We start from the raw sequence: 57,671 nt of genomic DNA, 5'->3' as shown, positions 1-57,671 counted from the left end.
AGTTGCATTCTCGCCGAAAAGAACAGCGAAAGCCTCTTTAGTTACATGAATATGTCTTGCTGATGTTTCTACCATAATTTTCATAATCATAACCACCTAACTTTTTTTAATCGGTATAAACCGATTTCTCCATTAGGTATATTTTACACCCACGTTGACAAAATTTCAACTGTTATAATGCTATATCTTAAATAAAATAGAAGAGCGAAAGGAAAATCAGAATTATGTACGATAATTGGGAAGCACTTGAGAAAGAATGTATGAATTGTCATAAATGCCAGCTGTGTCAAACCCGTACCCATGTGGTTTTCGGCACAGGAAACAGAAACGCCGAGGTAATGTTCATCGGTGAAGGCCCAGGAGAAAACGAGGACTTGCAGGGCGAACCCTTTGTAGGAAGAGGCGGACAGCTTCTTGACAAAATGCTTACAGCGGTAGATTTAGACCGAAAGAAAAACATCTACATAGGAAATATGGTAAAATGCCGTCCTCCAAAAAACCGTGACCCACGTCCCGAGGAACAGGAAATGTGCATTGACTGGCTGAGAAACCAGGTAAAGCTTATACATCCGAAAATTATTGTATGTCTTGGCAGAATTGCCGCAGCTAAAATCATTAAGTCTGATATAAAAATCACAAAGGAACACGGAATATTTTTTGAGAAAAACGGTGTTCTGATGATGGCTATGCTCCACCCTGCCGCAGTTCTCCGTGACCCGAGAAAGAAGCCCGAGGCTTTTGAGGATTTTCTCAAGCTTCAGGAAAAAATCAAAGAAGTATGTGACCATACATACGAGGATATTGAAGAATAAAAATTTCACAAACACAAAAACAGCGCCGGAAAACCGACGCTGTTCTTTTATGCGTTTATTTACGCTTTATTATTTTTTCTTCTTTGTAGCAAAGAGAAGGATGATTGCAACTACAACTACAACAGCTGCAATGATAACGATAATCAATACTACGTTAACGCCACCCTGAGACTGCTCTGTTTCAGTGTTTTCATCAGCGGATGTGATTGGCTGTCCATTCTCATCTGTAGGCTGAGTAACTGTCTGTCCGTTCTCGTCTGTTACTTCTTCTCCTGTAGATGTTGGAGTTGTTGAACCCTCTCCAGCGCTTGTTGCACTCTCATCAACTGAAGGAACATAAGTTGTCTGGCCGTCGCTCTTTCCTTCCTCGTTATTTACGAAGTTAGAAATCTGGTCGCTTGTAAACTTATCATCATTTGTTTCAAGCTTAGGAGTTTCATTTTCTGAAACAGATGTACCATTTACGGTGATATCCTGATGGAATGCATAACCTGTAAGTGGAACTATTTCTGATGACTCATTAAGTGTATACATCTCAGTTACATAGTAAGTGATGTCGCTTGAGCCGCCCTTGAGAACTGTGAAGTCAACGCTTACAACAGTTTTCTTTGAGCTGTAGTCCATACCGCCGATATCAGAAGCTGTAACAATTACCTGACCGTTGCCTTTATCATCAATATATGTCGGATTGATAACAGAACCTGACAAATCGGTTTCGTACTCTTCACTTGCCTGGAGATATTCAGGATTGTAGTATATATACATCTGAATACCTACGAGAGGTTCCGGACAATCGCTGAGACTGAAGGTATATGTAATTGTGTCCCCAACGTTTGCTGTCTTTCCATCGTTGAAAGTGAGTGTGTTCTCATCGGCTGAAACAACCGCAGTGAGACATGATACAGTCAGTATAAGAACCGCTGCTACTACTGACAAAATTCTTTTCGTGATTTTCATTGCCGTTCTCCTTTGAATTTTTAATATTGTTTTTTAATTATATCAGATACTCGTGTATTTTTCAACACTTTTCACAAACTAATCCGATATAAAATCTGCCAAAATAGAAAAAATAGTCAAAATATCAGTGGTTACCGCAGGAATGGTTTCCGTGATTTCCACAGGTATGTCCTTCCCCGTGACTGTGATGACTGCACATAACGTCCGGGTTAAAACTGAGAATACCGTCCAAAAGATTTTGAACCGCAGTGTCAGCGTCTCCTGAAGCTCCGCCGTAAAGGATAATTCCAGCCTGAGCTAAAGCCATTTTTGCGCCTCCGCCGATTCCTCCGCAGATAAGGGTATCAACTCCCATCATCTGCAAAAATCCTGCCAAAGCTCCATGTCCGCTTCCGTTGGTGGAAACAACCTGACTGTTTACAACTTTTCCGTTTTCAATATCATAAATCTTAAAATATTCTGTATGGCCGAAATGCTGAAAAATTTGACCGTCAGCATATGTCACCGCAATTTTGTTCATAGACTAACAACCCTTTCCTTTAAACAACATATATAATCAAATTTTTGTGTATGTATATTGTATATTATTTTTGAGAACATTTCAATAAATTTTACCGTATTTCCCAATAAAAAACACACCATATTCACAAAAGCTATATTTTTTATTGGGAAAACAATGTAAAAAAGACGGGCCGCAATGCGACCCGTCCCAATTAGCGAGCATTTAAAAATTTATGTAGTTTAAGAAATCTTATTTGCAAAGCTTCTTGAACTCATCAGCTACGAACTGAACCTGTGTTCCGATGATAACCTGAACGCTGGTCTTGCCCGGTCTGATAACGCCTGCAACACCTGCAGACTTAATCTTCTTCTCGTCAACCTTTGTGTAGTCCTTAACCTCAAGACGGAGTCTTGTGATGCAGTTGTCGATAGAAGCAACGTTGCCCTTGCCGCCTACGCCTTCGAGAACGATCTTAGCAACTTCTGTGTAGTTGTTATTTGAAAGTGTAACCTTTGTCTCATCTGTGTCGTCATCTTCACGGCCAGGTGTCTTGAAGTTGAACTTAGCAATCATGAATCTGAATACTACATAGTAGATTACAGCAACGATAACGCCAACGATGAGGAGCATCCATGGTGACTGTGCACCAGGAGCGTTGAAGCTGAGAATCCAGTCAACGAAACCTGCTGAGAAGTTGAAGCCTGCTCTTGTTGGAAGCATAGCTGTAACAGCAACAGAAATACCTGTGAGAACAGCATGAACAGCATAAAGAGCTGGAGCAAGGAACATGAATGAGAACTCGAGAGGCTCTGTAACACCAGTGAAGAATGATGCAAGAGCAGCAGCTGAAAGAAGACCGAAAGCAACGCTCTTCTTGTCTTTCTTAGCCATGTGATACATAGCAAGAGCAGCAGCTGGAAGACCGAACATCATAACAGGGAAGAAACCGGACATATAAATACCGGTAATCTGTGTGCCATCGCCCATCATGAGAGCATTGATTGTTGAAGAACGGATAACCTCTGTCTTGTCTGCGCTGAGGATATCGAATGTCTGACCATTGATGATAAGACCACCGTTTGTATCTGGTGTCCAGAATCTTGCGATATCATTGATACCTGCAACGTCGAACCAGAAAACGGAGTTGAGAGCATGGTGGAGACCAAATGGAATGAGAAGTCTGTTGAAGAATGCGTAGATACCTGCGCCGATTGGTCCCAATGTGATGATAGCCTCACCGAAGCTAACGAGAGCACCATAGATGAATGGCCATACGAAGTAAAGGATAACAGCAGCTACGATTGATACGCCAGCTGTTACAATAGCAACGCTTCTCTTGCCGCTGAAGAATCCAAGGAAGTCAGGAAGCTTAACCTTGTGGAACTTGTTGTAGCAAGCTGCGCCGATGATACCGCAAAGGATACCGATAAACTGAGTCTGGATTTTGGAGAAAGCAACGTCTGCTGTTGCATCTGAACCAAGAGCTCCAAGATACATCTGTACGTTTCCCTGGTTAAGCAATGTTGTGATTGTAAGCCAGGAAACGAGACCTGCAAGACCACCTGTACCGTCGTTGTCAACTGTCATACCAACACCAACACCGATAGCAAAGAGGATAGCCATGTTGTCAACAAGTGCGCCGCCGGCTTTCAAAAGGAAAGCGGCAACGATGTTATTTGCGCCCCAACCTGATGGGTCAATCCAGTAACCGATACCCATGAGGATAGCAGCAACAGGCAAACATGCTACTGGGAGCATCAAAGATTTGCCCAATCTCTGAAGATACTTCATCATAAAAAATTTACTCCTTTCATATTTAGATGTATTGTATCTTTTATATCAAAGCACTAAACACAAAATCCACTCTCGCCCAATGAATACGGTTACTGTGCTTTTAATATACCTGATTAAAATAACCACTCAATATTTATTTTTCAAGGTTCATGTTTATACCGTAAAAAAATTTTGTTTTACTTTAATTCTTTCGTTTGCTTATATGTAAAAAGTTAAGATAAAACATAATATTTATGACAATATTTATTAAATACCCTATATACTCAGATACAAAGAAAGGTATTATCCTTCCCTTGTATCAATATAAGCCAATAAACTTAAATAAAGTTTAAATTACAAATTAAAGATTTGCCTCAAGGAACTTCTGGATTTCAGCTGCTGCTGCATCCTCATCCTCACCGCTTATAGTAACTGTGAGAACTTCGCCCTGCTTTGCAGCCATCTTCATAACGCCGATAATTCTCTTTGCGTCGCCTGATCTGTCGCCTACTGCAAGCTTAATATCGCTCTTAAAGCCATTTGCAAGCTTTACAATAAGACCGGCTGGTCTTGCGTGAATTCCCAACTCATCTTTAATTGTATAAGTAATAGTTTTCATTGGAATAACCTCCGTATTTTTATTTTAAAACTATCAAACTTCTTTATTATTCAACAACTGCTTCCTTTTTGGAAAGGTCTGTATCTCTTACTGCCTTTCTAACACTGAGAACAAATGTAGGAGATACTGAAAGCTCGTCAAATCCCATTTTAAGGAATGTTTCTGTAAGTGTTGTATCAGAACCGAGCTCGCCGCAGATACCTGCCCAAGCGCCTGCTTTGTGTGCATTGTCAACAATCATCTTGAGCATTCTGAGGATCGCAGGATGATGAGCATCATAAATCTTGTCAAGCTTTGCATTCTGCCTGTCAATAGCCAATGTGTACTGGGTAAGGTCGTTTGTACCTACGCTGAAGAACTCAACTTCCTTAGCAAGCTCCTCTGAAACCATAACGGCAGCAGGTGTTTCAATCATAATACCAAGCTCAACATGAGGTGCTATCTCGTATCCCTCTTTGATAAGCTCTTCCTTAACCTCTTCGCAGATTTCTTTAATTCTTCTTACCTCTGAAACTGAGATAATCATCGGGAACATAATTGAAATCTGACCAAAAGCGGAAGCTCTGTAAATTGCTCTGAGCTGTGTTTTAAAGAGGTCAACCTGGTCAAGACAAATTCTTATAGCTCTGTATCCCAAAGCAGGGTTTTCCTCCTGTTCAAATCCGAAGTAATCTGCCTTCTTGTCTGCGCCGATGTCCAGAGTTCTGATGATAACCTTTTTGCCGTTCATCTTCTCTGCAACATACTTATAGCTTGCAAACTGCTCTTCTTCGGTTGGGGCGCTGTCTCTTCCCAGATAGAGGAACTCACTTCTGAAAAGACCGATTCCGCCTGCATCGTTGTTTATAACAAGCTCGACATCCTTAGGATTACCGATATTTGCATATATGTTAATCTTTCTTCCGTCGATTGTTACATTTTCTTTGCCCTTAAGCTGATTCAAAAGCTCTTTCTGCTGGAGCTGAGCCTTGCGGCGTCTTTCCTTTTCATCAAGAGTAATATCATCAGGGTCTATATAATATTTTCCGCTGTTGCCGTCAACAATCATGAGCTTTCCGTTAAGCTCCGGAGTAATCTCAATGTCAGCGCCTACAAGGGAAGGAATATTCATTGTTCTTGCAAGAATAGCGGTGTGTGAATTTGAAGAACCTTTTTGTGTTACAAAAGCCAAAATCATGTTTTTGTCAAGCTGGAGAGTTTCACTTGGTGTCAAATCCTCAGCAACAATAATCATTGGTTCTTCCATCTTTATACCGTCAGGGTTAATTCCCTGAATATTCATTGCTATACGCTTTGAAACGTCGCCAACATCCACAGCTCTCGCCTTCATATAAGGGTCGTCCATAGATGCAAAGAAATCTGCAAACTCTTCACCTGTTGCAGTAACAGCATAGGCGGCATTTTCATTTTCTTCGGTAATCTTTCTCATTACCTCTTCTTCATAGTCAAGGTCGTCAAGCATGAGAAGCTGAACATCTATAATCATAGCCTCTTCCTGACCAACCTCGGCGGCTGTCTTATCAAACAAAGCTTTTAATTGTTTAGCCGAAAGCTCTTTTGCTGCCTTATATCTTGCAACCTCTTCTTCAACAGTATTAGCAGTACCTCTAACGATTACCAGCTCCTGTTTTTTGAAGACGAATACCTTTCCGATAGCAATTCCGGCAAAAACTCCTTTTCCGTTTCCGGTTTGCATTACTTTTCACCTGCCAGATTTTAAAAATTTATAAGCCGTACAAAATTTTTTAAATTAAAGATTTAAAATCAACCTTTAACCAACTGGATAACTTCCTCAAGAGGCTTCATTTCGCCGGTCTTGGTAATAACGTCTTTGTAATCGTAGGTGTTGCATACGATCATCGGAGATGTAAGGTCATAGCCCTCTGCCTTAATAGCGTCGATATCGAACTCGATAAGAAGATCGCCGGCTTTAACCTTCTGCTCTGCTGTAACATGACCCTTAAAGTGTTTACCTTTAAGTTTAACTGTATCAAAACCAACATGAATAAGAACGTCTACACCGTCGTCGGTGAGAATGCTTACTGCATGAAGTGTATCAAATATCTGCTGAATTGTTCCGTTAGCAGGTGAGAAAACCTTGCCTACTGATGGTCTGACAGCAATACCTTTTCCCAGAATTTCCTGACTGAAAACTTCGTCCTTAACCTCGGAAAGAGGAATAACCTCACCCTCGATTGGATTGAAAAGTTTTATTTCATTTGATGCCGGAGCCTTAGAAGCGCTGTTGTCTCCAAATAATTTTTTAAAAAAGCCTGCCATTATAAATATCTCCTTCCTGCCTGAATGTCTATCTCAGTCTAAATGATGTATTAAAATGAAAAAATAAAAAAGGAAAAAGAGGGAAAATAACCATTTCATTTTCCTTTTAAATACAAAATATAAACACGATCCAGTCACGGGAACGCAACCGCAAATTTTGCCTATTTATTGAAATATACTAAGCGAGTGATTTATGTCAAAACAGATAAAAATGAATAAAAACATATATAATATTCATTTTTACGAACTTTAGTATTGCGTTCGCCATCATTTATAGATATATTAACAGTTTTTTTGTAAAATGTCAACCCTAAACAAGTGTTCCCGCATATATTTTTAGATAATACACACAATTTATATTATGGAAATATGTATGCGAAAAATTACTTCCACATTCCGAAACGTTTAAAAATTGTATTTTTCAAATTATAAATAAAATTTTAGCAAATAAATCATAACTATCGTGTATACAAGCTTCATTCACCGTAAATATGTAAAATTCTAAAATATTATAGGAGAAAGAATCGCTTTTTATAAATGCTTTTGCCGCCGTAGTATTATAAAGTCTGTAACCACCCGCTATTGACTTTTTCCAAAAATTGATATAGAATATAAAAATGCAGTAAAGCTTTTTATAAAGCTTCATAACGAGATTTCAGAAATTTGATACATGTGATTTACCGACAGTAAAAAAGCCTCAAAATATAATACGCCCCTTTAGTTAAATGGATATAATAAACCCCTCCTAAGGGTTAGTTGTGGGTTCGATTCCCGCAGGGGGTGCCACAAACAACGCCTGAAAGCCTTGATTTTACTGGGTTTTCAGGCTTTTTTGATTTTTACCCATTTTCAATTTCTGCTAAAATCCTGTTAGCAAATGTTAGCAAGCCGGTTTTTTATTAACTTTGGAACACTCACCTTTCAGGTGTACGGCTTGCTAATAAAAATTAGCAGGATTTTTGCCATTTTGCTAATGAAAATGCCCTCTCTGCTAATTGGAGAAAAAACGAGCAAAATCCTTGCTAATGGACAAGGCGGTTGTTATCCTGTTAATTTGTTCATTTAGGGGTGGTAAGAGACAATCGCACACTGTCTCTATGTCCTTTATTATTATATAATTACGGTAACAGGAGGTGGTTGTTTTGAAAGAACAGAAATATCATTTATACCTTTCCAATGACGAATACAGCATATTGATACAATCACTTATCCGTTTGAAGAACAGCTTGATAGCACAAGGCAGATACACCGACGGAGCCCCTGATGTTCTCTGTAAGGTGCTTTCAGCCAAGAAAAGAAAGTTCAAAATCAAATATATCTAAACACGAAAAGAGACCGCCTACACGATGTAAGCGGTCTTTGATTATTTAAAGTGAGTACGACAAACTTGAATTTGACTTGCCTATTTTCTTAAAATCTCATGTGGAGCTTCTATTTCATTTGCCAAGGTATGCTCTGTTAATTCTGACATCAATTTCAATTTTTTATTAATCAATGGTCGCATACAATTAGGAACATGTTCCTGATGCGCTCTGTGGATTGCTACACATTCCTTACAGTTTCCGTGATAACGACAGGCTTTCAGGCAAGGACAGTGATCTTTGTCTTTATACTCCTTACGAAATTCCGCTGCAAATTCTTCTTGCAGTCTCAGCCCCTCGACACGGTTTCCCTTATGAAATTCTACCATTGCATCCAGTTCTTTCTGGTTCCCTTCAATCTTCATGTTATTATAGCGCCTCCATTTCAACTATTCCTCATTTTCTGATAAATTCAAATTTGTCTTTTTCTATTATACACCAAAACTATGAATATTTCTACCCGCCGTCTATTGACCTCAATTAAGAGGTAAATAGGCGGCTTTTTTGTTTGCAAAAAATTTATTCAAGAAATTTTGAAAAAATACCCCCCAAAAACGCTCTCCCATTTCAAACAAGTGAATGGGTTAATTCCGAACTGCGAAAACGGAAGCCTTTCACTTGTACTTTGACAACTGAATAAGTCATTCACTAAGACTTTGATTCTGATGATTTTAGCCACCTTATCGGGTACGCCGTGACTTCTGCATTTCAGAACAGCGAGAACTCCCGGTATAAGTAACAGGTTGCCCCTGTTACGGCGATGACAGTCAGAAGGATAATGATACTTCTCTACGGAGCTGGCGGAGTACCCGGCAGAGGTGAAATTCCTATGATACAGATTAGCAAAAACAATTTAGTCATACAAAAAAGGCAATCCGTCAGGATTGCCTTTTGTAATACCTGAAAAACCTTGAAATCAAGACGAAAAAACATTATAATATTTGAACGCAGATTATTTATTTGCATAAAAGAATGCTTAAACTTGAAATGCGTTTCCTGTGATTTATGGGTTACAGATTAACTCAATGATGTTTCCCATATTTCTTTGCATTTGCTAATACCCTGCTAAAAGGAAGGCAAAAAACCACGAAAAATTAGCAGGTTTTGGACGGGAATTTACTAACAACGAAACCCCGGAAACGCCAGTAAAATCAAGGATTTTCGGGGATTTGCAGGGAGTCAAAAATGCCCCTCGGGGGCTTCTCCTAAGGGTTAGTTGTGGGTTCGATTCCCGCAGGGGGTGCCAAAATAAAAGACAGCAGTTTTTTCAACTGCTGTCTTTTGTTTTTTTATTATCAATTCTCTTTGACAAGCTCAAAGAAAGGCTTTTCTTTGATGTATCTAACGCTTTCGTTTCCTATTTTTACTGCGCTGTTAAATCTGTCAAGACCTTTGATATTTTGATAGATTGCGTTTGTCTCTTCGCTGTTGGCTTTTGTCTTAAATACAAACTCCACGTCGTTTTTCTTTAAGTCGGCTACATTGTGCACAATCCATGTCAAAATATATTTTGAGTAGTTGTCCTCACCGGCTACAAAATGGTCAAGGAACTGGGTTGAAAGAATTGTTCCGACACCGAATTCTCTTCCCTCTTTCATTATCTTCTTCAAAGACGGGAACTCCTCTTTCATAAAGTTGTCAGCCTCGTCTACAAGTATGAATTTTGTGAGCTGGCGCAAAGTACCGTCGGTAGCACTTGAACCTGCGGCGTGCATCTGTGAATAGAACTGGTCAAGGGTTATTGCCACAATAAGGCTCTGCAAGTCAGGGTCATATCCTGAAAGGTCAATAACCACAACACCGTCCAATATATCAAAAAGTGAAGCTGTGCTGTATGGCTTAGGCTCGAAAAGCTGGAAAGCGTTGATTTTCTGCATTACAGCAGCAAGGGAATCGTTTTTAACTACGCTTTCGTTCTTATCGTATATGTCGTAAACCATTTCAAATGTAGGAGCGCTTCTCTGCCATGTTTCAGGCTCGTTGGGGAATATTCCCATTTTCTCATATGCCTGCATCATACATGTGTAGAGGACAGTCTGCTGTTTAGGACCAAGTCTGAAAGCTCTTGCAAGTGTGTCCTTAAATGTATTTGCAGTGTGTACCGGAAGCAACGGCTTGTATTCCTTTGTTTCAAAAATTGACAAAGGATTAAAAGGCAGTCTGTGAAGCTTCAAAACCTTTGCATTTGTGGCTTCTACAAAGTCTTTTTTTGTGTTGTTGTAATCGCCCTTGTAGTCGAAAATCAAAATTCCCAAAGGATTACCGTTAAAATTATTTTTCTGCTGACGGTAAAGCTGAGTTATAAGTGATTTTGTAAACTGGGTTTTACCGGTTCCCATTGTTCCGATTATTCCTGTATTTGTATGGAAAACCTTTGTTGTGTCGTTTGGATACCACACAAGAGGCTTGCTCTCTTCCTCTTCGTCATCGGAAGCCTTTGCCTTTTCATTTCCAAAGACAATCTCCATACCTCTCGGAGGCAATTTTTCCTCTTCCGGCTTATTTTCCTCTTCGGAAACAGTTTCATTTGTTACACCGGCTGCTGCGTTAACCTCACCCGAATGAACATCCCCTGGGAAATTAACATAAATATCGGCAGGATTATCAGTCAGTTCGCCTGAAGCTTTAACACCGTCTTGTGTCAAAGCTGTTCCGGCTGGCGCATTATCAGCATAATTGTTTGCTGTGCCGCTGATATTTTCAACATTTTTAATGTTCTCTACATATCTGTTTTCAATATTTCTTGTGTTATACAGGTTTTCACCGCCTGTAGTTACTCCGGCAGTCACTCCCGGTATTTCCACATGTATATCCTGATGCATTTGAGGGTTAATTTCAGGGCGTATATCCGAATTAACATTCTGATTTACATTATTGTTTATTACATTTGAAACGGAGTTTTTATTCTCCCTTGGCTTAAGCTTAAAGTCAAAGTTCTCGTCGGAGTCCTCAGCCAAAGCCAAAGCCAGCGCCATGCAGTGTCTGCACGGGCCTTTTATTGTCTCTATTTCATAGCAGTTACAGTCGTATCCCTCAATAATATTTCTGTAATTGGGGTTTAAGGTAAGCTTTGATGTATGGTAAAATCCGAAATTTCCCTTTACAAGACCTGTTACCTTTACGCCGTATTCGCCCATATCATTTATCTGAACCTTGATTATGTTGTCCTGTTTACACAGCTTCAAACTGTTATCAAAGGTGTCTATAGAACAAATTGCTTTTATATTTTCTTTTTTAAGCATTTTTCAATCCTTTCCCGGATTTTCCGTAATTAAATTTCAAACAGCTGGTCAGGAGTCATTTCTTCGGGATGCTTATGGAATTCCGCCTCTTTAATAATCTGCGCCTGAATGGATTCCTGAGAGTCGGAGTCATTGCTGTTTTTTGCTTTAGATGTTTCAGTGCTGGCGTTTACTGCCTGAATCTGACCGGCTACTCCGGCGATAACGGGAACAGCCTTTTGAGAAATAACACTGTTAATAATCTGCTGTCCTTCATCGTTGGTTAGAACTGCTTTTCCTGTACTTACAGCCTCACCCAGCAGCTTTAGATTTCCGTTGTAACCTCTGAAAAGCTTAAAGTATTTCCAGGTCAAAACCTCTCTCATTGAATCCAGCATATCGTTAAGCTGTTTCCATGACAAGCCCTCTGTTTTTTCCGCAAGCTCCATATGGGTCATTTCCTCTATGGCAACAAAAGGAGTTTCCATATTCTTTTTTATCCAGTCTTCCCTTTGCTTCTTTGTCGGGGGAACACAACGGCAGATTTTAAAATCATGTGTAAGCTCCCTGCACAGATACTCGCTTTCCGTTGTCACCACTATCACAAAAACCGTGGTTTCCAGCTCTCTTAATTTTTCAGCAAGGACGTACTGAACCTGCTTTCCGAACTTGCTTTCCTCGGGACTGTCTATAAAAAGGCAGAAATACTCGTATTCTTTCGCAGCTTCTGCGGCATATTCGGCAATTCGGCAGGATTCCTCTGCTGTTTCACAGTCGAAGTCCCATCCGGTTATCCTTAGATAGTGATGATACTCCTTTGCTTCGGGATTGCATTTAGAGCCTGCAAGAGCTTCCGCCGCAGTGTGTCTTCCGTTTCCCGGCTCTCCCAAAAACACAGCGCCGTCCGGCGGTTCAACGCCGAAATCGCTTAGAAGCTTTTTGGGAGATTTAAGCATTGTGGCTCTGAACATATGTGACCAAAGAGAAAAGGCGTCCAAGTCCTTGAGCTTAATCTGAGGCACCTGTTTATCCACTCTGTTTTTAATCTTTTCAAGATCCAAGGTTATTCACCTCATTCTTCACTGCGTCTTTCTCTGTCCTTGTCCCACTCGTCCAGGGTTCTGATTATATCGTCCTTTCTTGACGGTACATATAAATTTAAAGCCTTTTCAAAAATCTCTTTGCTCAGTGTGTAGCTTCCGGATTTAAGAGCTTCAACGCTTTCATGCTCGTCCGGATATATGCTCTGCACATCCTTTTTAACAAGGTCTCTGATCTGTATGCAAAGTCTTTTTATATCTCTCTGATTATAGTTATAGGTTTCTTCCGCCATGTTCTCGTAGGTAAATCCAGGCTCGTTTTGCATAATCTGGTTAAAGAACATTTCAAATGTCTTTGCTCTAACCTTTACATCCGGAAGAGGAAGCTTTATAAGCTCAACACGGTCAAGCATAGCGTTGTCCACAAGGTTCGGATAGTTTGTAGCTCCTATAAATATTACAGGCTTCTTTGAGTCGCCCAAAGAGTTATAACCTGTCAAAAACGCAGTGGTTGTGGACATTGCGTGAGATGGGATATTTGGCATGGAACGGTTTCTGCACACACTGTCTATCTCATCTATAAAAAGAATACATGGAGCTTTTGCCTTTGCCTCTGCAAATGCTCTTTCAACGTATTTTTCAGACTCTCCAACAAGAGAATTGTGGATATCTCCGCCGGACAGTGACATATAGTTGTAGCCCTCTTTCATAAGCTCGCAGATAAAGGCTCTTGAAATAAAGGTTTTACCGCATCCGGGAGGGCCGTAAAAGAAGAAAGAACTTACCATATCTATACCAAGGTACTGATTGAGTTCTGTTGAAGCCACGTTGCGTATACAGCCACGAAGCTTTTCAATAAGCTCTTCCATTCCTGCAACCTCTTCAAAGCCTTTCTGAGGCGGGTCTGCTGACCATTTGTCAATAACCTCCTGAGGAATTTCATAGCCGCCTCTTTTTTGTGGCTTCTGCGCTTTTGCACCGGTGCCTTCCGCCTGCTTGCCCTGAGGTGCCGCAGCGGATGAACCGCCGTTTTCGTTCATCTGTCTTGCACGTCTGAGGGCATATTCGGAAATCTCGTTAAATCTTCTGGAAACCTCCTGCTGACGCTCTATCCAGTATTCGTATTCCTTGCCAACGCTGAGGTTTGCAAGGTTTTCAGTAAGCTCTGCCGCACGCTTGTAGCACTCTGCTTCTCTTCTTATGGATGCATTGTCACCTTTTTCGTGCAGCATATTTGCCTGAACTATCAGTGACCTGTACTCGTTGGCCATGCGGCTCATATCTGACATATAGCTAACGCCCATTATGTTTTCACTCCTTTAAAACGGATTGCTGTACTTGTTTTTCATTGCTTCATCCAAATCTGAGGAATCATCATCGGCGAAAGCCTGATTTATCATATCCATTTTCATATCGTAATCGTTTTTAATTTTGCTTTCCTTTTTCTTTCCAACGGATCTTTTAAGACACTCGTCAAAGCTTACGCCGTCAATAAGTGCGCTGATAAATTCGTCGTCTATACGGTCACGTATATCACTTGGAACTGCAAGCTTTTCATTGAGTTCCTTGTCAGCCTCGTTTTCCTCCAAAGGATAAGGATACCACTTATTAAGAATTTTTCTTGTGGAATAGCTTATAGCGTTGGTGGAATCGTCAAGACGCTGAATCTGTCTTAAGGCCATTCCCATCTGGTTAATTGTGCTGTTAAGCTCTCCGTCTGTGTTTATACGCTCAAGCTTGATAATAGCCTGTTTTGAGATAAGCATACCGATAGCGGCTTCTCTGACTCTGTCTCTGTGGTCGTTGTCAAAAAGACCTGAGCTTTCAAGATCTGCTGTGCGGGCATTTTCAATTATTATTGTATTCTGGAAAAAGTTATAGCACTCCTCCAAAACAGCACGGCAGTCCATAATTTTTTCCTGACGGGCTATTCTGGGCTTGCTTCTTTTCTCAAGCTTTTTATGCTCTTCCTTTATTTCTCTTGCAATCTTCTGTTCTACTGTTTCCTCTTTTTTAAACATTTTTTTAATATTTTCAAGCATGTTATTCACCTGTCCCTTTATGGCGTCAATTTAAAATAAATTATTCCGGCTCGTACTCGTACTCTATGTTTTCGTTGTACTCCTCTTCATCTTCGTAATCTGTTTCGTAATCATCTTCCTGCAATGTATTTTCCTGATAGAGTTTCTCATTCTCCAGATGAAGATTATTTATCTCCTCTTTCAAGCCTGCCAATTCCTTCTGCTTCTCGGCATTTCTCTGAAGCTTTGCTTTTATCAGCTGAGCGTTTCTTATGGACCTGTCTAATCTTTCTCTTTCCTCATTCTCGATTTTCTGCATTGTAGCAATAACCTTTGCAGCCTCATCCTGGAATACCTTGTGGTTGGAAATCTGTGTCAGTTTTGAAAGATACTGGTCGTAAGTTCTTCTGGAAATCTCAATATCATCCAATGTCTTCTGCAGGTTTTTCAGATACATGTTGTTTGCACGTTCAATTCTCGCATTGAGCATTGGGTCGTTAACTGTAGGAAGTTCAACAAGATGATTTCTTATAGTTTCAATTTTTCTGTCGCAGTCATTTAAAACGCTGGTTTTTGTCATAATCTCCAGGTAAATTTCCTGCATACTTCCGAAAAGCTTGTGATACTCCTCATACTTTTGTCTGAGATCCCTTGCTTCCTTTGAAAGAGAACCGGGCTTATGAGCGTTCTGTCTGATTTCCTCTTCAAGCTGTGCTCCCTCAATGGTGTTTCTGAAATCGTTAAGCTCTTCTTTAAGCTTCTGAACCTGATTATTTTTATTCTGATATCTCTCCTGCTGTTTTTTCAAAGCAATTTCAGCAGTGTCGTAATCCTGGCTTGCCTTTACGATGTTTTCCATCTCAATGGCGAAGTTAAGTCTTTTTTCGTACAAAGCGTCCGCATTTGGCACGTCTATTCCGCTTATTTCCTGTCTGAGGTTTGACAATCCCTGATTCAAAGCTGTTGCCGCCCATCTTGCGGTTGTAACCCAGCCCTCTCTTATTGCCTTACTGAAAGCGTCTATGGCAAACTCAATTTTTTCATCAAGGCTGCTGATATCCCTTGTAAATACAGTAGGCTCGCTGAGCTCCTTTATTGCCCAGTTTATTACTTTCTGGAACTCCTCCTCGGCTATAACCTCCTGGGGAATCTGATTTTTCTTATCATACAGGTTAATACATTTAAGCTTTGAAATCATATTCGCCGCACTTTTTCTGTTGTTAGCAACAACAACCTGTTCTTTTCTCATTTCTGATTGTGGGCTTTCAGATTTTCCGCCAAAAATTTTATTTGTAAATTTTTGAAAACCTTTAGTTGCCATACTAAAACTTCCTCTCTGATAAATAAAAAATATTTATTTAAACCCCTCCGCAGGGATTAGTTTAATTTTGACTGCCAAAGCCCTGCATATTTTGCCATAAGCTTTTGCAGTTCTGAAATACACATCCGGGCATTTTTTACCCTGTCGTTTACATATGAGTCCACGGAAAAAGCCATGGCTCCCTCTGCGTTTGAAAAGCTCTGTTCCATGCTTCTTCGTATCTGACTCATTATCTGAATTTGATTTCTGCATCTTTCCAGACTTTGTTTGTTTTCCTCTGAAAGCAAAGCGTCCAGCTCTCTTTTAAGGGTTTCAAAATTAAGATTGAGGGTTTTATTTTCCTCTTTCTTTCTCTCCCTCTCCGAAACAGCCGCAGAAATAGAAGATTTCATAGTTTCTATTTTCTTTTCGTATTCGGCTATCTCCTCTCTTATTTTCTGAGTTTCCTTCTCGTTTTCTTTCAGATTTTCAATGGTTTCCTGAAGTCTGTTTTTCTCGTCGTTAAGCTCCTTTTCAATCTGTTCCTTGTTCATTCCGCTTAACTGTTTCTTTCGCTCGTCTATAAGCTCGATAACCTTTTTCAGCTCGTTGTTCATTCCCATAAGCTGGGCTTCAAGCTTGTCAAGCTCTGTTTTCTTTTCCGTATGCTCCTCTGTCTTGCTTTCGATAAGTCTTTTGCTTACCTCCAGGTTCTGCTCGATAGCGTTGCACTCGGTTGTTATATAGGATTTTTCCTCCTTGCTTTTTTCAAGCTTTTCCTGCAATGAGGTTTTTGTATCCCTTGCCTTTTGAAGATTTTCCTCTTCCTTTTCCAAGGCTTCCTCAAGAAGCTTGTTTTCGTTTTTCACTTCCTCAAGCTCAAACTTCACATTTCCTATTTTTGTGTTTATTATACCGGATAATGGTTTTTCCTGTTCAAGCTGCTTTTTAAGTTCTTTTAATTCTTCCTCAAGACTTTCTCCGCTTGTTTTAAGGGATAAAAGCTTTTCTTTTAATTCTTCTTTTTCCCTTATTTTTGTTTCAACAGCACTTGACGCCTCTTTTACCTGATTTTCCTTTTCTGCGTTTTGGACTTTTATATCCTCAACAAATTTTTTAAGGTTTTCAAGATTTTCGCTGTTGCTATGGAGACTTTCCTCAAGAGCTTTCTTTTCCTCTTTTGTTTTCTCAAGCTGTAGCTTTATCTGCTCTATTTTTGTATTTGTTTCTCCCAGCAGAGGTTTTTCATCCTCAAGCTGTTTTTCAAGGGCTTTTAATTCTTCTTCAAGATTTCCGCCGCTTGTTTCAAGGGATGAAAGCTTGTTTTCAAGTTCTTCTTTTTCTTTTGCTTTTTCTTTAAGAACTTCCTCTGTGTTTTTTATCTTAATTTCCGTTTCAGAATTTTGAGCTTTGATTTCTTCAATATTCTTACTGAGATTTTCGAGGGTTTCTTTTTGACTGCGCAAATCCTCTTCCAGCAGAGTTTTTTCATTCTCCAAGGATTTAAGCTGGTTTTTGACTTCCTCTAAATCGCCCTGCTTCAAGCTTTGGATTTTTTTCTTTGTTTCCTCAATCTGCTGTTGATAAAGACTTTTTTCCTTTTGCAGCTCCTGCTGTTTTTGAAGTTCCTTTTCTTCATTTTCCCGGGCTGTTTTAAGCTTTTCCTTTATCTCCTTTAGCTGTCGGTTTTTCTCTTTTAATTCACCGCATCGCTTTTCGGCAGCTTCCAAATCATTCCAAAGCTCTTCATCACCTCCGCCCATTTCTGCTTCGGCAATTTTTTTGCTGTTTCCTTGGTAGATGTAGTTCACTGTGTAGCATATGGTATATAGCCTGTCAATAAGCAAATCCAAATCGCCCACCTGGCAGTTTTCCACCAAAGCGCCGGTATCAAACCTTATATCGTCGCATAGCATGGTCATCATACCCAGTGCATCTTCAAGGGAAATTTCTTTTTTGTCCGAAAAATCCTTTAGTCTTCTGGTCAAGTTTGAGAATTTCACAATCTCACCCCGTTTTCTTATTCATCACTTTTTACATGTCCTTGTATATTGTCTTTTTCAAAAGCTTATCCGGGAAATCGTCCCCGTCATCCTCTTCAATATATTCTGTATCCTCTTCCACATACTCTTCCGAATATTCTTCGGTTTCTTTCTCAGGTTCCGGTTCTTCCAAAATCTGAGAATATTTTCCCTCTAATTTCTCCGCAGTTTCTATTTCCGCATTTAGCTCCTGCTCTATAGTTCTGCGGACTTTTTCCATTTCTTCATCGGAGATTTTATGTAGTCTTATCTCACTTTTCAGTCTGCCCACATGAAATCTCAATGTTATGCGGTTCTGTCTGTATCTGTCCAAATTGGCTTTATCAATTCCCAAGTCGATTTTTTTCTCAGAGGGAAGACTGTCCTTTGGAAGCTGATACATATTCAAATATATTCTGTCAAATTCGTAAACCTCTTCGGCTCCATATTTTTTAAGTATGTTAAAAACATTTTCTGAAAGCTCAACTATGCTCTTTCCGTAGTCAAGAATTACCGCTAAATTCTCGCACTTGTCAACGCCTGCGCAAAGCTGTTCCGAGCAGAAAGCAAGCATTTCCAAAGCGTCGCTGAATGTTTCCCTGTCGCCGTTTTCACAGGCTTTTCTGACATAGTTGCAGAAAAATTCCGCCTTGCTGTAGGAAAGACAATTAAGGGGTTTATTCCAAAATGTTGAGAAATTCTTTTTTATTCTCTCAAGCTGTTCGCACCATTTTTCGTACTCATAGCATTTTTCAAACTTCTCACTGATGGAAAGGGTTTTTATATTTCTTACAATGGGGTCATCGTTTTCCAAAACCGCCGGATAGCACAGTTCTTTTTTGGGAAGAAGCTTTTCCTCCCTCATTGCGTCGCCCACTGTAAATCCATGGTATTCTGATTCAAGCTTTTTTATCTCATTTCTCACAAGCTGTTTGGTGTCAGAATTTTTCAGCTGTTCATAAAGCTCCCTGTGCTTTATAAACATGGATGATGAGCTGTCACGTCTTTGTTCCAAAACAAGCCTGCCGCAGATGTTGCAGGAAAGCTGTAAATATTCCGCCTGCTTTCTCATATCCTCCAAAGAGTCTGTCCAATCGCCCTTTTCTGCGGCAATTTTCAAAAGCATATTAAAGGCGTCGTCAATTCTGTAGCCGTACACAATCTGCTCTTTCATCTGTCTGCGCAGAGCGTCTGTAAGGGGCTCCTGAGCTCCTTTTAAAACAGCCACTGTTTTGCGGCTTATCATTGGAAGCACAGAATTTTCTCCCAGAAACGCCTCCCTTATTTTTGAAGTCATGGGAGGTATTTTAATAACCATTATGCTTTTGCCGTCGGGAGTTTCGATTTTTCTTTTAATCTTTTCAACAGCACAATCATCGCTGTTGTTATAAAGATAATCAAGAGCTGACATAGAAAGCACAAAGGCAATCTTTTTGTTTTTAAGCTCTTTTCTTTCGGATATTTTTAATATATCCTCAAATGTAAATTCTTTTTTTGCCGGCTGGATGCAGCTGTTTATTTCCCAGTCGCTTTCTGACTTTTTAAGAACTGCATCCAAAAATCCCTTTTTCTCGGCAAGCTGTTTTGAAAATCCGTCAAAGGTCTGAATTTTTAACTCGCCGAATTCATAATTCAAAAACAAAGCGGCGTCAAACCCGTTGTTTAATCTCAGCTTGTACCACAGATAAGCTTCAGACTCCAGTGCAAGCATGGTATCGGTGTAATGTATGTCGTGGTCATAGTCAAAAAACAAATGTATAAAATAATTTGTGGATAACATGCCGCACTCTCCTTTCAGAATAATCAATCCTCTTTTTTATAAAATGCGTTTCTCTCTTCGTAAATTACGTTAGGCCCGAAAATATCGCTGAAATTTCCCAGTGACATCTTTGTTGCCTTGTCCTCTAACTTTTCGTTTGTTTCCATATCCAGAGGCACAACATGGAATGTATATACATCCGACTCGTCCACAGAAAAACCAAAGGTATATGAACCCGTGGCAATTTTTTCAAGGAGAGCCTGTTTTTCCTTTAAAGGTACCATTCGGTAAGCCTTGTTGAAATTCTTTCCCTGTCCTATAGCGAAAATCCAAGGTGATTTTGACGGGTCGCTGCTGCTTCTTCCGCTGTAGAAAATTGATTTGTTGAGATAGGAAACCTTGCCGTATTCCAGCTCGCTTCTGTATTTTATGGCAAAATCGAAGGTTTCCTCTCCGTTGCGTGTTGTAAACAGTCCCACGGAAAGCTTTGCGGTCTTTCTCATTGTTATAACACCGCCGGAAATCAAAGCCGCTCCGTAGGAAATTGCGTCCTCTTTTCCGCTGTCCAGAGCCTGACCGTTCTGACCCTGAGCATAGGAAAGGTTTTGCAGTCTGTAATCACCTACAGTATCGCTTATATGGAAGTAGTCCCATACCTGCTTCTGCACCAGGAAAAACTGTCCGAAGCCTCCCACCAGCGCAATTTTAAAGCCGTCGGACGCTGTGTATTTATCTATATTTTCAAGCTTTAAATATTCTTCATTTACACGGTCAAGCTGTTCTGCCAAAACCGGTTTTATTATTTTATCGTATGCTTCATAAAGTGTTGAATATGTAACCTTTATAGGCTTTCCTTTATATGAAAGTGTTGTAAAGGGATTTTCGTCTTTAGCCATTCTTTCCGCCACATTACCGTATTTTCTTCTCAGTCTGTCGGAAAGTGCTCTTGAATTTCTGATAAGGGCAGACTCTAAAAAGTTCAATGCCTTTAAAAAGTATCCGTCATACTCAGGAGCAGGAATATCATTTTTTTCGATTGCAAGCTTTACAACACCCTCCATATAGGCTATGCCAGCATCGCCCAGATTATCCCCGTGGTTTTCTCCGGCTCCGGTCTGACCCAGAACGTCTATTTCCATGGACTGTACGCCGTCTTCACGCTCGACAGTATTTACCTTTGTAAGAGTTATATCCAAGGTTCCTCCGCCGTAGTCCACAATGAGGATAAGTCCGTCATACAGCTTCTTTGTGTTCTTATTGTAGTTATAGGCAAAGTATGCGCTTGCCGCCGCAGGCTCTGTGACAACTGTTACCTTGTCAGCCATGTCAAGCTCACGGCATATATCACGGAGTATGGCTTTTCCGCTCATGGTGTAAAGCTCTGTGTTCCAGACTGCCGGTATGCATATTATAAGATTTTCAAAACGCTCGGTACTGCAATAATCCTTTGCAAGCTCCATCTGCTGTTTTATAAATTCCTTTGCAACATACCGGGGACTGCATTCCTCTGTATAGCCTCTCTTTCTCAGCTTTTTTAAATCACATTCAGGCAAAAGCATTTTAAAAGCTCTAAAAGCCTGTCTTTCCGGTTCAGAGGCAAGCAAATCCTTTGCCGACTGACCGGTTATAATATTGTTGTCGTAGTCAAAACAGGCAATAGAGGGAATATACTTGCTTCCCTCAAGAGACTGTACAGCTTTAACCGCATCATCCACCGGATCGTAATAGGACAGCATTGAATATGTACTGCCAAAATCAAAACCCAAATTCATCTGCCAAATACTCCTTTTTTCTTCCTCTATAATAAATTACAAAATACTAACCGGGTTAGACTTTGTCTGTGAAGTATCATTTTTCAAAACAAGGCTTACGGTAAGGTCGTCGTTCATTTCCGCTCCAAGCTTTTGAAGCTCAGCTTCTTTCAGCGCAGGAATTTTAACCTCGATGATTTTTTCAGGCTCTCCGCTTTTTATAACGGAAAGCTCCACAGACTGCTCCGAAATATCCGGAATTCGGGCAAACTGACTTTCAAGCCAAACTGTGTTTTTCTGCATAGTATCGCAGGTTCCAAAAGAAATACGCTTTTTCTCATTCAAAACAATGGTTCCGTCCTTGTCTTTCCAGGTAAAAATATTGACTCCCAAGTCATATTTTTTTAAAAACACATTTCTGTGCTTATCTGCCATAGTCCCTAAAATAGCCAAAGCTTCTTTGGTATCTCCTATAACATCATACTGGGTAAAACCACAGCAGGGACAAACGTCCACGCCGTTTGGAACCTCGTTAAAACAAACCATGCAGCGCATAAAATAACCTCCTGTCACTTTATTAACAAAAACCTATCTTTTTGTATGTAGAAATAGACAAATCAAACCTTAATAAATCCATTCAATTTAACTTATATGTCATTATACCATATCAAAATCCATAATACCACTAAAAAAATATTCAAAATGAATTATTTTTATCCTCTAGACTCTCCACATCGCACTGACCATAACTGTTTCCGCCCACAGCCACAACTGTTCCGTCATTTTTAAGCCCTACCGTGTGGAAGCCGCCTACCGAAATATCTATTATATTTTTCCAGTTTCCGACATCGCACTGACCCTCGTCATTAGAGCCACGGACAATCACCGTGCCGTCATTTTTCAAGCCTGCAATATTGAAACTTCCTATTTCCATTAAAGCAATGTTTTTCCAGCTTTTTGCATTTCCGTCTAGAATCAAGTCTGTGGTCAAGACGCCTCCGTCCCTTGTAATTGCAGCCGAGTCCATTCCGCCGGCATATACGGAAGTGACGTTTTTCCAGTCCTCAACATCACAGGAACAGTTAAATTCATTTCCCACAGCAACCACAGTTCCGTCTCTTCTAAGGCCTACTGTGTGGGAATCACCTGCGGCTATGTCAACTATTCCACGCCAGCCCTCAACACCGCACTGTCCAAAGGCATTCCAGCCTACTGCAACCACTGTCCCGTCTCTTTTAAGACCTACCGTGTGAAAGCTTCCAGCGCACACTGAAACAATATCCTTCCAGTTCCCCACATTGCACTGTCCGTGGGAATTATCACCTGCCGCAACCACTGTCCCGTCGCTTTTAAGTCCGACAGTATGGGAATTTCCCGCAGAAACAGAGATTATATCTTCCCAGCTGTCCACGTTGCACTGTCCGTCCTCGTTGTCGCCCACAGCCGCAGCACGCCTGTTTCTCAGAACCACCACAGTGTGGTTAAGTCCTGCGGAAATACGGCGGTACTCTTTTTTATTGCTAATTAAAACATTATTGTTTTTTATAAAATTATCTTTAAAAAGTCCGTTTACAAAGTAAGTGTCTTTCAGAGGAGTATTACAGTTTGCGCAAACGCAGGTAAAATCTTTTTTATTAAGATAAAAGGTATATCCGCCGCAGTTTGGGCAAAGGCTGTACGTTTCCAGCATTTTCTGTCTTTCGTATTTTAAACTTGAAACCGCTTTAAGATTTTCGGGAACCATGCTGAGAGTGGCATAATTTTCAAAATCACAACTGCCGTCAAATCCACAGTTTTTACATAAAAGTGTTTCATTTTCGGTTTTGCACACGGGACATATGAACATAGACATCTCACCTCAGTCACAGCTGTTAAAATTAAATCTCAAATTCTGTCTTTTTGCATCAATATTTGTTTCATACTAAACAAATCAACTATTGCGTCTAAATAATAAACAAACTTGTATATTTGCATATATATGTCATTATATCACAAGATTATATTTAATTCCACTAAAAATCAAGTTTTAACTACCAATAATACGCCCTGCAATTTGTGACAATACTACAAAAAATAAAAATCAGCCCTTTATTGAGCCTGCATTATAAAATCAATATATTATAAATTTTTCAATATCATGTTATTTGTCATTTATAATTTATACCCTATAAAATCAAGAACAGGGAACAAGTTTCCACTTGTTCCCTGCCCATCAAAAACATAAAAGGAGATGAAGAAAAAGCTAAATTAAATTTATATCTCTAATTTACCCGCAGCATTAAAGCAAATTACAGCTGCGAACACTTTGACATTATTTAATCGCCTAAAAATTTTATTTAAAATAACAACTATATTGTTTTCTGCAAATAAGATTGTAGCAAAATATTAAAGCCTATTGTAAATCTGTATACAATATCACGAACAAATCAAATTTTTAAGCATTGTATATTGTACAAAAACACAACCGCTTACAAGATGATTATATCACTTGGGCGGTTGTGTTCATAACAAATTTCAATTTTTTATTGTAATTATCGATTTATCTCGAAACTATTTCTGTATTCTGCGGGAGTTGTTCCGCAAACTTTTTTAAATACATTTGTAAAATAGCTCTGAGACGAAAAAGAAAGGTATTCGGAAATTTCTATAATACTGTAGTCAGAGTACCTCAGCAGTGTTTTTGCCTCGCTGACTTTTTGTTTAGCTATGTAAAAAATTATATTCTCACCAACATCCTCTTTGAATTTTTTTCTCATATTTGACTCGCTTACAGAGCAGTAACAGCTTATTTCCGAAACAGTTATATTTTCATGGAGATGATTGTTTATATAGTCCAAGGCATTTTTTACAATTGGGCGGAAATGTATTTTTTGATTTTTTTCCATATTTATATCTGCTATTCTTTGGGTATAGTCAATAATAATTCTATCAAACAAAGATTTTATCTGACTATAGCTGCTGCAATCGTCCAGCTCATCGCAAAAGCTTTTAAAAATCATAGCAGAAATACTTTCAACCATTCCAGCTTCAACAGATGTTCGGTAAACCAAAACCATAGCGGAAGTGTATATCAGCTTGTAATTTAAAATATCGTCACGTGACCATTTAAAAACATTATGCCTTTGATAGTCGGAAAGAAGTTGCTTCACACCGTGAAGATTTCCTCTCCTTACGCAGTCCAAAACCATGTCCTGTCTTGCAAGAGGATAAAAATTATCTATTCCCTCTTCCCTCATTTCAAACATGCTTTGTTCTATTGTTCTTCCTATATCCTTAAATCTTTCGTCAGCTTCCTCTTTGTATTCCAATTCTTTCAAAACTTTTCCTGTAGTCATAAAGTAGCAAAGGCCGGTATTGTCCACAAATTTACTTTTATCAACAATACTGGCATGATACAAAAAGCTTTTTACTTTTTCTGTATCGCCGTTTGCAGCCATATAAAGAGTTTTTCCGTAAAGACGTTTATCTTTAAAAGGGTCTGCGGTAAAAGCAGGGCCTAAAACCACGGCATATTCCCTGCCTTCCTCTTCCACCACAAAGCCGGAATACATTTCAAATCCGTTCACAAAAACAAAGCTGGGTTCCTTTGAAAAATGGGAACAAATTCTGCTGTAAGAAGCACAGAAAATTTCCGAAAACTCTTCCTCACAGGACATTATAATTTCGGAAGATTTAAAATCATATAAAGACGCATAACACTCTGTACACTTGTAATATATCCGCAAAGCTTTTATGAGATCATCTGTCTTGCACATACTTACTCCTCCCCAAACAGACTCTCTATTATCATAATTATGCATTAAAATAGACAAAAGTACAAGTGCAAGTTACTAATATTTAATATAAATTTAACTACTGTTAAGCATTTATATTTTAAATTTATATTTAAGATAAATTCAATTTATAAAATTTAAAATAACAGCAAATTTGCAGCCGCATATCTTAAAATAATAAAAAAAGGCAGACAAAAACGTCTGCCTAAGTTTAATAATTATTCTTTTCCGTTCCAGCAATATGTGCAAAGGTCACATGGTTTGATGTCGGAGTTCTCTGTAATTGCGTCTATCATATCGTCAAGACGGAGATATTTAAGGCTTGTGAATTTCAGCTGCTTTCTGATTTCATCAAGCATTTCCTTGTAGTTCTGGCTGTCCGGATTTGCGTAATCCTCCAAAACCTCAGGGAGATATGCTCTTTCCTCTCCCTCTCTTTCAAGGATTATTCTTCTTGTTATAAGGTCAAGCTCTGACTTAGAACGTGAGAAGTTAAGGTACTTACATCCGAAAAGAAGAGGAGGACATGCAGGTCTTATATGAACCTCCTTAGCTCCGCTTTCGTACAAAAATCCGGTGGTCTCTCCAAGCTGAGTTCCTCTTACTATTGAGTCGTCTATAAGAAGAAGCTTTTTATCTCTTATGAGTGCGTCAACAGGTATAAGCTTCATCTTAGCTATTCTGTTTCTCTGATCCTGACTTGATGGCATAAAGGAACGTGGCCAGGTTGGTGTGTATTTAATAAACGGACGTGCAAAAGGAATTCTGGAAGAGTTTGCATATCCAACAGCATCGGCAATACCGCTGTCCGGAACTCCGGCAACAATATCAGGCTCGATTGTGTGGTCTTCCTTATCTCTCATTGCAAGCTTTTCGCCGCACTTATATCTCATTTCCTCAACATTGAGTCCCTCATAGCAGGATGTTGGATATCCGTAATAAACCCAAAGGAAAGTACAGATTTTCATTTTCTTCTGAGGCTCGCTGAGGGTTTTATAGCCGTTTTGGTCTATGTAAACAATTTCACCCGGACCAAGCTCTTTTTCGTACTTATATCCAAGATTTATAAAAGCAAAGCTTTCAAAGGAAACGCAGTAATCTCCGTTGTCCTTTTTACCGATAATGAGAGGTGTTCTTCCCAAACGGTCACGAACAGCATAAATTCCTTCTTTTGTAAGGATAAGGAAAGTCATGGAACCGTCTACCTTTTCCAAAACATTCTTTATTCCTTCAACCATTGTATCCTTTTGATTTATAAGCGCCGCAACAACCTCTGATGGGTTTATAACGCCGCCGCTGGTTTCAAGAAAATGTGAAAAACCGTTGTCAAAGGACTCTTTTACAAGCTCCTCTGAATTGTTAATTTTTCCAACAGTTGTTATTGCATAGCTTCCGAGCTTTGAATGAACAAGCAAGGGCTGAGGAGAAGAGTCTGAAATACAACCTATTCCCAAATGGCCGCCATGCTGGGTAAGTTCGTCAACGTCCTTTTCAAACTTAGTTCTGAAAGGTGAATTTTCAATATTGTGAATGGCTCTTTCAAAGCCCTTTTCACCATAAACTGCCATACCTCCACGTTTTGTACCCAAATGAGAATGGTAATCCGTTCCGAAAAACAAATCATAAGCACAAGGTTCTTTCGATACAACTCCAAATACTCCGCCCATAATTACACTCCGTTCATTATTAAATTCGGTAAGAATTTCTTTAACCTGCAAAAAGAGATTACGAAATTCTAAATAAAAAAATCATTTTCCCTGTATTGTGTTCCAACCTTAAATTAAAACACAACGTAAATATTATACACTAAAAAACACCGTTTGCATAGTTTTTTTCTGTCGGCGGAATATATTTTTCAAAATCAACATAATTTCATCACAGAAAAAAACCTGTTTTTTGGAAAATAACATGAAAAAGGGCGTGTATTTTTCACACACGCCCTGATTTTCAAGAAATATTCTTCCCTCGAAGTTTAATATTTCTTTTTAAGGAAAAACTGAAAATAAATTATTTCATGTTTCTTTCGTACTCTTCAATCATCTTTTTAACCATCTGGCCGCCAACAGAACCTGCCTGACGTGATGTCAAATCGCCGTTGTAGCCCTGCTTAAGGTTAACGCCAACCTCGCTTGCGCACTCCATCTTAAATCTTTCCATAGCCTCTTTTGCCTCTGGGATATTGATACTGTTATTAGAATTGTTAGACATAAAAAATTCTCTCCTTAATTTAATATTTTAAATCTGTTAATTTTTAATTTTTGCAGCGGCTTTGTTTACCGCCGTGATAATATTGTGGCAGATAAAAATATTTTTATTATCGGCAATTTTTGTCAAAGAGAATTTTTCTATCAATCAGTAATTCTGAACAAATGCAAGTATTTTTCTAACTGTATTAAGGCTGACTTTTCCCATATCCGCATTTTTCAAAAATGCATTTACATTTCCGGGATTAAGGCTTAAATCTTTATATACACGATAGTTTGTTATGTTCTTTTCATGTTTTACTTGTTTTATTTTTTCATACATCATTTCTTTGATTTTATCTTCATTAGCCTTATGATTTTGTAAATATAAAAAATTATTGTAAATGGTACGAAATTCACTTAATTCATCATTTTTCAAAAAGCTTTCAATATTTTCTTCCCGGACTCCCTCAAGCTTCTTACATGAAGAGTTTAAATAAGAAAACTTTTTTAATAGTCTGCCCCTGAGCTCTTCAGAGGTGTACATAATCAAATACATGCTTAATGTGTCTTTTAATCTGGCATTATTTTCAGAAAGCTGAGAAAAAACATAAAGAGATGTGCTGTCAAACTCAGAAAACACTCTGCATTGAGAAAGCAAATAACTTTTAAATGTAAGTTTTCTCATTGAAATCTCTCCTTATAATTTTCATAATTTATTTTTAATAAATTGACACTGTGGTCTGAAAACATACCGTAACAGACATCTTCAATCAATTTATCCATAAGTGTCCAGTTTAAATCCTTATAAACAAGCTCGTTTTCTATATCCTCTGCATCCTTCTCCCTCATTGAGGATAGCTTTGATACAACTATATCCTCTAAAGATACGGTGTAAAAATTCACCTTCGTTGTCGGTATATCGACTTTTATAATTCTGTCTCTATAGTCATCAGGGAAATTCATAACATAAGCCCTTACATTCATGTTTATATTATACGCTTCCAGCAAAGGCTTGATTTCATCGCTGGCATTTATCGAATCTATGTCATGGGTTGACCTGTATATCTTTTTTAGCAGTACGAGAGCACTGCCGCCAACTATAACACAATCATAAGTATCTGCTGTATTATCAAGTAAAGTCATATCATTATCAATCTGTAAAAGTCGTTGAATTATCTCATCCCTGTATAACTCCATAACACTACCCCACAAATAATTATTTTTTAATAATACTATTATTTAATACTAATTATATTATTATAATGTTAAGTTGTCAAGCAATATATTAAATAAATAATATATTTTAATATTCTTGATTTAAAATTTTTTTTTATCTATAATCATATTAAAATACCCTATGACAAAGGATGTGTTATATTTGAAAAAATCAGAAAACATTTTACTTGATATACTTTTTGAAAATCAGGATACACAGTATCAATCTTTTCAAAGCAAGCTTATACCGAATATTGAGCCTGAAAAAATTATCGGCGTCAGAACTCCTGTTCTCAGAAAAATTGCAAAGGACTTTTCAAAAACTCCCCAGTCAAAGGAATTTTTGCAGTCTCTGCCTCACAAATATTACGAGGAGGACAATGTTCACGGAGCTATTATAAGCGACATGAAAAATTTTGATGAGGTCATCGAAAGTTTAAACAATTTTCTCCCATATGTTGATAACTGGGCGACCTGCGACCTTATGTCCCCTAAAATTTTTAAAAAGAACACTGAAAGATTATTGCCTCACATACATAGATGGATAAAATCCTCCCACACCTACACCGTAAGGTTTGCAATAGGTATGCTTATGAGCTTTTATTTAGGTGAAAACTATGACGACAGCTACGGTCAGCTTGTGTCCTCGGTAAGGTCGGAGGAATACTACATAAACATGATGATAGCATGGTATTTCGCAACGGCACTTGCAAAAAATTATGAAGAGGTTCTTCCCTATTTGCAGGAAAAAAGGCTTGAAAAATGGACACACAATAAAACAATCCAAAAAGCCGTTGAAAGCTACCGTATAACAAAGGAACAGAAAGAATTTTTAAAAACCTTAAAAATAAAATAACAAAATATCCGCCGTGGATTTTTCTGCATATTTTCCCTTATATTTCAAAGACTATTTTACACAGGCTTTAAATCTAAAAACACTGAATTTATATATAAGGAGAAAGAAAATATGAAAGCAACAGGAATTGTTCGACGTATTGACGACTTGGGCAGGGTGGTTATTCCCAAAGAAATAAGGCGAACATTAAAAATCAGAGAGGGCGACCCTCTTGAGATTTTCACGCTTCCCAGCGGCGAGGTTGTATTTAAAAAATATTCACCTGTGGGAGAAATTTCACAGTTTGCCGCACAGTATGCGGATGTTTTATACAAGGTCATATCTCTTCCAACCCTCATATGCGACAGAGAAAGAGTGATAGCCTCTGCGGGAGTTCCCAAAAAGGATTATATGGAAAAGGGAATTTCAAACTCTTTAAACACATACATGGAAAACAGACAAAGCTTTGTTTTCCGAAACGGAGTAATTTCACCCTTGGTGCCTTTGGAGGACACATCGGATGTTGCCTCTGTAATGTACCCTATAATTTCCGGAGGAGATGTTTTCGGGGCGGTTGTTATGCTTAAATCTTCAGACGGAAAAAATCCCACAGAAACAGAAAGCAAGCTTTGCCAATCCGCCGCAGCCTTTCTGGGAAAACAGATGGAAGAATAAACTTAATACAGACAAAGAAAAGAGCGACAGATTTTCGTCTGCCGCCCTTTTTCTGATTGAGAACATTCATATCCTAAAAAAGGAGTTGTAAAATAAATTTTATGGCATTAGTTACTCATAAGCATAATTTGGATAAATGTTGCATCAATAATAGTTATATATCCGTCGCCGTTAACATCTGCAAGGCTCTCGTCAAAAGTTCCCATTGGCTCTATCTTTACAAGATGACACTGAATGGCTGTAGCGTCGTCGATATCAATTAAACCGCTGTGGTCAACGTCTCCTACTTCATAGCCTGAAACTTTCTCCAAAGAGTCGATTGCATTCCTGAGGTTTTCAGCTGCCTGTGCTGCCTGCTCTTCTGTTGCAAGAACATTCTCGAACACTGTCTTTGTTTCTGCAAGAACAGCTTCCATAGCGTTCCAGCTTTCCTCAGTGTAATCAGCCTTATTAAGACCATTGTATCTATTGAGCTGTTCCTCTATAGCGGTCTTGTCAACCTCTGGTGTTTCTGGTTTTACAAATTCATAGAGCATTATTTCAGCTGCTGTTATATATGTATCTTCGCCGCCTACACCTGCTGTTGATGTTGCAGTAAGTCTGATAAGGATAGCTCTGTAGTAGTATTTTCTGTTGTAGTACTGGCTTGGGTCAAAGCCTTCTGCTTCACCTCTTGGGTCATAAAGCTCAAGGTCTTTTACTACCCAGTGTTCCTGATTGTAGAATGTAATTACGTTGTTTGTAACAACATTGCTTATAACAGTATTAGCCTTATTGATATAGTTAGGAATGTAACTATCGTCTGTCCAGTCCTCACCAGGCATAAGAACAGGCTTAGGGCCTTCGCCGTAGCTTCCTATTGTAATAGGGTTGCCTTCTTCACCTGAACCCTTTGGCATCAAAGCGCCTGTCCATGTTCCTCCGCACTTAAAGAGAATCTGGTCGCCCGGCTGAAATTCGATAGAATTGATTTTCTCAATTGTCTGGAAAGCTGTTCCCTCTGAAGTACCGTTGTTCGTATCGTTACCGTTTTCAGAGTCAACATAATAGATTGTGCCCTGACCCTTTACAACTTCATAGGAAGCCTCGTAATCTTTTCCGTCATAGGTAAGTTTTACTGTTACGTTCTGAGGCTCGTCTGTTGTAGGAACAGCTGAATAGCCAAAGCTTGCTTTTTTTGCAGCTCTGTCAAAGCTGTAGCTCTTTATTTCAACTTCCTCAAAAGCACCGTCGTTAATCTTTCTCTGAAGTGTAAAGTCTGACTGTTCCGGAGCAACTGTTGGAAGTGTTTCAAACTCTGCATAGCAGCTTATTTTATCTGCTGTGAAGTTTGAAATTGTACCCTTGTCAAGCTCTTCACCGTTTGCGTCTATAACATAATCAAGAACAAAGGTCTGTCCCTTATAGTCCACATCAACGGTTATTGTCTGCTCTACAGGAGAAGCTTCGATAGGATTGAAAGCGATTTCAGCTTTGTTTTCAGAAATCTTTGTAACCTCTGTTATCGCAAGAGGAATAATTGTTTCCTCATCAAGTGAAGAAACTGCGTTCAATGTAAAGTCTTCCTTAGAGATTTCCTCTGTCAAATTTTCTCTGTATGTAACTGTAAGTTTTCCGTTTTCAATTGCAAGAGTATCAAAATCGCTGTTAACTGTCATGTTGAAGTCGTCAACATAAACAGAACCGCCGCTGAGGCTTTCTGCCCAAATATAAACTCTTGGTTTTGAATTTCCGGATACTGTAAAGGAAAGCTCATACTGCTTGTAATCTGAGGAATTATCAATCTTCTGCTTGATTTCCTCACCGCCGTAGTTTTTAACTCCAAAGTACACGCTGCTGTTTGCGGCTGTATTTTTAGCCCAAACTGTAGCTGTGTATGTCATTGAAGCGGTAGTATTTGGAACATCCTGCTCCAATGCGTCCTCAGAGCTTGAGATGGATACGGAATAATCTCCTGTGTTATGGCTGGGTAAGTCCCATTTTATTACTTATAAGGTATAGGGCGTTGTCCTCGTTTATTTTTTCTTCAACCGCTTTTTCCAAATCCTCCCCGTCCTCAAGGCTTTTTTCCAGAAGTCCGCTGTAAAACTCTTTTTCCTCGCCGCTTACTGTTCTTACATATCCTTTTGTCCCTTCAATATCCGAAATTATATCCGGCTTTTTATTTTCCGAGCATCCGGCGGATACAATCCCTATAATTAGTACAAAAACTAAAAAAATATATAAACTTTTGTTTTTAAAACATGAGTAAAGGCTGTTTTTCAAGAAATTCCTCCACCTTTCGTTTTTATTGAATTTCGTATTTCTTATTTTTTGTCTATTATATGATTTATATAAAACAGAATTATGCACTGTTAACGCATATGCTGTCCTAAACACATATATTTACCATATTTTCTCTTTTAAAAAATGTTTTATGAAAATTTAATAAAAGTTTTTATCTAAAATCCATTTTTCAATATAAAAACAACACCAAAATCACCCTTTGTCAAGGCTTTTTTTAATTTCATTTCACAACACATTCACAAAGGTATTATTTATAAAAAAAAGAAAAACACATAGAGAAGCAAATTTTCTCATGCGTTTTTCTGTATAAAACATATTAAAATCTGTTAAGTTAGACAATATTTAATATATTGCTATTTTCCATGTAATATTCCGAATTTTTTCTTTATTCTGGAAAGTTTCCTTATCATAGAATTGCCAATTAACATTAAAAAGATAAATGTGGCCGCTCCATGTATTAAGTTAAATGGAACTCCCGCCAGATAAACCGCCAAAACCGCCTGGAAATTCAGCTGGTATACAGTCATCACAATAGTGGATGTGTCCACAATAAACCCGTAAATCAAAAATGCCGCTAAAAATCCGTAAATGCCCACTATAAGCTTTTTCTTTTGAAAGTTTTGCTCTGTAAATATCAGCCCTGAAATAAAGCCTATTATTCCAAGGGCAAACATCTGCCACGGTGTCCAAGGTCCCTGACCCACAAGCATGTTGGAAACAAAAGCCGACATAGCCCCAACCACAAATCCGGTTTCTCCCCCTAAGGCAATCCCCGATATTATCACAACCGCAGTCATGGGCTTAAACTGAGGAAGCATAAAAAATGCCGCCCTGCTTACAACTGCAATGGCAATCATCACCGCTGTTACGGTTATTTCTCTGGCTCTGGGCTTTTTCCCCTCAAACATTGCCGCAAAGGGAATAAATGAAAGTATCACTATTCCCATTGATATAAGCATGTACTTTCTGTCCTCTAAAAGGAACACACCTGCGGCTACAAGCAAAGCTGACAGCAAAATTGCCGCTGCCGCCACGATTTTGGAATTTAAAACCCTGTTAATTTTCATGGGCGTCCACCCCCAGGGCATTGTATATATCCTCGGTAAACACTGCGCCCTCTATTATTCCCCTTGCCATTCTGGATGCGCAGGTGGTGTAAAAACGGTTCTTTCCGAAAAACTCTCTTGGAGTATCGCAGGATAAAATCATTCCGTTGAAAAGCATTGCGCATCTGTGGGAACATTTCGCCGCAAAGTCTATATCGTGGGAAACCATTATAATTGTCTTTCCTTTTAATGACAGCTTTTTTATTGTATCGGAAAGTTTTTCTTTAAAAGAAAAATCCAACCCCTTTGTGGGCTCGTCCAAAAGTATTATCTCCGGTTCTTTCAGCAAAAGCTTGGCAAGTCCCACCTTTTGCTGTTCTCCTCCGCTTAAATCATATGGGTGCATATCGAGAAGCTCCTCAAGCTCAAAAAACTTTATAACCTCTGCGATTTTTTTCTTTTCCTCAGAAGTAAACCCAAGCTTTCCGCTGTGCAAAGACTCTTCAAGCTCCGCTTTCACAGTCTCTTTTAAAAACAGCATTGTTGGGTCTTGGGGAAGATATGCCGCCCATTTTCTGTCTTTATCATCAGTAGTAATTTTTATTTTTCCTCTGTAGGGCTTTTCAATTTCGCTTAAGCATTTAAGCAATGTGCTTTTTCCCGAACCGTTTGCCCCAAGCAGTGAAAACACTTCCCCTTTAAAAACTTTAAGGGAAAGATTTTTTAGTATGTCTTTTCCCTTTTTGTCGTATTTAAACCAAAGCTGAGAACAGGACACAGCCTCCTGTGATTCCTTTAAATTCTCTGTTTCTTCCGCTTCAATAGTTTTAAGTGCTCTTTTTTCCGTAAGCACATTTAAAAAGCTTCTGCTTTCGCACACATCCAGGGGATAGTCTTTTTCCTCTGAAAATCTGCTGTAAAGCCTTACCCCCTCGGGCATGGACTTAAAAAGCTCCGGCTTTTCCCGGGACACCTTTTTTATTCCGTCCCTTACGTCGCCGTAAAACACCTGACTGCCCTTATCAATAACAAGAAGCTTATCAGAAAAGGAAACAACCTCTTCCAGATGATGCTCAGACATTATTACGGTTATGCCAAGCTCCCTGTTTATTCTCTTTATTACGCTTAAAAATTCTCCGGCAGAAATCGGGTCAAGCTGGGCGGTAGGCTCGTCCAAAATAATAAGCTTAGGGTCTGTTGCCAGCACTGAGGCAAGATTTACAAGCTGTTTTTGTCCTCCGGATAAGGTGTTTACGTCCCTTTCATAGAGATGATTTAATCCGAAGTAGCTGCACATCTCCCCCACTTTAAGGCGCATAATCTCCTTGTCATACCCCAAATTTTCCATGGTAAAAGCCATTTCGTGCCAAACCTTGTGGGTCACAATCTGATTATCCGGCTTTTGCATTACAAATCCGATATTTCGAGCCTGCTCATTTTGAGAAAGATTTTTTACAGGTTCATTTTCAAAATATATTTCTCCGGAAAACTCCTTATAAAAAGGCATAATGGAGGGTTTAAGACATCTCAGCAAAGTACTTTTGCCGCAGCCGGAAAGGCCGCACACAAGAACTGTTTCTCCCTCTTCAACCTTGAAATTTATATTTTTCAAGGCAGGCTTTACACAGTCAGGGTATGTAAAATTCAGATTTTTTACTTCAACAACCGCCATTTTAAATCCTCCCACAAATTAAAACAAACCGGCATAAATGACACTATGCCAAAGGACACATAAGCCGTCAGGTTAAGCCAAAGATTTTCACCAAGCTTTATATAAGGAAAATACATTGCATATCCTCCACCTGACAAAGCGGAAACGAAAAACACCGCACCCGCTCCAATCAGAAAAAGCAAAAGTCCTGCGTCACGTTTTGTAAACATAAAGTCGGAATAAAAGCTCCTTTTTCCGGTTCCGTAACCCCTTGAGGTCATGGAGTCCGCCGTATACACAGCATTTTCCAAAGCCCATGTGGTTGTGGAGGACACGGAATCCAGTCCAGCCCTGAGTTTTTTTACAATATCCATATTTCCCATTGTGGACGCCCTTACCTTATATACATCTTTAAAATGGGAAGCGTACATGGGAACAAGCCTCATAACCATTGTTATAATGGTTGCCAATGAGGGGATAACCCTGCCGAAAAGATAAATAATTTTATCAGAATCCATAACTCCGTTAAAGCAGACAAACCACATCATAACGCTTGCCAGAAGCACAGCCGAAACGGCTCCGTAAACTATTGACTCCAAAGTCAGGGGATTTCCGTCTTGAAAATACATAAGAATTGTCATTCCCTGGTGATTAAACACAGGGTTTAATGCTCCGCACAAAAGACACATGGGAATAATAAAAAAGAAAAGATATTTTAAAAATTTTCTGCCCACTATAAGTGCGCTGTAGGTCAAAGAGCTTACAAGGGAAATCACCATTATAACAGGGTGGTTAAAAAACACAGTGACGGAAATTACAAATAAAAAATACAAAAAATTGACAAAGGGGTGGCACTTTGCAAATTCATTGTACATACGTGTCACCCCTTTTTAATTAGAATTTAATTTTTATCAGCCGTTAAATCCATTTCCCACGTCTGCCCCTAAATCGCAGGTGTAGAGAAACTCTATAACATCGTCTTCATTTGCATCGTAAGAACTGCATCCCACACTTGGGAAAACTCCGTTTACCCTGTATGTCCAGCCGGAAAGGCTTCCGCAGTCTCTTTCATAAAGGTTTGCAATTCCCTTTATATAAGCCGAACCGTATGCCGGTGTGTAGTCGGCGTCCATATGAATTTTATTTTGCTGGCAGGCTCTCACCAAAACATCGTAAACCGAGTCACCCTCCTGCACCTCTATTTCACATCCGGAAAGTATAACTCCGTTTGCGGGAACAATACCCTTTTTCTCCTCTTTCAGCTTATCCATATTGTTGAGGATAGTTGAACAGTTGATGTTTATTGTACAGGTTTTTGCCTGTGGCTCTGTGGGAGCTTCGGTGGGCTTTGCTGTTGCAGGTTCTGTTGCCTGCTGAGTTGTTGACTCAGGAGCCGTAGCCACGGGAGTTTTGTCGGAATTGCCGTTATTGGAGTTTTCCTGCTTTTCCGTGGCTTTGACATCCTGAGTGCTTTGGGCGGCGGTTTCCTCCTGAGCGTCTGTGGAAGATGTCAGGTTTTCTGTTTCGTCGGTTTTATCCGTCGTTCCCTCAGCAGTTGTTTTTTCCGTCGTCGCTGTTGATTTTACAGTTTCTGTTGTGGCGCTGTTGTCATCGGAAGTACATCCCGAAAAAATCATAACAACGGCGAGGGTCAGCGCCATTAAAAGGGCTGATATTCTCTTTTTGCTCATCCTCATCATCTATCTTTCTGTTTAAGCAGCTTTATTTCCTGCGATATATTTCTGAATTGCAGTTACGTCCTTTATATCTACAACACTGTTTCCGTCAACATCTGCGGTTTTCAGTGCGTCTTCTGAAAGCTCTTCAAGATTTGCAAGATATTTCTGTACCATAGTAACGTCCTGAATATCTGTTACGCCGTTTCCGTCAACGTCGCCGAAAGCTGTGCTCTGGCTCTTATCCAAAACATCTGTCATATCGTAAAGTGATGTTTTTCCTGTAAGTGTTCTTGCAACGCTTGTTATAGCATACATTGCCTGGGTTGTTGAGAACTTATCAGGGTCTTTTCCCAAAATATTTGAGAATCCGCCTTCATTGGAAGAGAAAGCCAAAAGAGCTTCAACCAAAGATACGTTATTTACTGTAAACTCGCTGTCGGTGAAGCTGTCTCTTCCCATTTCCTGCAAAGCGCAGATAACCTGAGCTGTACTGGAGCTGCTGGTGTTTCCGAAAGAAACATAATATCCAAACTCACTTTGCTGTTCCTTGAGGAACTTCATAGCTGTGTCAACAGCAGCTTTAACTTCCGGGTTTCTATTATAATACGGAGCCAAAGCCTGCACTGCCATAGCTGTAAGGTCGATATCTCCGTTAGGTGACCAAATGACGGAATATGCCCATGTTCCGTTTTCAAGTCTTTCATCGAGAATATAATTTACAAGCTTGTTATTAAGGTCTTCGTCTGAGGTTGTATAGTTGGCTGTGTTGAGAGCCAGCAAGGAATAAATTGCGCTGTTAACGCCCTGTTCCTTGATTATATCCATATTTGAAAGAGGCTCTACAATATTCACGCCGTCAATATTTGTGCAGTCGATACCCAAGGATGTGAGGGCGATTATTGTTCTCGCATTATCTGTGAGATATCCGCTGTCAGTGTCGAGAACAGGGCCTGTCTTTGCAATTTCAGCCTTTACGCTCTCTACATAGCTGTCAAAAACTCCTGACTGTGCAATCTGCTGGTCAAGTCTTGCCAATGCAAAAACAATCCACTCTGAGCCGTACTCAAGAGTTGTATCCTTGAGAAGGTAACCTGTTGTGGTAACTGCGGTTACTGTAAACATTTCAGGAACCATATCATAGAGGGTTCTGCCGTTTTCGTAAAGCTTTAATGAGTCAAGTGCAAGCATAGCCTGTACTGTAGCCATACCGTTTACATCTCCGTCCTTTGTGTGGGAAAATCCGCCTCCATCCTTATAGAATGAAAGCATGTTGTCAACAAGACCGCCGTTTACTTTTACAAAAGCCTCCTCAGAAGCAGGGTCTTTTCCCAAAGCTGTGAGAGCGATTATAACCTGAGCTACTGTTTCGCAGTTCTCGTTGCCGTAGGATGTATATCCTCCGTTTTCAAGCTGCTGCTGTGAAAGGTAGTTTACAGCCTTTTCAACCGCTGTCTTTACGCTGTCATTTACTGACACATAAGGGGCAAGTGACTGAACAGCCATTGCGGTAATATCCACGTCGCCGTTTGGGCTCCAGATTTTTGAAAATGCCCATGCGCCGTTTTCCATCTGGTCTGAAAGGATATATTCAATAAGCTTTGTTCTTGTTTCGCTGTCGGAGGTTGTATATCCGCCGGCATCCAAAGCCATAAGAGCATAAACTGCGCTGTTGATACCCTGAATCTTTATATTTTCGATATTTGAAAGAGGTTCAACAATATTGTAGCCGGAAATATCTGTGCAGTTTATTCCCATTGCGCTGAGTGTAAGAATTGCCTTTGAGTTGTCTGTAAGCTGGGTTTCACTTCCGCTGAGAATAGGTGAATCTGTTTCTTTCAGCTTATTCTGAATACCTGTGTAGTATTCTTCTGCAAATGCAGTGTCCTCGATAGTCTGATTACTTCTGAGAAGAGCCAAAACCTCCCAGTCGCTTTTTGAGTTGTTCATAATATACTGAGCTGTTTCGGAAATAGCTTTGTCAACCGTAACGTCAGCATTGTTCTCTTCGGCGGACACGCTTATAAACAGTGTCTGAGCCAAGAGCATCACCGCAAGAAAAGCGGCAAAAACTTTCTTCATTTTCTCTTACTCCTTTTCTAAATTTTTAACAGAGAACAAAAAAACGCCGATACTCGGCGTCGGGAATACGATATGCCTTAACACGGCAAAAAGACGGACATAAAATTCCGTCTGTTATGCAAACACACCCCTGAGCACGAAGAGTTTTGTTCATAAAGCATGGAATGTATTCTGACTTATGCATCATCGTTTTTCTTTGCCTTCCCAAAAATAAAATTTTCAGTGACCGAACCTAATCATAAAGAAAAACTCCGCAAATACAGCAGCGTTCCTGTGCGGGACTCTCACCCGGCTTCCTGTGGTACATCCACAAAATTCCATTGCTTCTGTCATAGAGATAATAACATAAAATGCCACAGGGGTCAAGCTGTGGCAATAATATGTAATATTCAAATTTATTATTAAAGATTTCCCGCCTGGTGAAAAAAGCTTTCAGGCGCTTTTTTCTGTCCCACGGGATTGTTGTTCACAGGCGGAGTAAACGGGGAAAAATCACTGTTTGGCAGATATGTTCCCAAAATGTTAAACACGCTCTGTATATCAATTCGTTCATCGGGATTTACTTTCAGCATATACTGAAGCATGTTTCTAAGTCTGTTGGGAATATCCTTTCTGATTTTCAGCTTTTCACCCTCAAGAACCGCCTCATGGGCATAGTCGTACTCATCATGGTTAAAAGCAGGCAGTTCACCGGTAAGATACTGATGAAAAAGCAGTCCCAGAGAAAATATATCCATTTTGCAGGTGAGCTTTGTTTCATCGCCGCAGAAAAACAGACAGGCTTCCGGTGAAAGATAAATCTGGTCGCCTCCCAAATCGTTTTCATTTTTAGGAGGGTCATATTCAAAAAAGCTGCAATCGTAATCAACAATCTTCGCCACAAGCTTTCCCTTTTTTGTCCTGTGAATCAAAACATTTGTATCCTTTATATCGGAATGGACAATCTTTGCGGAGTGCATGGCAAAAATACTTCTCGCCGCTGTTCTGCACAAAAGAACTCTGTCCTCCAAAGGAAGCTTTGCGATTTCTGCAAAGGTAATTTTTTCGCTTTGGATTTTCGGCATGGAAATATAGTAGTGGGAATCACAGCGGAAAAATTCAAACACCCTTACAAGGTTTCCGTCGGACACATCGTTTATTCTTTTGTAGAGATTGAGTTTTTTCGCTTCAAAATACTCACAGCTTTTAATTTTGCTGTTTCTCAAAGTCTCCGACAAGCTTTCCTCATCGGGATAAACCGGGTTCATAAATTCCTTTATAAAATATTCCTCGCCGAAACGGGCGGCATATGCCCATCTGGAAAAGCCTGCGTTTTTATTCTGCAAAGGCGTTAAAAGCTTATATTCATTTAAAGTGTTCATCTATATTACCGCCCCTCGGTATTCTTTGACAAATAACGCTCGTAAAGCTTTCTGTACTCCTGCCAAAGCTTTTCAATAAGCTCATCATTGTCAGGGTCTGACTCAATTTTGCTGATATATTCTTTTTCCACAAAGTTTCTGCGTTTTTCAAAGCTTCCCTTTAGCTCGCTGAATTTTTCATAGCCAAAACCCATGCAGGCAAAGGTAAAGTCATCCCCTGCAACCTCTTTGAAAAAGGCTTTCAGTCCATCTCTGAAACCGTAGATATTTTTTGCGTCTGTAAGATTTCTTAAAACCTCGTATTCAAAGTTCATAGGCGACGGAAGATAACCAAAGCATCCGTCTGTAGCGCCTATTATCACACATGGCTTTTTAATTGATATAACCTTATGGTGAAGCTTGTAGTTTCCGTCTGAGGATAAAACATTTGTCAAAGCTCCGTCGTCGTAAAGGTTTGACAATGCGTCCTGACTTTTTACATCGTCCCTTGTAAGCTGGCACATTCCGTCCTCGTCCATGAGATATATTCTTGAATCTCCCGCCCAAACCACATGCAACACAAGCTCATTATCCTTCATCCAGGCATACGCCAAAGCTATTGTGGTGGGCAAATCCCTTACCATGGAACCGGAGATTTTTATGCTGCTCTTTGCGTAATCTCCAACCACTGAATAGGCTTTCTGAATATATGTAATCAGCGACTCCATAAATTCACGTTCGTCTTTCCATTTTGTTCTGCCCATATCCCGGTACCAGTCGTGTACAGCTCCGCTGACTGTTCTTGAGGCGAGATACGCTCCGGTCTGTCCGCCGCAGCCCTCATAGGTTCTTGAGCCAAGTCCTCCGCAGCCGTCAAGGACGCAGATTACCGCCGAGTCCTCGCTGTATTTACAATAATAGTTATCCTCGCCGTGGTTTTTGACCATCTCCTGAGATATCAAAAATCCAAGGCTTAACAGTTCTGAAAATTTTCCGTTCATAATTGTATACCTTTAATTTCCGCAGACTTAAATAGAATTGCAGATTGCGTTTAATATCATTGAATAATCGCTGTCTTTAAGTCCTGTTCCCGCCTCGGACTCGTAGTGGATTACGTTGTTCCAGTTGTCCTTAATTTTATTCCAGCTTGGTTTGTCCGGAGTAAAGAGCAAAAGTCTTTTTGCTGACTCGTCCATAATTCCCGGGCAGTATGAGCTTCCCCACCACTCGGTAAGCTCGTTGAAATCCTTAGCCATTCCGTTTGGATAGTTTGGCGCAGATTTTCCGAATCCCAAATCGTGTGTTCCCTCGTCGGACCAAACAACTATTACATGGCGGTTTTTCTTTCCCGGAGTGCTCCATTTTGATTTCATGGCGTATGCCAAAGCCTCCAAACCGTCCTCAGGGTCGTCTCCGCCGCCCTCAGCCTCAATACAGCGTACACATGCCTGGAAATCGTCGGACTGTTCCGGAAGATTGAAAAAGTCTGTAACCATCATAGCTTTTTCCCTGTCGTAATAGTAGTCACGGAAAGCCACAATTCTAACTCTCAGCTGTATAACAGTCTTGTGTTTTTCGTCCATTGTCTTTTTAAAATCTCTGTAAAAGTTCAAAGCATTGTCTTTTACTATTCCCAAAATATGATTCATACTCATTGTGGCATCTATGCAGAAAACAAGGTCAACGCCATATGTAACACGGTAATTGCTTCCCATAATAATATCCCCCTTAATTAAAAATCACTGTCTGTAAAAAGTTCTTCTGTATTTCCGCTTTCAGGCTCTGTTTCGTTCATAAAGTCCATTTCGTCCTTTTTGTCATTCTGAAACATGCCGTTAGTCTCTTCCTCGGTGGTTTCCTCTGTATATTCTTCTGTGGTAACCTCTTCCGCTGTTGTATCCTGTGTTATTTCCTGCTGGAAATTTTCTTCATTTCCGTTGTCAACTTCGGTTGCAACAATATTTGCATTGTCTGTCATTTCAATATTGCCGTCATTTCCCGAACTCAAAATAAATGTAACAATCACTATAAATTCTATTATAACAACAGCCGCCAGCGCCGCTGAAACTATAAGAAGATTTCTTGTGTTTTTCTTATAGTTATTCATCATTCTGACTTCACGTTCGGACGGTTTATTGTCCTTTTTTGAAGCCTGAATATTTCTGCTTTCTGTGTTAATTCTTTCTGTTGGCTTTGGTGCCTGTGGTTTATTTCCGTTTACCAGTCCCCAAAAGCCTCCGCAGTACTCATTTCCTGTAACCGGTTCGCCGCAGTTGGGACATTTATTTGCTTTCTCAGGCAATTTAACTCCGCATTTAGAACAAAACATGTTTTACCTCCGTTATTTAAAATCATCTGTGATGATTGCATACACTGCATTTTTCAAAAGAATTGCTGTTTTCACTTTCACAGTATTCGCAAGTCCAGCTTCCGCCGATTTTATCCGCTTCATACATCATAATTCTGGTAACCTTGTGGTTTTCCTCTTCTTTTTTGGAAGCATGAAAAGGCTCAGGAGAACTATCCATGGCAGGTTTCTTATCAGTATAAAAAGACGCTGCCGGTTTTTTTGCTGATTCTGCGTTATACTTTTTCTTTTTTCCACTTTTTTTAACCTTGGATATAATTATCGCAAGGATAACTACAAAGACGATAAATCCTATAAAACCTTGCATTTCAAATCTCCTTTATACAATTACAAATCGCCGCCTTTAACAAAGAAATCCTTCATTGTCTTTTTTGCAGGCCCATTGTTTTCCTTTCTTTCTGTTTTCTCACTGTCCTCTATAACAGAATTTTCACGAAAATAACCTCTGTTAACTTCGTTTGGGTTAACAGCTTCGTTTTCCGTATAGCAAAGTGTTTCCACAATATTTTTCACACACTGTGAAACCTGTCTTGATACGCTCATTGGTCCTTGTGCGTGTCTGCAAAACTCCAGCGCACTTAAAAACTCCCCTGCATTCCTGTATCTTTTATTGGGATAATAGGCGCAGGCTTTCATTATAATATTTGACATTCCTATTGAAGCGTCAACAGGTCTTGGGAGAACCGCTCCGCACAGTCTTTTATAGTTTGCCTGCTCAACCATTTCGTGGGTGATTGTCTGCGGAGGCAAAGGCAAAAAAGGAAGCCTTCCCCTGTTCAGCATTTTATAAAGTATAAGTCCCAGAGAATATATATCTATTGTATTGTCGTATTTTTTTCCGTAGTAAACCTCAGGCGCCATAAAGGTATAAGTGCCTTTCGGAGAACCGCCTGTTGTGTTATGGTTGGTAAGGGCAACGCTGAAATCTCCAAGCTTAAAATCTCCGTGGCTGGTTACAAAAATATTTCCCGGCTTTATGTCCCTGTGGATTATGTTTTCGCACTGGCATATTTTAAGGGCGTTGCAGATATCAATTCCCAGCTTTATGGTTTCAGCTTCACCGAACTCATGGTGCTGAAGATAAGCAGGCAAGGGCATCAAAAGCTCCATTCTTATTAAAACATCCCATCCGAATCCCACCTTATGTTCAATTATCTTGTGGTCCTCATAGGAAACAATATTTGTATTGCCCTTTAATTTTTCCATAACAGAAAATTCCCTGGACAAATCATTTACAAATCTGCGGTAATACCGGGCAATCTGTTCGTCGCTCATATTTGCATTGCGAAGCTGGTTTATCTCATCCTCATCTCTTGGAATGGATATAACCTTTAAAGCCGCATAATACACACCGCCTATATCCTGTCTTCTTATTTTATATACATCTCCGTATGCACCGGAGCCTATAACGCTTTCAACTTCCCATTCAGGCCAAAGTTCCCTTTTCCAACCCATGAAAACCCCTCGAATTCACATAAAACATAATTTTTAAAAGCATTAGAAATATAAAATCCTGCTCAAATTTAAAAATTGCGTAAAATTTCATTTATAAATCCTTTTTATTTCCTCTAATTTCTTTTAAAGCAAAAAAATTAGACAATTTTTCACAAATACATATTTATTCTAAGCAAATTATTATGTTTTGTCAATAGATTTTTTGTTTATTTAGACAGATGTTTTATCTACATCGGACAGTGTTTTCACTTAACAATAATCATAATTTTTACGGCTGGCTTCTATTCCTTCTACTGGATAAAATAAAAGAACGATGTCCGTTGGACATCGTTCTTTTATTTTATATTGGTCCGAGTGACAGGAGTCGAACCTGCGGCCTCTTGAACCCCATTCAAGCGCGCTACCAAACTGCGCTACACCCGGATAACTGTAGGAGTTATTATATCACATAGATTTATTAAAATCAAGTATTTTTTTATCCGCTTCTCTCCCTCAGCCTATGAATATTTATAAACTATATTCAGCAATAAAAACATTATATTTCTCTTAAAATTTCATATTGCCATTTTATCCAATGTGTGATAGAATAATTCCATGCTTAGACAATGAATAAATATACATAATATGCATTTTTATTCTTCACTAAACAAGAAGACACTTTTAAGGAGCTGAAAAAAATGGGAATGACAATGTCTCAGAAAATTCTGGCGGCACATGCCGGTCTTGATTCTGTTAAAGCGGGACAGCTTATCGAGGCAAAGCTGGACATGGTTCTCGGTAACGACGTTACCTCACCTGTTGCAATCAATGTTTTTGAAGAAAACAACGCAACTTCTGTTTTCGACAACACAAAGATTGCCATGATTATGGATCACTTTACACCTAACAAAGATATCAAGGCTGCTACTCAGTGCCTTCAGGTAAGAAAGTTTGCAGACAAATACGATATTAAAAATTTCCTTGATGTAGGTCAAATGGGCATTGAACATGCACTTCTTCCGGAAATGGGTCTTGTAGGACCAGGAAGTCTGTGCATAGGAGCCGACTCACACACCTGCACCTACGGCGCATTGGGAGCATTCTCAACAGGCGTAGGTTCAACAGACATGGCAGCAGGCATGATAAGCGGAAAAGCATGGTTCAAGGTTCCCTCAGCTATTAAGTTTGAGCTTGTAGGTAAACCACAGGGTTATGTAAGCGGCAAGGATGTAATCCTTCACATTATCGGAATGATAGGCGTTGACGGAGCTTTGTATAAGTCAATGGAATTCTGCGGCGAGGGTATCAAGTACCTTAACATAGACGACAGACTTTGCATTGCAAACATGGCTATTGAAGCCGGCGCAAAGAACGGTATTTTCCCTGTTGACGATGTTACAAGAGAATACTGCAACGGAAGATTCCAGGGCACACCTGTTGAATATACAGCAGACGAGGATGCAGTTTACGACGAAACCTATGTGATTGATTTAAGCACAATCAGACCGACAGTTGCATTTCCTCATCTTCCTGAGAACACAAAGACCGTTGATGAAATCGGCGAAAAAGAGGTTAAAATCGACCAGGCTGTAATCGGTTCATGCACCAACGGAAGAATAAGCGACCTGAGAGCCGCCGCAGAGATACTCAAAGGAAGAAAGATTGCCAAGGGCGTTCGCTGCATAATTTTCCCTGGCACACAGAAAATCTGGCTTCAGGCTATGCACGAGGGACTTTTTGACATATTTATAGAAGCAGGAGCTGTTGTTTCAACTCCAACCTGCGGACCTTGTCTTGGCGGACACATGGGAATTCTTGCCGCAGGCGAGAAAGCTGTTTCCACCACAAACAGAAATTTCGTAGGCAGAATGGGTCACGTGGACAGTGAGGTTTACCTTGCAAGTCCTGCTGTAGCTGCCGCCAGCGCAGTTGCAGGCTACATCATCGACCCCGAAAAGCTGTAATAAGGAGGAAAAATAACATGAACGCAAGAGGCAGAGTACATAAATACGGCGACAACGTGGACACAGACGTTATTATCCCTGCACGTTATCTGAACACAGCATCTCATAAAGAGCTTGCCGCTCACTGCATGGAGGATATCGACAAGGATTTTGTAAACAAGGTTCAACAGGGCGACATAATTGTTGCCGATAAGAACTTTGGCTGCGGAAGCTCAAGAGAGCACGCACCAATCGCCATAAAGGCCAGCGGAATTTCCTGCGTTATCGCTTCAACCTTTGCACGTATTTTCTACAGAAACTCAATAAACATCGGACTTCCGATTCTTGAGTGCGACGAAGCTGCAAAGGACATTGAAGACGGCGATATGGTAAGCGTTGATTATGATACAGGCGTTATTGTAAACGAAACAAAGAACAAAAAGTATCAGGCAGAGCCATTCCCGGAGTTTATTCAGAACATTATCCGCAAGGGCGGACTTATAAAATCAATAACAGAATAAATCAACACATAACTCCTCACGGCATTATGTCCGTGGGGAGTTAATTTTATAACAGCTAAAAACCATTCATTTCATCTAATAAACTTAAAATGTAAATAATAACCTAATTTCAAGGGTAAAATCCAAAAATTGCTGTTGAATTTTTTTCTATTTATGGTACAATAAATTTAATTATATGTTTATAATTATCAAATCAAAAGAGAAAAAACAGTATGTGAATTTTGCGCATGGAGGATTTACTATGGAATACAAAATTAAAAAAATTCAGAGCAAAGCTGATATCGATTTGTGCAACGAATTTGAAATCACCAACTACAAGTGGAGAAATGTTTACACCCCAAAGGTTGTAGGTAAAATGGGCTTTATCCCGGGCGAAGGAATTTTTGCAAAAATGACCTGCTTTGAGGAAAATCCACTTGCACTCAAAACTCAGGACAGAGAAAGAGTATGCGACGACAGCGCAATGGAAATTTTCTTGGCTTTCACAGAAGAGGGCGAAGATCTTTCCAACGATGTTATGTATATAAACTTTGAATTTAACTCAAACGCAAAGATGTACGCAAAATACGGCAAGGGCAGAAAAGGCAGAACTTTCATCTCCGAAGAACTCTGCAAAGAGTGCGGCTGCACAGTAACAAAGGATGAAAAAAGCTGGACTGCTTCAGTTTTGTTCCCAATAAACTTCCTTGAGGAAACCTGCAATGCAGGCAAGCTTGATGTAGGTTCTCAGTTCTACTGCAATTTCTACAAGATTTCAGAAACTCCGGAAATCGAGCATTACGGAAGCTTTGCACCAATCGGCACAGAAACACCTAATTTCCACGTTCCGGTATATTTTGCAAAGGCAATTATTGTTGAATAATTCTGAGAGGTAATTTATGAACAACTACGTTTTGGAGTGCTGCGCAGACAGTGTTCAATCCGCAATAAATGCCGAAAAAGGCGGCGCAAACCGAATTGAACTTTGTTCCGCACTGGTAATCGGAGGTCTTTCCCCTTCCCTTTGTCTTTTTGATGAGGTTATGAAAAACTGTTCTATCAAAGTAAACGTGCTTTTAAGACCTCGTTTCGGCGACTTTTGCTATGATGATTATGAAATTGAAATAATCAAAAACGAGATAAAAATGTTCCGTGAAAGAGGCGCAAACGGCGTGGTTATCGGCGTTTTGAAGCCGGACGGAACTCTTGATATGGAAAAAATGAAATACCTCATGGAGGAAGCCAAGGGAATTGATGTTACCCTGCACCGTGCTTTTGACGTTGCCAAAGACCCTTACAAAACTTTGGAACAAGCAAAGGAGATGGGCATAAACACAATTCTCACTTCAGGTCAGAAAAATTCCGCCATGGAGGGCGCCGAGCTTTTAAAAGATTTAGTTTCAAAAAGTGAAAACGTGGATATCCTTATTGGAAGCGGCGTAAGCGCTGAGGTTATAAAACCTCTTTACGACATAACAAAAGCCACCAGCTATCACATGTCCGGCAAAGTAACCCTCGAAAGCAGAATGACCTACAGAAAAGAAGGCGTCAGCATGGGAGCCGCCGGAGTCAGCGAATTTGAAATCTTTGAAACCTCAGTTGAAAAGGTAAAGGCGGCGTCAGAGCTTTTAAAGGCTCTTTAATATAATTTTTGATAAGAAGGCATATGAAATATGAGCAAAACAGGACTTGTTCTTGAAGGCGGTGGAATGAGAGGTGTTTTCACCGCCGGAGTATTGGACTTTTTTCTTGATAAAGATATAAATTTTGATATGTGTTCGGCGGTTTCCGCCGGATCCTGCCATGCATGCAGTTATCTTGCAAAGCAAAGAGGCAGAGCATTATCCACCGCTGTGGATTTTCTCGACCACAAGGATTATTGTTCTGTCAGCAGTCTTATAAGAACCGGAGATATTTTCGGAGCGGATTTTATCTACAGAGAAGTTCCATTGGAAATCTACCCAATAGACAACGAAACCTTTAAGAAAAATCCAACCGAGTTTTATTCAGTTATAACCGACTGCGAAACCGGCGAAGCGAAATACTACAAAATCAACGACCTTATTAAAGACGTTGACGCAATCAGAGCTTCCGCTTCCCTGCCCTTTGTTTCAAGAATGGTAGAAATCGGCGGAAGAAAATATCTTGACGGAGGTCTTGCGGATTCAATCCCTATAAAGTTCAGCGAAAAAATGGGATGCACTAAAAACGTGCTTATTTTGACCCGTGACAAAACCTACAGAAAATCCCCGTCAAAATTTACCGGTTATTCAAAGCTGAAATACAGGAAATACCCGAAGCTCAGCGACAGCATTAAAAACAGATATATTGTTTACAACGAAACACTTGACTATATCGAACAGCAGGAAGCTCTGGGCAATATTTTTGTAATACGTCCTGCAGGAAACCTGAATATAGGCAGGATGGAAAAGAACCGTGACAAGCTTATGGGTGCATACCATAAAGGTTATCAGCAGGCACAAAAAAGCTATGAGGCACTTATGAAGTACCTCGCAAAGTGATGATTAAGGACATTTTAAGGATTAGAAAGAGGAAAATTGTATGGTAAAGAACGTATTATGTGATTTGGATGGAACTCTTCTCAGAATGAAACAGGATGAATTTATGAAAGAGTATTTCCGGTCCCTTGCAGAAAAGTTTGTCCCATTGGGCTATGACAAGGATACGCTTTTAAAAGCTGTTTGGGACGCTTCCCGTGCTATGGTCAACAACAACGGAGAAATGACAAACGAACAGCGTTTCTGGAACAGCTTCACAGAAATTATGGGAGAATACGCCCGTGACCTTATACCTGTTTTCAAGGAGTACTATCAAAACGAATTTGACTCCATTAAAAAGATTGTGGAGGAAAGCGACATACAGGTAAAGGTTATCAACAAGCTTAAAGGAAAGGGATACCGTGTAATTCTTGCCACAAATCCCCTTTTTCCAATAGAGGCAATAAGAACAAGGCTCAAATGGGCAGGACTTAAAGTCACAGATTTCGACTACATAACAAGCTATGACGAAAGCTCATACTGCAAGCCAAACCCTGAATATTTCCGTGAGATTGCAGAAAAGGTTGGCATATTTCCCCGTGAGTGCATGATGCTGGGCAACAACGTAATTGAAGACGTCACAGCCAAAGAGGTTGGCATGAAAGTCTACATTGTAACAGATTTCCTTGAAAACGAGGAAAACGTGGACTACACCCAATACATGCACGGCACAATGGAGGAATTCCTCAAACACATAAACCACATGCCCAACGTCAACCAATGATTTCTTGTTCCAACAGGGATAGGATAATCTTGAAATTAGCTCCCGTTTTCTGTCGGGCGAGACGTTTTGTCGGGAGACTTCGAGTGGCTCGCTCTCAACTATGTTAGTTCTATACCTCCAATCGGGCGAGACTTTTATTTTTTATCCGACCTGCATGGGTTTTATCTTAAAATTAACTTTATCACAGGTCGGGCGAGATGTTTTGTCAAGCGACTTGGAGTTGCTCGCTCTCAGTTAGGTTTTATTTAAATATTATAATTTTACCGCCATGGTTATTTTTAGCCATGGCGGTTTTCTTTTATAGAACTATCATTATAGAGGCAGATTTTTTAATATTCAGTTCATCTTAACAATATTTCAAGTAGAAATTAAAGTCTATTCATGATATAATTAAAAAAATTTATCTTATCTGACGGAGATGATTTAATGGAACCGGAAACAATCGGTAGAAATATTAAAAAATATCGAATTGAAAAGAAACTTCGTCAGGAAGATTTGGCAGAAAAAACAGATTTGAGTTCAAATTACATCGGTATGGTTGAACGTGGCGAGAAAATCCCATCTTTAGAAACCTTTATTTCCATTCTTAATGCACTGGAAATTTCAGCCGATATGGTTCTTGCAGATGTATTAAAACAAGGGTACGTTGTTAAAAACTCTCTTCTCGACGAAGATATGCAAAAGCTTTCACAGGATGACAGAGAAAGAATATATCTTGTTATAGAAACACTCATAAAATATTCTCAAAAATAAATCATTAAAAAAACAGGAAACCGTGGTTAATACTGCGATTTCCTGTTTTTTATTTTATGAAATTTTAAGACCTGAATTTTTATTGTACACACACATCTTGAAATTGTGGATTTACGGCTTTTTTCAGGTTTTCTATTGTCAGTTCCACCTGATAACCTATTTTGCCGGCGCTGAAAATTATTGATGGGAAATTCTCGGCGCTTTTATCTGTCACAGTTACAAAACGCTTTTTCATTCCGATTGGAGAACATCCTCCGTGGATATATCCTGTAAGGGGCAGAAGCTCCTTTGACTTTATCATCTCTATTGACTTTTCCTTAACTGCAACAGCCGCCTTTTTCAGGTCAAGCTCTCTGCATACCGGTATCATAAAAACATAGTTTTTGCCGGACTTTCCCACTGTAACCAGTGTCTTGAAAACCATATCCGGGTTTTGTCCCAACACCTTTGCCACTTCCTCACCGCTCAAAGCGTCGGTGTCGGCGTAGCAGTAATGATTATAAGGAATTTTTTGCTTGTCCAGCAAGCGCATAACATTAGTTTTGTAATCCATTCTTATCACCTTTTTATTTTTTTAATAGTCCTGCTCTTTCAATAAATTTATCGGCCTTTTCTTTTTCAGGCTTTGTGGCAAGACTTACGATAACATAAACACAGGCGGAAATTCCTGTTCCCACCAATACCTGCAAAGCGGACTGCATTTCCCAAAAAACAGGCAGTTTCACCCCGAAAAATATCATCAGGTTGTAAAGCGAAAACAAAAGTCCCACCACCATTGAAGCCAAAGCTCCCTTTGAGTTTCCTCTTTTCCAAAAGAAACCAAAAACAAGAGGTATGAAAACTCCGGTTGTTATTACGTCCGAGGCTATCCAGGACACCTCTAAAATGGAACGCACTGAAATAGAAATCACAAAAGCCACCGCCGTCACCAACAATGTGGCAATACGTGAAAAATTCAGCTTTTGGCTTTCACTGCGGTTTTCCGGAAGCAAGTCCATGGAAAGTGTCATTGCTCCCGTATTTATCAGGGAATCCATGGTTGACATTATAGCCGCAGAAATTCCCACAAACGCCAGCGCACCCAACACAGGCGGCATATAGCCTGTTACCAAAGAGGTGACAATTCCACCTTCGGGCATTTTATCAAATATTACAAGCCCTGCCATTCCTGTGAAAACCACTATCAAATAAAGGGGAATATAGGCAAAAAAGCTCATAACCGTCATTTTTCTTGCGTCCTTGTCGCTTCTTGCGGCTGAAATTCTCTGCCACACATTGGCCTGTATCATCCATGCACATCCAAAGGTTATAACATATCCCAGATACTTTGAAGTTCCTGCGCCCATACTCATATAATCGCTTTTTCCGGCTTCCTCTGCCGCTTGAGCAATCTGAGAAAAACCTCCGCTGTTCATCATGGCAACAACGAAAACACAAACCGCCGATGCCAAGAGCAGGACAAACTGAATAATATCAGTGAGAACAACCCCTCGAAATCCTCCGAACATGGAATATATCAAAACTATGAGAGTTCCGGTTAAAACCGCCGCTTCGTAGTTCATACCCATATATGTGCCGAAAAAATTTCCTATTCCCACCATCTGGGACGCCGCATTAAATGTCATAAATATGAGTATCATTACGGAAAGCATTTTTGCCGTGGCTTTTGAATACCTCGCCTCCATCATCTGTCCCTGGGTAAGATATCCCACACGCCTTATGGCTTTTGCCCCGATAATCATAAGAAATGTGGAAATAAGCACAGGCACACCGTAATACCAAAACGCACCCAATCCGTCCTCATAGGCAAGGTCAGCGGTGGAAATAGCCGAACCTGCTCCCCACCATGAAGCGATAAATGTTATGGACAAAGCCCAAAATGGCAAACTTCTTCCTGCAAAAAAGTAGTCTAAAACATTTGTATTTTTCTTTTCCTTTGTAACCGCAAAAAGCAAAAGTCCAAAATACAGTATAAGACCGATAAGGGACATGATTTGCAGACTTGTCACTATATCATATCCTTTCAAAATTATAATGTGTTTTTATTATAGCACATATATTAGAAAACTGCTACCGTTTAAACCACAAAGGGACAGCACAAACCATACTGCGCTGTCCCTTTTATTTTCAGTGTTTATTTTTCTCGTAAAGCTTTAAAAGTCCCATAAGGAGAAGATTTTCATCGTAGTAGATTTTATGCTTGCAGAAAGGAAGAACTATTCCCATAAGTCCTCCTGTGGCAACGGCTGTCACCTTTTCTCCCATTTCCTCTTCCGCTCTGTCGATAAGTCCGTCTATCATGGCGGCGTTGCTGTAGATAGCTCCCGCTTTCATGCAGTCGATTGTATTTTTACCGATAAGTCTTTCCGGCGGTTCTTCAAGGTTTATAAAAGGAAGCTGTGCGGCTCTGCCTGACAAAGCGTCCATGGAAAGTCTAAGTCCGGGAATAATAACTCCTCCGGTATAGCTTCCGTCCTTGTCTATAACAGACATTGTGGTAGCTGTTCCCATGTCAAAAATAACAAGGGGCGGTTTGCACATGTCAAGGGCGGCAACTGCGGCAACCAAAAGGTCTGCGCCAACCTGGGCTGGAATATCCATTTTTATCTCCATTCCCAAATCCATTTTATTTGTCACCACAAGGAATTTTTTCCCTGTGAGTATCTCCATGGATTTACTCAAAGAATAGCGAAGCTCCGGAACAACGCTGGAGATTATTCCTCCCTCTACCATGTTAAAGTCAACACCCTTTTCCTCTAAAAGGCCTCTGAGATGGAAAACGTATTCGTCCACTGTTTTATTGCGGTCGCTGGTCATTCTAAGGCTGAATTTTAAAGCTCCGTCAACAAATCCACCCACAACCGTATTTGTATTGCCCACATCAAGAGCCAGCATCATAAAAATCTACTCCTCCGGTTTTAGTATTGTTTTAAAAACTTCTGCAAAGGAAGCACGATAATCGGAACAAGCACTGCGGCGGCGATTGCCTCAGGGATTCCGTTTGCGGCAACTATTCCCAGAATTGCAGCCAAAACTGCGTCTACAGGAATTCCGTTCATAGCGGCATAGGCATCCTTGAACACGATATAAATAAGTCCCATAACCAAAGCTGTATTAACTATCGCTCCGAAAGCTCCTGCTATTACTGCTCCCACTGCTCTGAAACCTATTTTAGAGCTTGTAATTTTTTCAATTCCCTTGTAAATAAGCCATGCGGCAGGGCCGATAAGCATTCTGGGGATAATTGAGATTACAACCGCCCATACGCTTCCGCTGTCTGTTCCCGGTACAGGAATAAAGGGAGAAAATGCGAAAGACAAGGCGCTTGGAATCATGGTATTCTTTATAAGGCTTGCAATGCCGAATACTGCGCCCAAAAATGCACCCTTTTTCGGTCCCATAAGAATTGCGCCGATAATTACCGGAACATGAAGAATTGTTGCCTTTATAATCGGAAGGTCAATAAGACCTATAGGCGTAAAGGTCATAAGCAAAAGTATTGCCACAAAAAGTGCAAGCAACACCATGTCACGGATAGCGGCTCTCCTTGCCATAGGAGAAGCTGTTTTTACATTACTACTCATTTAAAAAACCTCCAATGCCGTTCTTCCTTTGAAGATACAGCTTAAATTTATGTATGCCCAAAATTCCGCCTTTTGTCTGCCGTCCGTAAAGGTACAGCGACCGGGTTTTCTTCCGAGCATAATAATTATACTCAATTAAAATAGTTATTGCAAGGAAATAATGTCATTTTATTCCTTTTGATTTACTTTTATCATTTTATTTGTTATACTGAAACAAAATAAAGTTAATTTACACAATCTGCGAAAAGAGGTTTTCCTTATGCTCAAAAATAAAACTGTGCTTTTAGGAGTTACCGGAGGCATCGCCTGCTACAAGGCGGCGGCTTTGGCTTCTGCCCTTGTAAAACAGCACTGCAACGTCCATGTAATCATGACAAAAAATGCCACTGAATTTATTTCACCTCTGACCTTTGAACACCTCACAGGAAACAGAACCGTCACCGACACCTTTGACAGAAACCATTCCTTTCAGGTGGAGCATATAGCTTTGGCAGATATGGCTGACCTTGTTATGATTGCCCCGGCAACCGCCAACGTAATGGCAAAGCTTGCCCACGGAATAGCCGACGATATGCTTACAACAACAGTCCTTGCCTGCGACTGTCCGAAAATTGTAGCTCCGGCAATGAACACAAAAATGTATTTAAATCCTGTAACTCAGGACAATATGAAAATCCTCGAGAAATACGGCTGGGAAGTTATAGAGCCTGCCAGCGGCAGACTTGCCTGCGGAGCTGTTGGGGCAGGAAAAATGCCGGAACCGGAGGACTTGCTGGAAAGTATTCTCCACGCAATTTCCCATGAAAAGGACATGAACGGAGTAAATCTCCTTGTAACCGCAGGTCCCACACAGGAAGCCCTTGACCCTGTAAGATACATGACAAACCATTCCACCGGAACAATGGGCTACGCCATAGCAAAGGCGGCTTCCGCAAGAGGTGCCAATGTCACCTTGGTTTCAGGCCCTGTAAATCTGAAAGAGCCTGCATATGTTGACACAGTAAAGATTGTTTCAGCCGAGGAAATGTTCAACGCCGTCACAAGCCTTTCCAAGAAACAGGATATAATAATAAAAGCGGCGGCGGTTGCAGACTACAGACCTGCAAATGTAGCTGAGGATAAAATTAAAAAATCCCAAAACGATGACGACCTTTCATTGCCTCTTGAAAGAACAAAGGATATCTTAAAATGGCTGGGAGAACATAAAAGACCGGGACAGTTCCTCTGCGGCTTCTCAATGGAAACAAAAGACCTTGTGGAAAACTCAAGAAAAAAGCTTGTAAAGAAAAACTTAGATTTAATAGCCGCCAATAATTTAAAGGTAGAGGGCGCAGGCTTCGGCGGAAACACAAACGTAGTAACCCTCATTTCCGAAAACAATATAGAAGAACTCCCCCTAATGACCAAAGACCAAGTAGCAAATAGAATTTTGGATGTTATTATGGGGATGAGATAATTTATAATATAAAAACCGCTCAAAATGACTTAAATCATTATGAGCGGTTTTTAATCATTGTATTGACATTTTACAACTACCGTTTTCCATATCAATATATACATAATCGACAGCTGAAGAAGAGCCATTTACATACCATTTTAATACAAAAAGATAATACTCTCTGCCATCCTTACCCGTATTTATACTATCATATACAACTGCTAACTCTTTGTTATCCTCCCCTGCGGTATCTCCCGGTTGATAGTCCCAATACTCACATGCAATTTGATAAGCATCATCTTGTGAAATCATTGTATTAGCAACAGACTCCGTTGTATTGTTAACATATGACAGTTCTGCTTCCTTGTCATAGTCCGCAACAAGTTCAAAGTTTTCAAGATTTAAGTTTATAAAATCCGTGTCAGAACCAGCCAATGGACGATAAGCAACAATAATGCACAGCTCTTGATTATCATTAAAATACGGTGTTCTTCTGTCCATATACTCTGAAGAAAGACTTCTTTTCAAGGAATCATTAAAGGATTTAACACCAAATTCATCTTCAAAAAATCCGTCATGTGCTAAATTATTCCAAAAATATGAGCCTACCGCCTGCTTTGTCTTTTCATCGTATTCATCAACAGAAAAACCTGACAGCGCAACAACCTGACTATTAGAAATCTCGGAACCATCGTTTATATCCAAGTTGTAAACATCATAAGACGTCAATCCATTGTTACTTATCCTGTGCTCAATAACAATTGATAAAACATCATCTTTTACTCCCCAGTTATAATCAATTTCATATACAATCGGATATTCTCCATTTTCTACGTTTTTAACATATGTTTCAATATCATCATATCCGTTATCACTGCTGTAAATCTTATAGATTTCATCATTTATTTTTGAAAAATTATCTCCGGAAAGATTAATCTTTGGTATTTTGTATTTAAATTCTCCCTCTTCATTTTCATATTCATATGAATACGCATCAACAACCAGATTATCATAATCAATTTCTTCTGTTGTGGGTTCGGCTGTAGTTTCTGCTGTTGTCATCTCCTCTGTGTTTTCTTCACTGTTTTTACAACCCGCCAGTGATAACATAATCATTAAAGATAACAACACACATATTATCTTTTTCATAAAAACTCACCTCATATATTTTCTTATTTGCAACAATACATTAGTACTGTAAAGCTTAATTTAAAATATAAGCTATTATTATATATACCACATTAAACCAATTATTTCAAGTTTATTTTAGCAAATAATATATATTATAAAGCTACAGCGTATTATCTGTATTTGTTTTTATAAAAATTTAATATTTTATATTTTAGTATGTTGGTAAATTATTATTTATTTATCAAATCTCTAAACATAACATACTGGTTATGGAATTTCATTTCACTTTCCATACAGTCGGCTTTATATTCCATAACGGCATTGTGCTGTTGCTGTAGGTTGCCCTGCTCTTTTGCATATACTGTCAGCTTGTCTATTTTTTCGTTTGTTTCGGAAATAGCTTGCAGTAAGGAATATTGAAGACTGCGAAGCTGACCGCTGATTTCATCTAACTGTGATATTATAACATTGAGCTTTGTTATTATTATTCCCTGTAATTTCTGCTGTTCATAGAGAGTATAGCAGCCCTCATGTCCCGTCAAGGTATAGCACATCCCCATATTCAGATATTGAGAAAACATAGCTATAGCTACAAAATCTCCGTGATAAGACGGATATATAACATCAAGAGAATAATATGATTTCAACAGCTCATTTGTTTTGTTGTATTCATCCACGATAATATTTATATCATTGTTCATTTGAGGAATAAGCGCAAGTTCTCTGTCTCTTCTTCTTGCATCCTCTAAAATAATATTATTGTATTGATTACATCGATTTTCATAATCTTCATTCACTATCTTTTCATTGTTTTCACGCATTTTTTGATAGTCAACTGATTTAAAAATTAAACCGATTAGATAAAGAAGTATACCTATTGAAAGAAATACCACAAACATAGTTATATTCGAATTATCCAACAAACAGATAATAAAATATACACAAGCGACCAAAATAGCTATAAAAGATAAAGCCATGCTGATAATATATCCATTACCATCAGTTACTTTTTCTTCCATTTTTCTCTTTTTCGGCGGCTCAGGCAACTGAACATAC

At 39.6% G+C, this 57,671-nt stretch carries 54 protein-coding genes, 2 tRNA genes and 1 riboswitch (2 of these 57 cut by a window edge); of the genes, 13 read left to right on the top strand and 43 right to left on the bottom strand.

Features of this window, described 5'->3' with window-relative positions; all coding sequences use genetic code 11:
• Positions 1-84: the 5' end (the start) of a phosphate propanoyltransferase gene (pduL, locus tag CGICJO_RS04725; RefSeq protein ID WP_087377924.1), read on the bottom strand. 483 nt of this gene lie to the left of the window's left edge; only the first 84 of its 567 coding nucleotides appear in the window; it begins with the start codon at positions 82-84; its stop codon lies off the left edge, out of view.
• A gap of 140 nt (positions 85-224) precedes the next feature.
• On the opposite strand from pduL, the gene CGICJO_RS04720 reads away from it, so the two are divergent.
• Positions 225-812: a uracil-DNA glycosylase gene (locus CGICJO_RS04720; RefSeq protein ID WP_486499817.1), complete on the top strand. Its 588-nt coding sequence runs from the start codon at positions 225-227 to the stop codon at positions 810-812.
• 69 nt (positions 813-881) lie between these two features.
• On the opposite strand, the gene CGICJO_RS04715 is transcribed toward CGICJO_RS04720, so the two are convergent.
• The 6 genes from CGICJO_RS04715 to CGICJO_RS04690 form a co-directional block, all read right to left on the bottom strand.
• On the bottom strand, positions 882-1,769 hold the full coding sequence (locus CGICJO_RS04715) for a hypothetical protein (RefSeq protein ID WP_486499816.1): 888 nt from the start codon (positions 1,767-1,769) through the stop codon (positions 882-884).
• Positions 1,770-1,893: 124 nt separating this feature from the next.
• Positions 1,894-2,289, bottom strand: coding sequence for a NifB/NifX family molybdenum-iron cluster-binding protein (locus CGICJO_RS04710; RefSeq protein WP_486499815.1), 396 nt, complete (start codon positions 2,287-2,289; stop codon positions 1,894-1,896).
• Between the two features lie 231 nt (positions 2,290-2,520).
• The gene (gene nagE, locus CGICJO_RS04705) at positions 2,521-4,065 is read right to left on the bottom strand and encodes an N-acetylglucosamine-specific PTS transporter subunit IIBC (RefSeq protein WP_204245169.1); all 1,545 of its coding nucleotides are present in this window, start codon (positions 4,063-4,065) and stop codon (positions 2,521-2,523) included.
• A gap of 340 nt (positions 4,066-4,405) precedes the next feature.
• Positions 4,406-4,663 carry an HPr family phosphocarrier protein gene (locus CGICJO_RS04700; RefSeq protein ID WP_087377916.1) on the bottom strand — a complete coding sequence of 86 codons (258 nt, stop codon included), beginning with the start codon at positions 4,661-4,663 and terminating at the stop codon, positions 4,406-4,408.
• Between the two features lie 46 nt (positions 4,664-4,709).
• On the bottom strand, positions 4,710-6,359 hold the full coding sequence (gene ptsP, locus CGICJO_RS04695) for a phosphoenolpyruvate--protein phosphotransferase (RefSeq protein ID WP_087377914.1): 1,650 nt from the start codon (positions 6,357-6,359) through the stop codon (positions 4,710-4,712).
• A 68-nt stretch (positions 6,360-6,427) separates the two neighbouring features.
• Positions 6,428-6,943, bottom strand: a complete 516-nt coding sequence (locus CGICJO_RS04690; protein WP_087377912.1) for a PTS sugar transporter subunit IIA — start codon at positions 6,941-6,943, stop codon at positions 6,428-6,430.
• A 711-nt stretch (positions 6,944-7,654) separates the two neighbouring features.
• Between CGICJO_RS04690 and CGICJO_RS04685 the strand changes: the two genes are divergently transcribed.
• Both CGICJO_RS04685 and CGICJO_RS04680 read left to right on the top strand, forming a co-directional pair.
• Positions 7,655-7,729: transfer RNA gene (locus tag CGICJO_RS04685), tRNA-Arg, on the top strand.
• Positions 7,730-8,085: 356 nt separating this feature from the next.
• Positions 8,086-8,265: a hypothetical protein gene (locus CGICJO_RS04680; protein ID WP_087377908.1), complete on the top strand. Its 180-nt coding sequence runs from the start codon at positions 8,086-8,088 to the stop codon at positions 8,263-8,265.
• A gap of 80 nt (positions 8,266-8,345) precedes the next feature.
• On the opposite strand, the gene CGICJO_RS04675 is transcribed toward CGICJO_RS04680, so the two are convergent.
• The 16 genes from CGICJO_RS04675 to CGICJO_RS04600 all read right to left on the bottom strand — a co-directional run bounded on the left by CGICJO_RS04675 (position 8,346) and on the right by CGICJO_RS04600 (position 28,573).
• A complete protein-coding gene (locus CGICJO_RS04675) occupies positions 8,346-8,669 on the bottom strand; it encodes a hypothetical protein (RefSeq protein WP_004613237.1) in 324 nt (107 codons plus the stop codon).
• 930 nt (positions 8,670-9,599) lie between these two features.
• Positions 9,600-11,546 carry an ATP-binding protein gene (locus CGICJO_RS04670; RefSeq protein WP_486499814.1) on the bottom strand — a complete coding sequence of 649 codons (1,947 nt, stop codon included), beginning with the start codon at positions 11,544-11,546 and terminating at the stop codon, positions 9,600-9,602.
• A 29-nt stretch (positions 11,547-11,575) separates the two neighbouring features.
• The gene (locus tag CGICJO_RS04665; RefSeq protein ID WP_486499813.1) at positions 11,576-12,586 is read right to left on the bottom strand and encodes a P-loop NTPase family protein; all 1,011 of its coding nucleotides are present in this window, start codon (positions 12,584-12,586) and stop codon (positions 11,576-11,578) included.
• An 11-nt stretch (positions 12,587-12,597) separates the two neighbouring features.
• Positions 12,598-13,869 carry an AAA family ATPase gene (locus CGICJO_RS04660; protein WP_486499812.1) on the bottom strand — a complete coding sequence of 424 codons (1,272 nt, stop codon included), beginning with the start codon at positions 13,867-13,869 and terminating at the stop codon, positions 12,598-12,600.
• Positions 13,870-13,884: 15 nt separating this feature from the next.
• The gene (locus CGICJO_RS04655) at positions 13,885-14,607 is read right to left on the bottom strand and encodes a hypothetical protein (protein WP_087377902.1); all 723 of its coding nucleotides are present in this window, start codon (positions 14,605-14,607) and stop codon (positions 13,885-13,887) included.
• 40 nt (positions 14,608-14,647) lie between these two features.
• A complete protein-coding gene (locus CGICJO_RS04650; RefSeq protein WP_486499811.1) occupies positions 14,648-15,907 on the bottom strand; it encodes a hypothetical protein in 1,260 nt (419 codons plus the stop codon).
• Between the two features lie 56 nt (positions 15,908-15,963).
• On the bottom strand, positions 15,964-17,889 hold the full coding sequence (locus tag CGICJO_RS04645; protein ID WP_486499810.1) for a hypothetical protein: 1,926 nt from the start codon (positions 17,887-17,889) through the stop codon (positions 15,964-15,966).
• Between the two features lie 31 nt (positions 17,890-17,920).
• Positions 17,921-19,687 carry a hypothetical protein gene (locus tag CGICJO_RS04640; RefSeq protein WP_486499809.1) on the bottom strand — a complete coding sequence of 589 codons (1,767 nt, stop codon included), beginning with the start codon at positions 19,685-19,687 and terminating at the stop codon, positions 17,921-17,923.
• Between the two features lie 23 nt (positions 19,688-19,710).
• Positions 19,711-21,438 (bottom strand): Hsp70 family protein, encoded by a 1,728-nt coding sequence (locus tag CGICJO_RS04635; RefSeq protein WP_486499808.1) that lies wholly within the window; start codon positions 21,436-21,438, stop codon positions 19,711-19,713.
• 36 nt (positions 21,439-21,474) lie between these two features.
• Positions 21,475-21,972 carry a hypothetical protein gene (locus CGICJO_RS04630; protein ID WP_087377892.1) on the bottom strand — a complete coding sequence of 166 codons (498 nt, stop codon included), beginning with the start codon at positions 21,970-21,972 and terminating at the stop codon, positions 21,475-21,477.
• 142 nt (positions 21,973-22,114) lie between these two features.
• Positions 22,115-23,263 (bottom strand): RCC1 domain-containing protein, encoded by a 1,149-nt coding sequence (locus CGICJO_RS04625; RefSeq protein ID WP_486499807.1) that lies wholly within the window; start codon positions 23,261-23,263, stop codon positions 22,115-22,117.
• A gap of 685 nt (positions 23,264-23,948) precedes the next feature.
• Positions 23,949-25,172 carry a helix-turn-helix domain-containing protein gene (locus CGICJO_RS04620; RefSeq protein ID WP_486499806.1) on the bottom strand — a complete coding sequence of 408 codons (1,224 nt, stop codon included), beginning with the start codon at positions 25,170-25,172 and terminating at the stop codon, positions 23,949-23,951.
• Between the two features lie 236 nt (positions 25,173-25,408).
• Complete coding sequence (locus tag CGICJO_RS04615; protein ID WP_087377888.1) at positions 25,409-26,857, bottom strand: amidophosphoribosyltransferase; 1,449 nt, start codon at positions 26,855-26,857, stop codon at positions 25,409-25,411.
• Between the two features lie 340 nt (positions 26,858-27,197).
• On the bottom strand, positions 27,198-27,398 hold the full coding sequence (locus tag CGICJO_RS04610) for an alpha/beta-type small acid-soluble spore protein (RefSeq protein ID WP_087376880.1): 201 nt from the start codon (positions 27,396-27,398) through the stop codon (positions 27,198-27,200).
• Positions 27,399-27,542: 144 nt separating this feature from the next.
• Positions 27,543-28,061, bottom strand: coding sequence for a hypothetical protein (locus CGICJO_RS04605; RefSeq protein WP_486499805.1), 519 nt, complete (start codon positions 28,059-28,061; stop codon positions 27,543-27,545).
• The gene (locus CGICJO_RS04600) at positions 28,058-28,573 is read right to left on the bottom strand and encodes a DUF6036 family nucleotidyltransferase (protein ID WP_486499804.1); all 516 of its coding nucleotides are present in this window, start codon (positions 28,571-28,573) and stop codon (positions 28,058-28,060) included. The genes CGICJO_RS04605 and CGICJO_RS04600 overlap by 4 nt, the downstream gene beginning before the upstream one ends.
• 172 nt (positions 28,574-28,745) lie before the next feature.
• On the opposite strand from CGICJO_RS04600, the gene CGICJO_RS04595 reads away from it, so the two are divergent.
• Positions 28,746-29,447 carry a DNA alkylation repair protein gene (locus CGICJO_RS04595; protein WP_486499803.1) on the top strand — a complete coding sequence of 234 codons (702 nt, stop codon included), beginning with the start codon at positions 28,746-28,748 and terminating at the stop codon, positions 29,445-29,447.
• 111 nt (positions 29,448-29,558) lie between these two features.
• Positions 29,559-30,101, top strand: a complete 543-nt coding sequence (locus CGICJO_RS04590) for a stage V sporulation T C-terminal domain-containing protein (protein WP_087376872.1) — start codon at positions 29,559-29,561, stop codon at positions 30,099-30,101.
• Between the two features lie 107 nt (positions 30,102-30,208).
• Here CGICJO_RS04590 and CGICJO_RS04585 read toward each other — a convergent pair whose 3' ends face one another.
• From CGICJO_RS04585 to CGICJO_RS04520, 14 genes are all read right to left on the bottom strand, one after another.
• A complete protein-coding gene (locus CGICJO_RS04585; protein WP_486499802.1) occupies positions 30,209-32,017 on the bottom strand; it encodes a dockerin type I repeat-containing protein in 1,809 nt (602 codons plus the stop codon).
• 43 nt (positions 32,018-32,060) lie between these two features.
• Positions 32,061-32,366, bottom strand: coding sequence for a hypothetical protein (locus CGICJO_RS04580; protein ID WP_087376858.1), 306 nt, complete (start codon positions 32,364-32,366; stop codon positions 32,061-32,063).
• A 374-nt stretch (positions 32,367-32,740) separates the two neighbouring features.
• A complete protein-coding gene (locus tag CGICJO_RS04575) occupies positions 32,741-33,454 on the bottom strand; it encodes an ECF transporter S component (protein WP_486499801.1) in 714 nt (237 codons plus the stop codon).
• Positions 33,444-35,105: an ABC transporter ATP-binding protein gene (locus CGICJO_RS04570; protein ID WP_486499800.1), complete on the bottom strand. Its 1,662-nt coding sequence runs from the start codon at positions 35,103-35,105 to the stop codon at positions 33,444-33,446. The genes CGICJO_RS04575 and CGICJO_RS04570 overlap by 11 nt, the downstream gene beginning before the upstream one ends.
• Entirely contained in the window at positions 35,087-35,959 is an 873-nt protein-coding gene (locus CGICJO_RS04565; protein ID WP_486499799.1) for an energy-coupling factor transporter transmembrane component T, read from the bottom strand. Before CGICJO_RS04565 ends, CGICJO_RS04570 begins: the two co-directional genes overlap by 19 nt.
• A gap of 36 nt (positions 35,960-35,995) precedes the next feature.
• The gene (locus CGICJO_RS04560; protein WP_486499798.1) at positions 35,996-36,775 is read right to left on the bottom strand and encodes a DUF4430 domain-containing protein; all 780 of its coding nucleotides are present in this window, start codon (positions 36,773-36,775) and stop codon (positions 35,996-35,998) included.
• Between the two features lie 21 nt (positions 36,776-36,796).
• Positions 36,797-38,842 (bottom strand): prenyltransferase/squalene oxidase repeat-containing protein, encoded by a 2,046-nt coding sequence (locus CGICJO_RS04555; protein ID WP_486499797.1) that lies wholly within the window; start codon positions 38,840-38,842, stop codon positions 36,797-36,799.
• A gap of 144 nt (positions 38,843-38,986) precedes the next feature.
• A riboswitch (cobalamin riboswitch) is annotated at positions 38,987-39,179 on the bottom strand.
• A gap of 64 nt (positions 39,180-39,243) precedes the next feature.
• A complete protein-coding gene (locus CGICJO_RS04550; protein WP_486499796.1) occupies positions 39,244-40,203 on the bottom strand; it encodes a protein kinase domain-containing protein in 960 nt (319 codons plus the stop codon).
• 5 nt (positions 40,204-40,208) lie between these two features.
• The gene (locus CGICJO_RS04545) at positions 40,209-41,183 is read right to left on the bottom strand and encodes a PP2C family protein-serine/threonine phosphatase (RefSeq protein WP_486499795.1); all 975 of its coding nucleotides are present in this window, start codon (positions 41,181-41,183) and stop codon (positions 40,209-40,211) included.
• A 27-nt stretch (positions 41,184-41,210) separates the two neighbouring features.
• Positions 41,211-41,897: a vWA domain-containing protein gene (locus tag CGICJO_RS04540; protein ID WP_087376844.1), complete on the bottom strand. Its 687-nt coding sequence runs from the start codon at positions 41,895-41,897 to the stop codon at positions 41,211-41,213.
• Positions 41,898-41,914: 17 nt separating this feature from the next.
• Entirely contained in the window at positions 41,915-42,511 is a 597-nt protein-coding gene (locus tag CGICJO_RS04535; RefSeq protein WP_486499794.1) for a zinc ribbon domain-containing protein, read from the bottom strand.
• Between the two features lie 22 nt (positions 42,512-42,533).
• Positions 42,534-42,857, bottom strand: a complete 324-nt coding sequence (locus tag CGICJO_RS04530) for a hypothetical protein (RefSeq protein ID WP_486499793.1) — start codon at positions 42,855-42,857, stop codon at positions 42,534-42,536.
• Positions 42,858-42,877: 20 nt separating this feature from the next.
• Positions 42,878-44,005: a serine/threonine-protein kinase gene (locus CGICJO_RS04525; RefSeq protein ID WP_486499792.1), complete on the bottom strand. Its 1,128-nt coding sequence runs from the start codon at positions 44,003-44,005 to the stop codon at positions 42,878-42,880.
• 346 nt (positions 44,006-44,351) lie between these two features.
• A tRNA-Pro gene (locus CGICJO_RS04520) sits at positions 44,352-44,428 on the bottom strand.
• Positions 44,429-44,682: 254 nt separating this feature from the next.
• Between CGICJO_RS04520 and leuC the strand changes: the two genes are divergently transcribed.
• From leuC to CGICJO_RS04485, 7 genes are all read left to right on the top strand, one after another.
• A complete protein-coding gene (gene leuC, locus CGICJO_RS04515; protein ID WP_087376835.1) occupies positions 44,683-45,948 on the top strand; it encodes a 3-isopropylmalate dehydratase large subunit in 1,266 nt (421 codons plus the stop codon).
• A gap of 17 nt (positions 45,949-45,965) precedes the next feature.
• Positions 45,966-46,448: a 3-isopropylmalate dehydratase small subunit gene (leuD, locus tag CGICJO_RS04510; protein ID WP_087376833.1), complete on the top strand. Its 483-nt coding sequence runs from the start codon at positions 45,966-45,968 to the stop codon at positions 46,446-46,448.
• A gap of 241 nt (positions 46,449-46,689) precedes the next feature.
• The gene (locus tag CGICJO_RS04505; RefSeq protein WP_486499791.1) at positions 46,690-47,310 is read left to right on the top strand and encodes a carbohydrate-binding family 9-like protein; all 621 of its coding nucleotides are present in this window, start codon (positions 46,690-46,692) and stop codon (positions 47,308-47,310) included.
• 16 nt (positions 47,311-47,326) lie between these two features.
• Positions 47,327-48,070: a copper homeostasis protein CutC gene (locus CGICJO_RS04500; RefSeq protein ID WP_486499790.1), complete on the top strand. Its 744-nt coding sequence runs from the start codon at positions 47,327-47,329 to the stop codon at positions 48,068-48,070.
• 30 nt (positions 48,071-48,100) lie between these two features.
• Positions 48,101-48,949 (top strand): patatin-like phospholipase family protein, encoded by an 849-nt coding sequence (locus CGICJO_RS04495; protein ID WP_087376827.1) that lies wholly within the window; start codon positions 48,101-48,103, stop codon positions 48,947-48,949.
• A 40-nt stretch (positions 48,950-48,989) separates the two neighbouring features.
• On the top strand, positions 48,990-49,709 hold the full coding sequence (locus tag CGICJO_RS04490) for an HAD family hydrolase (RefSeq protein ID WP_486499789.1): 720 nt from the start codon (positions 48,990-48,992) through the stop codon (positions 49,707-49,709).
• 426 nt (positions 49,710-50,135) lie between these two features.
• The gene (locus tag CGICJO_RS04485; RefSeq protein WP_486499788.1) at positions 50,136-50,462 is read left to right on the top strand and encodes a helix-turn-helix domain-containing protein; all 327 of its coding nucleotides are present in this window, start codon (positions 50,136-50,138) and stop codon (positions 50,460-50,462) included.
• 79 nt (positions 50,463-50,541) lie between these two features.
• Here the strand turns inward: CGICJO_RS04485 and ybaK are convergent, their stop codons facing one another.
• From ybaK to CGICJO_RS04465, 4 genes are all read right to left on the bottom strand, one after another.
• The gene (ybaK, locus tag CGICJO_RS04480; RefSeq protein WP_087376820.1) at positions 50,542-51,015 is read right to left on the bottom strand and encodes a Cys-tRNA(Pro) deacylase; all 474 of its coding nucleotides are present in this window, start codon (positions 51,013-51,015) and stop codon (positions 50,542-50,544) included.
• A gap of 13 nt (positions 51,016-51,028) precedes the next feature.
• Positions 51,029-52,471: a sodium:solute symporter family protein gene (locus tag CGICJO_RS04475; RefSeq protein ID WP_486499787.1), complete on the bottom strand. Its 1,443-nt coding sequence runs from the start codon at positions 52,469-52,471 to the stop codon at positions 51,029-51,031.
• Positions 52,472-52,589: 118 nt separating this feature from the next.
• Positions 52,590-53,360, bottom strand: a complete 771-nt coding sequence (locus tag CGICJO_RS04470; protein WP_486499786.1) for a type III pantothenate kinase — start codon at positions 53,358-53,360, stop codon at positions 52,590-52,592.
• Between the two features lie 20 nt (positions 53,361-53,380).
• Positions 53,381-54,046, bottom strand: coding sequence for an ECF transporter S component (locus tag CGICJO_RS04465; RefSeq protein ID WP_486499785.1), 666 nt, complete (start codon positions 54,044-54,046; stop codon positions 53,381-53,383).
• A gap of 259 nt (positions 54,047-54,305) precedes the next feature.
• Here CGICJO_RS04465 and coaBC point away from each other — a divergent pair, with 259 nt between their 5' ends.
• Positions 54,306-55,502, top strand: coding sequence for a bifunctional phosphopantothenoylcysteine decarboxylase/phosphopantothenate--cysteine ligase CoaBC (gene coaBC / locus CGICJO_RS04460; RefSeq protein WP_486499784.1), 1,197 nt, complete (start codon positions 54,306-54,308; stop codon positions 55,500-55,502).
• A 54-nt stretch (positions 55,503-55,556) separates the two neighbouring features.
• On the opposite strand, the gene CGICJO_RS04455 is transcribed toward coaBC, so the two are convergent.
• Entirely contained in the window at positions 55,557-56,633 is a 1,077-nt protein-coding gene (locus CGICJO_RS04455) for a hypothetical protein (protein WP_486499783.1), read from the bottom strand.
• Between the two features lie 212 nt (positions 56,634-56,845).
• Positions 56,846-57,671 carry the 3' portion of a hypothetical protein gene (locus CGICJO_RS04450; RefSeq protein WP_486499782.1) on the bottom strand. The gene runs 122 nt beyond the window's last position, so 826 of the gene's 948 nt are visible here — the last part of the coding sequence; the start codon falls outside the window, past its right edge; the stop codon is at positions 56,846-56,848.

This window comes from Candidatus Limousia pullorum (assembly GCF_057405065.1).
The sequence above is the reverse complement of the archived record's forward strand: the minus strand, read 5'-3'. Positions and strand labels throughout refer to the sequence as shown.

What these genes read in the sequence shown, in the direction of transcription:
- CGICJO_RS04720 (WP_486499817.1), top strand. Translation starts at nt 225, where the DNA reads ATGTACGATAATTGGGAAGCACTTGAGAAAGAATGTATGAATTGTCAT.
- CGICJO_RS04715 (WP_486499816.1), bottom strand. Translation starts at nt 1,769, where the DNA reads ATGAAAATCACGAAAAGAATTTTGTCAGTAGTAGCAGCGGTTCTTATA.
- CGICJO_RS04710 (WP_486499815.1), bottom strand. Translation starts at nt 2,289, where the DNA reads ATGAACAAAATTGCGGTGACATATGCTGACGGTCAAATTTTTCAGCAT.
- nagE (WP_204245169.1), bottom strand. Translation starts at nt 4,065, where the DNA reads ATGATGAAGTATCTTCAGAGATTGGGCAAATCTTTGATGCTCCCAGTA.
- CGICJO_RS04700 (WP_087377916.1), bottom strand. Translation starts at nt 4,663, where the DNA reads ATGAAAACTATTACTTATACAATTAAAGATGAGTTGGGAATTCACGCA.
- ptsP (WP_087377914.1), bottom strand. Translation starts at nt 6,359, where the DNA reads ATGCAAACCGGAAACGGAAAAGGAGTTTTTGCCGGAATTGCTATCGGA.
- CGICJO_RS04690 (WP_087377912.1), bottom strand. Translation starts at nt 6,943, where the DNA reads ATGGCAGGCTTTTTTAAAAAATTATTTGGAGACAACAGCGCTTCTAAG.
- CGICJO_RS04675 (WP_004613237.1), bottom strand. Translation starts at nt 8,669, where the DNA reads ATGAAGATTGAAGGGAACCAGAAAGAACTGGATGCAATGGTAGAATTT.
- CGICJO_RS04670 (WP_486499814.1), bottom strand. Translation starts at nt 11,546, where the DNA reads ATGCTTAAAAAAGAAAATATAAAAGCAATTTGTTCTATAGACACCTTT.
- CGICJO_RS04660 (WP_486499812.1), bottom strand. Translation starts at nt 13,869, where the DNA reads ATGGGCGTTAGCTATATGTCAGATATGAGCCGCATGGCCAACGAGTAC.
- CGICJO_RS04655 (WP_087377902.1), bottom strand. Translation starts at nt 14,607, where the DNA reads ATGCTTGAAAATATTAAAAAAATGTTTAAAAAAGAGGAAACAGTAGAA.
- CGICJO_RS04650 (WP_486499811.1), bottom strand. Translation starts at nt 15,907, where the DNA reads ATGGCAACTAAAGGTTTTCAAAAATTTACAAATAAAATTTTTGGCGGA.
- CGICJO_RS04640 (WP_486499809.1), bottom strand. Translation starts at nt 19,687, where the DNA reads ATGTTATCCACAAATTATTTTATACATTTGTTTTTTGACTATGACCAC.
- CGICJO_RS04635 (WP_486499808.1), bottom strand. Translation starts at nt 21,438, where the DNA reads ATGAATTTGGGTTTTGATTTTGGCAGTACATATTCAATGCTGTCCTAT.
- CGICJO_RS04630 (WP_087377892.1), bottom strand. Translation starts at nt 21,972, where the DNA reads ATGCGCTGCATGGTTTGTTTTAACGAGGTTCCAAACGGCGTGGACGTT.
- CGICJO_RS04625 (WP_486499807.1), bottom strand. Translation starts at nt 23,263, where the DNA reads ATGTTCATATGTCCCGTGTGCAAAACCGAAAATGAAACACTTTTATGT.
- CGICJO_RS04620 (WP_486499806.1), bottom strand. Translation starts at nt 25,172, where the DNA reads ATGTGCAAGACAGATGATCTCATAAAAGCTTTGCGGATATATTACAAG.
- CGICJO_RS04615 (WP_087377888.1), bottom strand. Translation starts at nt 26,857, where the DNA reads ATGGGCGGAGTATTTGGAGTTGTATCGAAAGAACCTTGTGCTTATGAT.
- CGICJO_RS04610 (WP_087376880.1), bottom strand. Translation starts at nt 27,398, where the DNA reads ATGTCTAACAATTCTAATAACAGTATCAATATCCCAGAGGCAAAAGAG.
- CGICJO_RS04605 (WP_486499805.1), bottom strand. Translation starts at nt 28,061, where the DNA reads ATGAGAAAACTTACATTTAAAAGTTATTTGCTTTCTCAATGCAGAGTG.
- CGICJO_RS04600 (WP_486499804.1), bottom strand. Translation starts at nt 28,573, where the DNA reads ATGGAGTTATACAGGGATGAGATAATTCAACGACTTTTACAGATTGAT.
- CGICJO_RS04590 (WP_087376872.1), top strand. Translation starts at nt 29,559, where the DNA reads ATGAAAGCAACAGGAATTGTTCGACGTATTGACGACTTGGGCAGGGTG.
- CGICJO_RS04575 (WP_486499801.1), bottom strand. Translation starts at nt 33,454, where the DNA reads ATGAAAATTAACAGGGTTTTAAATTCCAAAATCGTGGCGGCAGCGGCA.
- CGICJO_RS04570 (WP_486499800.1), bottom strand. Translation starts at nt 35,105, where the DNA reads ATGGCGGTTGTTGAAGTAAAAAATCTGAATTTTACATACCCTGACTGT.
- CGICJO_RS04565 (WP_486499799.1), bottom strand. Translation starts at nt 35,959, where the DNA reads ATGTACAATGAATTTGCAAAGTGCCACCCCTTTGTCAATTTTTTGTAT.
- CGICJO_RS04560 (WP_486499798.1), bottom strand. Translation starts at nt 36,775, where the DNA reads ATGAGCAAAAAGAGAATATCAGCCCTTTTAATGGCGCTGACCCTCGCC.
- CGICJO_RS04555 (WP_486499797.1), bottom strand. Translation starts at nt 38,842, where the DNA reads ATGAAGAAAGTTTTTGCCGCTTTTCTTGCGGTGATGCTCTTGGCTCAG.
- CGICJO_RS04550 (WP_486499796.1), bottom strand. Translation starts at nt 40,203, where the DNA reads ATGAACACTTTAAATGAATATAAGCTTTTAACGCCTTTGCAGAATAAA.
- CGICJO_RS04545 (WP_486499795.1), bottom strand. Translation starts at nt 41,183, where the DNA reads ATGAACGGAAAATTTTCAGAACTGTTAAGCCTTGGATTTTTGATATCT.
- CGICJO_RS04540 (WP_087376844.1), bottom strand. Translation starts at nt 41,897, where the DNA reads ATGGGAAGCAATTACCGTGTTACATATGGCGTTGACCTTGTTTTCTGC.
- CGICJO_RS04535 (WP_486499794.1), bottom strand. Translation starts at nt 42,511, where the DNA reads ATGTTTTGTTCTAAATGCGGAGTTAAATTGCCTGAGAAAGCAAATAAA.
- CGICJO_RS04530 (WP_486499793.1), bottom strand. Translation starts at nt 42,857, where the DNA reads ATGCAAGGTTTTATAGGATTTATCGTCTTTGTAGTTATCCTTGCGATA.
- CGICJO_RS04525 (WP_486499792.1), bottom strand. Translation starts at nt 44,005, where the DNA reads ATGGGTTGGAAAAGGGAACTTTGGCCTGAATGGGAAGTTGAAAGCGTT.
- leuC (WP_087376835.1), top strand. Translation starts at nt 44,683, where the DNA reads ATGGGAATGACAATGTCTCAGAAAATTCTGGCGGCACATGCCGGTCTT.
- leuD (WP_087376833.1), top strand. Translation starts at nt 45,966, where the DNA reads ATGAACGCAAGAGGCAGAGTACATAAATACGGCGACAACGTGGACACA.
- CGICJO_RS04505 (WP_486499791.1), top strand. Translation starts at nt 46,690, where the DNA reads ATGGAATACAAAATTAAAAAAATTCAGAGCAAAGCTGATATCGATTTG.
- CGICJO_RS04500 (WP_486499790.1), top strand. Translation starts at nt 47,327, where the DNA reads ATGAACAACTACGTTTTGGAGTGCTGCGCAGACAGTGTTCAATCCGCA.
- CGICJO_RS04495 (WP_087376827.1), top strand. Translation starts at nt 48,101, where the DNA reads ATGAGCAAAACAGGACTTGTTCTTGAAGGCGGTGGAATGAGAGGTGTT.
- CGICJO_RS04490 (WP_486499789.1), top strand. Translation starts at nt 48,990, where the DNA reads ATGGTAAAGAACGTATTATGTGATTTGGATGGAACTCTTCTCAGAATG.
- CGICJO_RS04485 (WP_486499788.1), top strand. Translation starts at nt 50,136, where the DNA reads ATGGAACCGGAAACAATCGGTAGAAATATTAAAAAATATCGAATTGAA.
- ybaK (WP_087376820.1), bottom strand. Translation starts at nt 51,015, where the DNA reads ATGGATTACAAAACTAATGTTATGCGCTTGCTGGACAAGCAAAAAATT.
- CGICJO_RS04470 (WP_486499786.1), bottom strand. Translation starts at nt 53,360, where the DNA reads ATGATGCTGGCTCTTGATGTGGGCAATACAAATACGGTTGTGGGTGGA.
- CGICJO_RS04465 (WP_486499785.1), bottom strand. Translation starts at nt 54,046, where the DNA reads ATGAGTAGTAATGTAAAAACAGCTTCTCCTATGGCAAGGAGAGCCGCT.
- coaBC (WP_486499784.1), top strand. Translation starts at nt 54,306, where the DNA reads ATGCTCAAAAATAAAACTGTGCTTTTAGGAGTTACCGGAGGCATCGCC.
- CGICJO_RS04455 (WP_486499783.1), bottom strand. Translation starts at nt 56,633, where the DNA reads ATGAAAAAGATAATATGTGTGTTGTTATCTTTAATGATTATGTTATCA.